The organism is Pseudescherichia sp. (assembly GCF_031979925.1).
Lineage (GTDB): Bacteria > Pseudomonadota > Gammaproteobacteria > Enterobacterales > Enterobacteriaceae > Pseudescherichia.
The window spans coordinates 174,841-229,186 of record NZ_DALZFB010000007.1 but is presented as its reverse complement, the minus strand read 5'-3'; the positions used below and the strand labels follow the sequence as shown (position 1 = coordinate 229,186).

Here is a 54,346-nt window from a genome sequence, read left to right as displayed (position 1 = left end):
CACGGATGATGCCGTACAGGTCATCATCGTTCCAACGCGCCAGCATTCCCGGTTCGCGTTTGGCGAGATCGCCACGCATCGGGAACCCTGTTTCCGGCAAATTCAGGGTTGATTTAAAGTCACTCATCAGATTCTCGGTTCCGTATTTAAAAACGTGTTTAGCCATTACGCCAGGTTTGATAACCCAAATAACTCGCGGGCGGTTAACTCATCTTTGGCAATTTGCGCCTTCAGCTCATCCAGCGAGGCAAATCGCTTTTCGCTGCGGATCTTTTTTCGCAGCACTACTTCTATATGGCGGCCATAAAGGTCCATTACAACGTCCAGCAGGTGTACTTCCAGCTGCTGGCGTACGCCTTTGACCGTGGGGCGGGTACCAATATTGGCAACGCCCGGCAGTGGCTTATCGCCAAGCCCCATCACTTCTACCGCATAGACCCCTTTTACCGGGGAGACCTGACGGCGCAGCGGAACGTTTGCCGTCGGGAAGCCGATGGTGCGTCCCAGCGCGTCGCCGTGCACGACGCGGCCAGAGATAGAGAACGGATGGCCCAGCAGGCTCTCTGCCAGCGGCAGGTCATCCTCTGCCAGCGCCTGGCGCACCGCCGTGCTGCTGATGCGCATGCCGCCTTCGCAGAAGGTTTGGGTACTGGTGACGTCAAAGCCGTACTCCAGGCCAGCCTTCTGTAATAACAAGAAATCGCCCTGCCGACCAGCACCAAAGCGGAAATCGTCGCCGACGGCAAGAAAGCGCACGCCCAGGCGATCCACCAGCAGGTCGCTGACAAAGTTCTGCGCCGTCAGGGCAGCAAAGCGGCGATCGAAGCGCACGCAGAGCACGTAGTCAACGCCGCACTCGGCCAGGTAGCGCAGCTTTTCACGCAGGCGCGTCAGGCGGGCCGGGGCTTTATCACCGGCAAACAGCTCCAGCGGCTGCGGTTCAAACATCATCACTACCACCGGCAGGCCGCGCTTGCGCCCCTCTGCATTCAGGCAGCGTAGCAACGCCTGATGCCCCCGGTGCACGCCGTCAAAATTACCAATAGTCAGCACACACCCGTGTGGGGCCTGGCTGAGATTATGTGTGCCGCGTATCAGCTTCATCTCTGGCTCAAAACAGTGAAAATCGTCCGAGTATACCTTGTACAGCGTTTAAGGTTAACCGGCGATTGGCTTCGTAAAACAGAAAGCATGAGGGATTTCATCGCGCTGTCTGCCTGCGGTAAGAAAAACTCGTGCTTCATAGCGATTTTTGTCGCAGAAAGGCTGTATTCATGACCAGCAAGCTGGTAGAATCTTGCGCCATCACACGTAACGAGCGTCGCAACGTAGCGCCGCTTATTTGCACAAATCCATTGACAAAAGAAGGCTGAAAGGGCATATTCCTCGGCCTTTGAATTGTCCACATAGATCATATTTGGGAGTTGGACCTTGGCTAATATCAAATCAGCTAAGAAGCGCGCCGTTCAGTCTGAAAAGGCACGCAAGCACAACGCAAGCCGTCGCTCTATGATGCGTACTTTCATCAAGAAAGTATACGCAGCGATTGAAGCTGGCGACAAAGCAGCTGCACAGAAAGCATTTAACGAAATGCAACCGATCGTGGATCGTCAGGCCGCTAAAGGTCTGGTCCACAAAAACAAAGCAGCGCGCCATAAGGCTAACCTGACCGCGCAGATCAACAAACTGGCTTAATCGCCCGTCTGCTGAGCTTTGTTAAAAAAACCCGCCAAGGCGGGTTTTTTTACGTCTGGACTATGGACTATGCAACCGCTGGCACTTTAAAACGCGCCCGTAGCAGCATATAGCCAATCACTGCCGACAATAACGAACCGGTCAGGATACCCAGCTTCGCCCAGTCCACCAGCTCGGGATCGATACCGTCAAACGCCAGGTTAGTAATAAAGATAGACATCGTGAAGCCGATGCCGCACAGCACGCCAACGGCCATGATCTGGTTAAACTGCGCGCCATGCGGCAGCTTTGCCAGTCCCAGACGCAGCGCCAGCCAGGTAAAGAGGGTAATACCCAGCGGCTTGCCGATAAGCAGCCCGGCAATAATCCCCAGCGGCAGCATTGAGGCCAGCCCGCTCAGCGTTACGCCCTGCAGCGGGACTCCTGCATTAGCAAAGGCGAACAGCGGCAGGATCAGCCAGCCCACCCACGGATGAAGCACATGCTCCAGCTGACGGGAAGGTGATACGCCCTCTTCTTTCGTCAGTGGGATAAAGAACCCAAGGATCACCCCGGCGATGGTGGCATGCACGCCCGACTTCAGTACCGCGGTCCAGAGCACCAGGCCAACCAGAATATAGAGGCCAGTGCGCCGTACGTTAAGAGCATTCATTATCGCCAGCACTACAACCGCCAGCGCGGCGACGCCCAGCGACACCATTGACAGCTCGCTGGTGTAGAACAGCGCGATAATAATGATGGCACCCAGGTCATCGATAATCGCCAGCGCCATCAGGAAGATCTTCAGGGCTGGCGGAATGCGACTACCCAGCAACGCCAGCACGCCCAGCGCAAAGGCGATATCGGTCGCGGTAGGGATCGCCCAGCCATGGCTGACCACCGGATCGTGAGCGTTAAACAGCAGGAAAATTAGCGCCGGAACAACCATGCCGCCCAGGGCAGCAATGACCGGGAACATCGCCTGGTGGCGGCTAGCCAGCGCGCCCTGTACCAGTTCGCGCTTCACCTCAAGGCCGACCAGCAGGAAGAAGACGGCCATCAGCGCATCGTTAATAAACAGCAGCATGTTTTTATTGATGTCGAGCGGCCCGGCCCTGAACTGCACGGGCAGCTCGAGGAAAGTATTATAAATCTCTTTAGTGGCACCAAGATTGGCGCAAAGCATCGCCAGCAGAGCGGCAACGATGAGCGTCACACCCCCGGACGCATCGCTGTTGATAAAGCGGCGCAAATGTTTCACAACGGCTCCTTCTGTATAATTTACTAATCGTCTGAAACAGTTTAACCGTCTGGATCGCCAGGGGACAGAAATAATGAAAAAGCCCGAACTGATATCGGGCTTGTGGGAGGATAAGAATGTGCTTAGCGTGGCGCTTCAGGCATAGAGCGCCATTTTGTAGACGCGGAAGCTGGTAATATCGTAGCGATAACCCTCCCCACCGGTAGCTTCATTTTTGTAATAGCCCGACGTCATTGTCGCTTCGAAAAGCACCGATTTGGTAGAGGGGTCTATCTCCTGTAACAGCAGGTTCCCCATTACCTCACTACCTTCCTGCGGATCGACAAGATCGCTATCCCCCGGCTGACACGAAACCGCCCGACCATTTTCATCAAAGGTACAGTCTCCAAAGTGCACCACGATATTACCGTTTGAGAGGATCTCCTTGGCACTGACGCAGCTGCTGTAGCCTCGTGAGCCAAGCTCCTTACCGTACGCAAAAGGACGTGTAATAGTCATGGTTTTCAGGTCGATGATGAAATGGACAATTTGGCTGTAGTTGTCCGGTGGCAGCAGACTTTTACTGTCGTCACGTGAGCGAAAATTACCGTTATCAAAGACCATAAACTCGACGATATCCGGTTTTTCATTTGGAATTTCAATAACGTTATGCTGGCCCCACGTCCAGAAATCACGGTTCGCGGCATCCACATCTTCGGGATTATTGAAGTCATAAAGCGGTACTCCATCATTATCAACCGGCGTCAGTAGATAAGGCTGTAATGCCTCATTCCACTCTTCGTGGGTGGACATAATGAATCGTAGCGCCTCAGTTTCCAGATCGATGCCAAAGACTGCGCTCTGATGCCGACCAGAAGCGATGAGGAGATTATTGGTCTCATTAACGTAGCTTTGGTTAATATGCAACCAGTCTTTTACCGTCGGATCTTCGCCTGGAGCTGTACCTGACGGTCGTGACTCGCGCTGCGGATCGAGAATTTTCGCCAGGTCGTAATAGGCAATCTCCAGCCCCGTTGTCAGATCGATAACGGAAACGCCATCCTCATTAGTGTGTAATGCATCCGGACGACCCGCGGTATATTCCGATGGAGCCACAATCGTACTGCTGTCCCACTGCCAGATGGAGTGATGAAACTGATTGTCCAGTACATAGAAGGCATACAGACGCCCCATCATGTCAAACTCATACATGCTCAGATAGGTGTTATTTGCTTCCGAAGTCGCAAGAAAGTGGCCGTTATCAATACGCACCAGGTTGTAAGAGGGAAAATCCTTCGTCACATACCAGCGTACAATCCCGTTTTGGTCCAGCGCATAGTTATAACGATCGAAATGGGTAATGAAGTAGTAACCGGGAGCCATTTTTGTTGCATCCGTTACCGGCTGAGTCACGCTGATAATAGGGAACCCCAATGTGACATCAGCAGAGTCTGTAGCTGGCAACGGCTGAGTTGTAATGGCATAAGAGGCAATTTCCACACCGTCAGAAAGAAAGACGATCTGGTTTTCGCTGTCAGCCACAAGGCCGAGAACCGGCACCAGATTTGCGCCCGCGCTAAGCGTTAAAACCTGTTTGGTCAGTACGGCAGTTTTAGCTACATCCTGAATATACAAAGTGATTTCACGGTTTTCACTGCTCCATATTCCGGCATAGGCACTTAAAGGGGCAGTGCCGTAAGGATTAAGGGTGATACGCGCCTTTTCCAGCGTATTGTCTTCGGTAATCTGGGTAAGGCTATCCTGATAAATGGCCGTGTGGCTAAGAACCATTGCATTATTAACATCTACCCCCTGATTAATAGCGGAACGCGGAGCAGGAAGGGTATGCCCATGAATAACACTATTTTTCATAACGAATCTCCAGTATATCTATCTCGTCAGCTCACAGTAGAACCAGAAAAATATACCGTTGACTCTCCCTCTCCTTAGCAAAAAGGAATCAACCCGTATCAATAATTGATTGCACTACATTACTTCCTACGTGTTTGATTGTATTCATATTTCAGATATTCAAGAACTGCAGTGACGTTGGCAGGTGACAATCGATTAAGCTGCGGTAGAAAAGGATGCGCATGCAGGTATTGTATAAACCGTATAGCACCTTTGAGAGTTGCATAACGCTGCGCGCCTGTTTTTTTATTCTCCGTAAGATTGCACACCGCCATCGCGTAGTCACGCGTTGAGAACGTTCGCCAGACATTATTGCGAATACCCCCACTCATAAACAGGCGCGGCGGCATGGCATGCTGTAGAGGTGGTGTTCCACGCTCCCGCACAAAAGAGATATGGCTTCGCCCTTGTTGCACATAAGCCAGGTTTGCCATCATACATCCGCCTAAGATAAAACACTCGTGATCGATATAGTGCTGAACATTCAGGGAGCGCTCGTCCGTCAGCGTCTGGACTAATTCAAAATGTCGGTAAGCGGGTAAGACTGGTTTTACCAGCATACCGGGATCGTTTTTATTCAGTGTCGCAGGGCCATAATCCACATCAAAAAGATTTTGGCGACGCATGGTAATCGACTCTTTACGCTGAACCAGATGCATTAGCGTTCCGGGGGGCAGACGTTCCTCATAACGAGATATATACTCATACGCCTTCTCTACTGGTTGCGCGGAATAATTTGTCGAAATAGCCACCACGTTACCGCTCTGCTCCTCTGCGGTGACTAATACATATAGTCGGCTATTACCGCCGTTAAAATTGACGTAAAACGCTCGTGTGCTGAGCATAATATCAAAAGCAGTAAATGCCCCTTGCCGCTCATGTTGGTTAGCATTTCGGGATAATTTGCTTAACTCTCGGCAGAGGCCTGTACTGTCCAGATCAAGTTGTTTGCGAATATCGGTCAGAGAAGCTCCCTCCTGTATCAGGCCAGGAAGCGCCATCTGCCGATGATCCCTCTTTTGTTCCTCCGGCGCGATGAATGTTCGATGACATTGGCAGCAGTAGATTCGGCGGTTACCAAGTGAAGAGAAGCCATATTTTCTTAACGAGTGCCCACCACAGCGCGGACACTGCTTTACCAATCCCCGCCATGGCCGATTAGCGCTCTGGCGAAAGAGATTTAACGATGTGGCTGAGATAACAGGAAATAAAAAACCACACTCCCGACAGAGCACATCCTTATTCTGTATAATATAGTCCGGGCTATTGAGGATGCCGAAATTTTTACAACCCAATGTCTTACAGCAATCCACATTGATATTTGCGAACATGTATTCCTCAGTGAACAGCGTTTAAACCAATACCGTCCGAATCTCCGCTGGGGGAATATTATTTTCATAAAGCGTTTTCATTACGCCCATAAGCGGAGCCGTATGCGAGAAAAAAGCTTTATAGCTTGCGCAGAGATAGTTTTTATTTAACTGGCCTGATGCTGATGGCAAAAAACGATGTTTAGGGCAGCCTCCGTAACAGGCAAATTTCCACTGACAGGCATGGCACTCCTGCGCCATCGATCGCATTTTATCTTTGCCAAAGCAGTGATTTTGTTCACTTGAATTCATCTCACGCAATGTCCTGTCATAAATATTCCCCAGCTTATACTCCGGGTAGACAAAGTGATCGCAGTTATAGATGTCTCCGTTCATTTCCATCGCAAAGGCACTTCCGCACTGGGGCGCAAAAATACAGACCTGGGGTGGAAGACCACACCAGGCTGCCAGCGTCTGTTCGAAAAGCTGGATGCCAATTTCACCGATATCCTCTCGGATCCAGATATCAAAGATAGCATTAAGGAAATGGCCAAACTGCGAGGTGTTAACTGACCAGGGCATCATATTGGCCTTATCCTCTTGCGGGTGCGCCAGGGTGGAGATGCCATGATTACTTTGCCTTTCTACTAGCGGTATAAACTGCATGTAACGGCTACCCAGCGATTTAAGATAGGCATAAACCCGTTGCGGATGATGCATATTGCTGTGATTAACGACGGTAAGCGTATTGAATTCGACCTCATGCTCGACCAGGCAGCGGATTGCCCGCTCAACCTTCGCATGTGTGGGGCCGCCAGATCGTGTCAGACGCCACTCATCGTGCAGTGCTGCATCGCCATCAATGGATATGCCTACCAGAAATTGCCGTTGGTTAAAAAAGTGTGCCCACTCACTATTAACAAGGATGCCATTAGTCTGGAATGTATTGACGATAGTCTTTCCATTGGCGTAGCGCTGCTGCAACGCCACTGCTTTTTGATAAAACGGTATTCCCATCAGCGTAGGCTCTCCGCCCTGCCATGCAAAAATCACTTCATCAACATCCTGAGCGGCAATATGCTGCTGAACAAACAGTTCAAGCGTATTCTCAGACATCCGATAATGATTTTTCCGTTCAGGATAGAGCTTCTCTTTTTCAAGATAAAAACAGTATCGGCAATCAAGATTGCACACCGACCCTGTCGGCTTCACCATAACCTGACAACTTTTTTGCTCATTATGTATGACCTCTAAAGTAAAAGAACCTGGTTCAGCACAACCGTACCGAACCAGGCGGGCATAGCCCTAAGTGGCATACTCTTTGTTTCTTATTGTTATTCTGTTAGCCCCAGGTCACAGGCGTTGGCTTATCCCCCCGGGCTTTCATCAGGGAGTCATGGTCAATATCGGTTTTGTACTTCAGGAACTTGCTATACAACTGCTTCTCAATATCAGGCTGTTTGCCAATCTGATTAAGCGTTTCATAGCGGTCATTTTTCAGGTTATAGAGATATTTGGGTTTATTTTCCCGATCTATAATCATCTTCCAGTCGCCATCCCGAATTGCCCACTCATCCGTCGGATCGTCCTGGAAAGGCATATCGATACCGAAAATAAGCGGTTTTTGCCGGGTCAGGGATTTTTTCTCCAGGAGCGGCACCAGCGACTGGCCGTCATAGGTACGATCGGAAGGTAGCGTAAAGTCCATCAACTGCGCCAGCGTTGGCAACCAGTCGAGACCGTAGGCAGGCGTATCGGTGACTGTTCCCTGCGGTATATGTTTACCATATTTAATAATGGCCGGGACGCGGATCCCGCCTTCCCATAAGTTATCTTTGCGTCCGCGTAAACCATCTGTCTCGCCAGCAAGATTCAGCTCATAGACCTTGCGCGCTTCACGCGTAACTGGACCATTGTCGCTGATAAAGATAACGATCGTATTATCTTCTTCCCCCATCGCCTTGATTTTGGCGAGTACTTTACCAACCTGCGCATCCATATAGCTGATGTTGGCGTAATATTCCCCGGTACCGCGCCACGGTTTATCTGCCCAGTCCCCGTAGTACAGATCCGGATGCTGCTTCTCATATTCACTCATATAGGATGAGTACATATCGAGATACTTTTTCGGCGCCGCCAGCGGGCTGTGCACTTCGGTAAAGGCGACATATAAGAAGAAGGGGTTATCGTCTTTTTTGTTATCGAGCCAATTTACCACCTCAGAGCTAACAAACTCGCCGCTCATTTTATCTGCACGCCCGATATGTTTACCGTTACGCAACCAGCCCGTTGGATGCACAACGCCATAGCGCGGACGCTCTTTCGCATTATCCAGCGTTGAATCCGATACAAACCCCGCAGGATTGACGAGGCTATAATCGAACCCCATGTCTTTCGCCTGCGGCTGGTCGGTACGATCGCCGCCCGCATTCAAATGCAGTTTACCCATCATCGCTGTGTCATACCCCTGCTGTTTCAGCAGGTTGGCGATGGTGAGCTCATTGCGCCCTAGTGACACATTTTTGTTCTCCGGTATCCATGAACGGACGCCCGTACGGAAAGGCATTCGTCCCGTCAACAGACCCGCGCGTGAAGGAGAACATAGCGGTGCTGGTGCGTAGTAGTCAGTGAATTTCACCCCCTCCTGCGCAAGTTTATCGATATTCGGCGTCTTCACAATTTGATGACCATAGGTAGCAAGGTCACCATAACCTAAATCATCTGCCAGAATAATAACCAGATTAGGGCGTTTATCTGTTGTGGCATGTGCGGACGATAATACACTTCCCGCGCATAATGCTAATCCAACCATACTGGCAACAATCGTTCTTTTCATCTCAACTCCTTTGCCTAAAATTAGAACTCATACCCAACCATATAAATCATTTGATCCCCGAATCCGTCGTAACCTAATTTGTTTTTGAAATAGCGCCAGGTTACAGCCGCCTTCCAGCGAGGATAAAACTTCCAGGCCAGCGTTAAACCGCCGTTAATACCGTAATCACCGTACTGCTGCTCGGCATAAGCATCATTCCGATCAAGTTCAACTTCATTCCAGTCAGATAAGACAAGCTTCTCATCAAATAATGAGAAATTATATGCCGTGGTCCAGCCTACAACGTAACCGTTCCAGCCGCTGGTTTGTCCATATTTCTGCGAGACGTAATCGCCAGATTGATTATGTAATCCAATATAGGGTTTAAAAAACCCCCAATCACCACTCCAGCCGAGATAGCCCAGACCATAAAACATATCCAGATCGTCTCCCCAGGTGTTCTCCCACTGACCATATATTTTGCCAAAGAAAGTGTAGTCAGAGTCAAAAAGACGAACATGCGTCATGGCAGAAACAGTATGGTTTCGTCCAGCGACGGAATGGTTTAAAACATTACTTTCAATGAAGGAGTAAAATTCCGCCTCGCGAAAATTAACGCCGAAATCGGCAGTGGCTTTCCAGACTTCGCCTCGATGTACATTGACAAAGCCGCTGTTCCAGTCAGCATATCCGGCATTAATTGAGCCGAAGGAATTTATATACTCCAGAGCGTAAGCCGATTGACTAAATAGCGCGGGCGTTGCAAATACTATACAAGCCCAAAATGTGTTCCGCGTTAAAGACATTGAATGCATTCCCCACAGTTATAATATATCCTTTATGGACACCGATTTGCTGCGGTAACGTATATTAGCGAAACGGCGGTGCGGAATAGTGATATAAATCCCACATAATAAAAATGCGTAACTACTAAATGCCAGGTGTCGAAAAATGTTGTTTTACAGAGGATAACGACTTATTTATTAATACAGCGAAGAGTATTTTTATATAAAATAAATCCGATACTTATTTTACACGTTAGGGTAATCACAACTATTTTCCATACCGAAAATAACATCGCTATCTCCAGTTAAAAACGGCAAAAAAAAAGCCTGAGATTATCCCAGGCTTTAATGAAGATAGATGCCAGCGTTTAGCGCGTCAGGTCGTCAAAGAACTTCTTTACGCCGTCGAAGAAGCTTTTGGAGCGCGGGCTGTTATGTTCGCCCGTTGGACCACCGAAGCTCTCCTGAAGATCCTTCAGCAGCTGCTTCTGCTTCTCGTTGAGGCCAACCGGCGTCTCAACCACCACGCGGCACAGCAGGTCGCCCTGCGCGCCACCACGTACCGACTTCACGCCTTTACCGCGCATGCGGAACAGCTTGCCGGTCTGGGTTTCGCTCGGGACCTTCAGGTTAACGCGGCCGTCCAGCGTCGGGACCTCAATCTCACCGCCCAGCGCCGCCATGGCAAAGTTGATCGGCACTTCACAGTAGAGGTTGTTGCCTTCGCGCTCGAAAATCGGGTGCTGCTTCACCTGTACCTGAACGTACAGATCGCCTGCCGGTGCACCGTGCTCCCCTGCTTCGCCCTCGCCGGTGAGACGAATACGGTCGCCGGTATCGACGCCTGCCGGGATCTTCACGGACAAGGTTTTGCTCTTCTCAACGCGGCCGTGACCGTGGCACTTGTTGCACGGATCTTTGATCAGCGTACCGCGTCCCTGACAGTGCGGACAGGTCTGCTGTACCGCAAAGAAGCCCTGGCGCATCTGCACCTGGCCGGATCCATGACAGGTCGGACAGGTCTGAGGCTGGGTACCGGCTTTTGCGCCGCTGCCGTGGCAGATGTCGCACTCTTCCAGCGTCGGAATACGGATCTCTTTGGTGACGCCGCGTACGGCCTCTTCCAGCGTCAGCTCCATGTTGTAGCGCAGGTCAGCCCCACGCGCTGCGCGCTGACGACCGCGACCGCCGCCAAAGATATCGCCAAATACATCGCCAAAGATATCGCTAAAGTCAGCGCCGCCGCCGCCAAAACCGCCGCCGCCGCCCATGCCGCCCTGCTCAAACGCCGCGTGACCATACTGATCGTAGGCCGCACGTTTTTGCGCATCGGTCAGGACTTCGTACGCTTCTTTAATCTCTTTAAATTTGGCTTCGGCCTCTTTATCGCCCTGGTTGCGGTCCGGGTGGAACTTCATCGCCAGACGCTTATAGGCCTTTTTGATTTCACGCTCTTCCGCACTTTTCGGAACGCCTAAAATCTCGTAATAGTCTTGCTTTGCCATTTGTTTATCTGCCCCTAACATGCGAGCACGGGCGGAGAGGAAACCTCTACGCCCGTGCTGGTTTTCTACCCTACATCAGGGCGATTATTTTTTATCTTTAACTTCTTCGAACTCAGCGTCGACCACGTCGTCGTCTTTCGCATTGTTCGCAGAAGCGTCAGCGCCGCCTGCCTGCTGCTGGGCGTGCTGCTGCTGCGCGATCTCCATCAGCTTCTGGGAAACCTGCGCCAGTGCCTGCATTTTCGCTTCGATATCGGCTTTATCTTCGCCTTTCAGCGAAGTTTCCAGCGCGCTCAGCGCAGACTCGATAGCGGTTTTGTCGTCAGCCGGCAGCTGATCGCCTGCTTCGGTAACCTGCTTACGGGTGCTGTGCAGCAGGTGGTCACCCTGGTTGCGGGTCTGGACCAGCTCTTCAAACTTACGGTCAGACTCGGCGTTGGCTTCCGCATCCTGAACCATTTTCTGGATCTCATCTTCGTTGAGGCCAGAAGAGGCTTTAATGGTGATCTTCTGCTCTTTACCGCTGTTTTTGTCTTTCGCGGAGACGTGCAGAATACCGTCGGCGTCGATGTCAAAGGTAACTTCGATCTGCGGCATGCCACGCGGCGCCGGGTTAATACCGTCGAGGTTGAACTGACCCAGTGATTTGTTATCAGATGCACGTTTACGCTCACCCTGAATCACATGGATAGTTACCGCAGACTGGTTGTCTTCCGCAGTGGAGAACACCTGGCTGTGCTTGGTCGGGATGGTGGTGTTCTTGTTGATCAGCGCGGTCATCACGCCGCCCATGGTTTCGATACCCAGGGAGAGCGGAGTCACGTCAAGCAGCAGAACGTCTTTCACATCACCGGTCAGCACGCCGCCCTGAACCGCAGCACCGATTGCCACTGCTTCGTCCGGGTTAACGTCTTTACGCGGCTCTTTACCAAAGAACTCAGCAACTTTCTTCTGTACCATCGGCATACGGGTCTGGCCACCGACCAGGATCACGTCCTGAATGTCAGAGACAGAGAGGCCCGCATCCTGCAGTGCAACCTTCAGCGGCTCGATAGAGCGGTTTACCAGGTCTTCTACCAGGCTTTCCAGCTTCGCACGGGTCACTTTAATGTTCATGTGTTTCGGACCGGTCGCGTCTGCGGTGATATACGGCAGGTTCACGTCGGTCTGCTGAGCAGAAGAGAGCTCGATCTTCGCTTTCTCTGCGGCTTCTTTCAGGCGCTGCATCGCCAGCGGGTCGTTACGCAGGTCGATACCCTGATCTTTCTTAAACTCTTCAACGAGATAGTTGATCATACGGCTGTCGAAGTCTTCACCACCCAGGTGGGTATCACCATTGGTTGCCAGCACTTCGAAGGTTTTCTCACCGTCAACTTCGTCGATTTCGATAATGGAGATATCGAAGGTACCGCCGCCAAGGTCGTATACGGCGATAGTGCGGTTACCCACTTCTTTATCCAAACCGTAGGCCAGCGCAGCAGCGGTCGGTTCGTTGATGATACGTTTGACTTCCAGACCCGCGATACGACCGGCATCTTTCGTTGCCTGACGCTGAGCATCGTTGAAGTATGCAGGTACGGTGATAACCGCTTCAGTTACTGGTTCGCCCAGATAGTCTTCAGCCGTTTTCTTCATTTTCTTCAGCACTTCAGCAGAGATCTGCGGCGGTGCCATTTTTTGGCCCTTCACGTCGATCCATGCGTCGCCGTTGTCAGCGCCGATAATTTTGTACGGCATGATGGCTTCATCACGCTGCACTTCTTCGTCCTGGAAGCGGCGACCAATCAGGCGTTTAATCGCAAACAGGGTGTTTTGCGGGTTTGTCACTGCCTGACGTTTAGCCGGTTGACCCACCAGAGTTTCACCGTCCTGGGTATAAGCAATGATTGACGGCGTGGTGCGATCGCCTTCGGCGTTCTCCAGCACACGTGCAGTGGTGCCATCCATAATCGCTACACAAGAGTTGGTAGTACCCAGGTCGATACCAATAATTTTACCCATCTAAACGTCTCCACTAAAAATTTGTTCATCATGTGGTTGTGAATCTGTAATAAGGGCGAAACGTGCGGTTTCAACTGTCCCAAACTGTTTTTTTTCAGACTCACCACTTCGGTTGACTACAAGATGGGGACGTAACGCAACGCATCAAGGGGAGAGACAGAAAATTTTTTTGCCGCCCTCTCTTTTTCACCGCAATACATTCACATCGACAATTAAATCAAGCAAACCATTTCCGTAAATAATGTAATAAAAATAAAAGATTAGCCGAATGATATTTGGTTTTGTAGGGGTATTATAGGGACTGACGTAGGACGATTTAATCCAGTAAAGAGAAGGCAATGGATATTAGCTATCTAAACGACGAGGATCTGGACTTTCTTCAGCATTGCAGCGAGGAGCAGTTGGCCGATCTGACCCGCCTGCTTACCCATAACGAAAAAGGCAAGGCCCGCCTGTCGAGTACCCTGCGGCATAACGAGCTGTTCAGGGCAATGGAAGGCCATCCGGAGCAGCACCGCTGCAACTGGCAGCTCATCGCCGGGGAGTTACAGCATTACGGCGGCGACAGCATCGCTAACAGGCTACGCGGCCACGGAAAACTGTACCGCGCCATTCTGCTGGACGTGGCGAAACGGCTTAAGCTCAAGGCGCATAAAGAGAACACGACCGTTGAAATTGAACAGGCCCTGCTGGCGCATTTTCTGCGTAACGCCTGGCAGAAAATGGATGCCGAACAGAAGCAGGCGTTTCTGCAGGATGTTGAGGCGAAAGTCTCTGAGCTTGAGGAGCTGCTGCCGCTGCTGCTTGAGGATCCGGCGTTGGCAAAGGGGGTTTCCCACCTGCTCTCCAGCCAGCTGACCCGCATTCTACGTACTCATGCCGCTATCAGCGTTATCGGTCACGGGCTGGTGCGTGGAGCCGGTCTTGGCGGCCCGCTAGGGGCGGCGTTTAACAGTGTTAAGGCCATGAGCGGCAGCGCCTATCGGGTCACTATTCCCGCCGTCCTGCAGATTGCCTGCCTGCGACGGATATTCGCCACAACCGAAGCTTAATTTCCGGATTGCAAGGTATTTTTTTCAATTATCTAGCATAGATCAAAGACAGAGTTGATGCCGCTCATTATCATGCCGCGCCCCGCTTCCACTATCTGGATGCGGGGCTTTTACTTTCACCATTTTTATGATGATTTTTTGGGGATTTATGGGCGACACTAAGTTGGCTAATCCGGCTCCGCTGGGCTTAATGGGCTTCGGCATGACCACTATTTTGCTTAACCTGCACAATATTGGCATGTTCCCGCTGGATGGCGTTATCCTGGCGATGGGCATCTTCTACGGCGGCATCGCTCAGATTTTTGCCGGGCTGCTGGAATATAAAAAAGGCAATACCTTTGGCTTAACCGCCTTTACCTCCTACGGCTCCTTCTGGCTGACACTAGTGGCGATCCTCATTATGCCGAAAATGGGCCTGGCGGATGCGGCCAACGGCCACTTCCTTGGTGTTTACCTGGGGATCTGGGGCGTGTTCACCCTGTTTATGTTCTTCGGCACGCTGAAAGGTGCGCGTATGCTGCAGTTCGTATTCCTGAGCCTGACGGTGCTGTTTGCGCTGCTCTGCGTGGGACACCTGGCGGATAACGAAGGCATCGTTCACGTGGCAGGCTGGATCGGTCTGGTATGCGGCGCAAGCGCCATCTACCTGGCAATGGGTGAAGTGCTCAACGAGCAGTATGGCCGCACCGTGCTGCCGATTGGCGAGAGGCTCTAATATAGGTGATGCTCCGGCGGCTAAGGCTGGGGCATTATTTATTTATTCTGGAGCATGCCAGCGCGTCAAGCGCCTCCTCAGCCAGGCCGGTCAGCTGGATAATCTGCGCACGCTCCATTCCCTGGTTCAACATAGCTTGCGCAATGCGAATCGTAGCTTCAAGACGGCCTTCGCTACGACCTTCGCTGCGGCCTTGTTGCAGCCCTTCCCCATGACCTTCCTGCCTAAGCTGTTCTGCAATAGTCATTAGAATATCCTTATGTTGCGGAGCTTTCTTCGCCAGTACACGAATCAGCGCACCATGATCGACACTATTTCCAGCCTGCACAAGATAGTTAATGACTGTCCTGAGCTGCTGTCCGGTAGTGTAGCCCTGTAAAAGTAGGGAAGCCAAATGCTCATGAAATGCCATGAGATCCCGCGCACGAATATGCTTCTGCAAAAACTCAAGAAGCGCCACTCTGCGATGAGTCATGATGTCAGCATCAGGAATGACAGTAACGTCAACCAAGAGAAACTCCTGTGTGTAAAGCTGCTGCGCCAGGGCTGGGTATTCAAATGCATCCAGCCAGCACATCGGAAAAGGATACGGACTTACGCTGCCATGGTAGAAAAGTATCGGGATCACCAGCGGTAATTTCTCGTTCCCGGCATCCAGATGACGCTGCATCGCTGCCAGCGCGTAGCGCATAAGACGGAATGTCATCTGCTTGTCGGGCGTACTCTGATGCTCAAGCAAAGCGTAGATATAGCCCACGCCATAACGGGTTTGCAGTGACCAGAGTACATCGGAATGACGTGCCTGCAAGTTTTCCTCAATAAAGCTGCCCGATTCAAGGCGTAACGTTTTGAGATCGCATAATTTTAAGAGATGCGAAGGAAGATGGATATTAAGAAAGTCGCGCGCTGTCTCAGGGTGCGTCATAAATTGTTTGAACACCGCGTCGTGCGGTGTAGACGGCGAGATCCTTGCCATGTTTTTTCCTTGTAAGTCCAACCTGCTTTTAGTATCCGCCTCATTCTGTTCATTGTCAGAATGAGGTGGATACCCTGCGAGGATGCTCGGAAAAAGGTAGCTGGTAGAAGACTATAAAGATGTTTGATTCAATTCAGCGCGAGGCGTAACGTCTTGCGGGTTCAGATCCTGCCGCAGCCAGATCCCTAATCCTAAGCCGACCAGCGCCAGCGCCAGCACGTACCAGGCCGGGGCCAGCGGCGAGATGCCCATCAGCAGGGTGACCGCAATCGGCGTCAGCCCGCCAAAGATGGCGTAAGAGACGTTGTAGGAGAAGGAGATGCCGGTGAAGCGTACCTCAGCCGGGAACGCCCGCACCATGACGTAGGGCACCGCGCCGACGACCCCAACGCCCAGCCCTGCCAGACCATAGAGCAGAGAGAGATGCTCCGGGTGCGTACCAGCGAAGTGATAGAAGATGCCGCTGGTGCAGGCCAGCAGAATGCTGCCGACGATAAAGGTTCTGCTCGCCCCGAAGCGATCCGCCGCCAGCCCGGCCAGCAGACAGCCAATGCAGAGCATAATGGTGGCCACGCTGTTGGCCTGCAGAGTCAGCGCCGGGGCGAGGCCATACTGCTTCTGCAGCCAGACCGGCGACATCAGGATCACCACCACGATGCAGGCGGAGAGCAGCCAGGTGAGCAGCATGGAGATCGCCACCGCCCTCTTATGCTTAACCACTACCGCCTTCACCGGCAGCTCCTTGGCCAGCGCTTTATGCTGCTGCATCTCAAGAAAGATCGGTGTCTCCTGCAACCAGCGGCGCAGGTACATCGCTACCAGGCCAAACGCGCCGCCGAGCAGGAATGGAATACGCCAGCCATATTCATGCAGCGTCTCCGGCGTCATGGCGCGGTTGACTATCGTCGCCACCACCGAACCCAGCAGGATACCCACGGTGAGGCCCGCCGTCAGGGTGCCGCAGGCGATGCCGATCCGCCGGGCAGGCACGTGTTCAGCGACAAAAACCCATGCCCCCGGCACCTCGCCGCCGATCGCCGCACCCTGTAAAAGACGCATCAGCAGTAAAAGCAGCGGTGCGGCAATACCGATAGAGGCGTAGGTAGGCAGCAGGCCAATTGCCAGAGTCGGCACCGCCATCAGCAGAATGCTCAGGGTAAACATCTTCTTCCGGCCGACGAGATCGCCAAAGTGCGCCATGATAATGCCGCCCAGTGGCCGAGCCAGATAGCCTGCGGCAAAAATGCCGAAGGTCTGGACCTGGCGCAGCCACTCGGGAATATCCGCCGGGAAGAAGAGCGCACCAACGACGGCGGCAAAAAAGACGAAGATGATGAAATCGTAAAACTCCAGCGCGCCGCCAAGGGCAGCGAGCGAGAGCGTTTTATAATCCTGGCGATTCAGCGGGCGTGCGTTTTCAGACATAACGAACCATGTGCGAAGAGAGGTGGATGAATTTATTTTTACGTCTTATGTAAAGTTAAAATTACTATATCGTAAAAATATCACTACGCCACTCTCTGGCTACCCTATTGCATGGCTTATGCCAGAAAAGCTCCTTATTCAGGAGATTGTTTCACGCCTCGCGCTTTTGGGCCGAAAAGCTGCTACCACGTCCTGATGAGTTTCCACATAAGGCCCTTCGAGTAACTGTAAACAATAAGGTACACTGGCAAAAATACCCGGTACAACTACCTTGCCATCACTCTCTTTGACCCCTTCCAGCGTCTCCTGAATCGACTTCGGCTGGCCGGGAAGGTTGAGGATCAGCGCCTGCTTACGGATCACCCCTACCTGGCGCGACAGGATTGCAGTGGGTACAAAGTGCAGGCTGATCTGTCGCATCTGCTCGCCAAAGCCCGGCATCTCGCGATCGGCTACCGCCAGCGTCGCGTCTGGCGTGACGTCCCGGCGCGCTGGCCCCGTGCCACCGGTGGTTAAAACCAGGTGGCAGCTCATCTCATCCACCAGCTCGCACAGCGTCTGCTCAATGATCGCCTGCTCGTCCGGAATAAGACGGGTTTCGATGATAAAGGGGGTCGCGAGGGCGGAGGCCAACCAGGCTTCAAGAGCAGGAATACCCTTGTCCTGATAGACGCCGCTGGAGGCGCGGTCGGAGACAGAGACTAAGCCGATGCGTAATGTATTCATAGCATTTCCGTTCAAACAATATCGATACGGGAATGATACACGCAGAGGGGAATAACAGACAGGATCGAAAAACAGGAGCGTGACCGGAGGCCCGGTCACGCAGAGGAGTTACAGCAGATCGCCGATCATTGTTTCCAGTTTACCCTGGTCAACGGCAAACTTGCGGATACCGTCCGCCAGCTTGTCTACTGCCATCGGATCCTGGTTGTGCTCCCACAGGAATTCGGCTTCGGTGATGCGCTCCGGACGCGCTTTCACTTCACCGCTGAAGGAGAGCTTACGCTCTACGGTACCTTCGCTCTCCGCCAGCTCTTTCAGCAGCGCAGGAGCGATGGTCAGACGGTCGCAGCCTGCCAGCTCAATGATCTCACCGACATTACGGAAGCTTGCGCCCATCACGACGGTCTCATAGCCGTGCTGCTTGTAGTATTCGTAGATTTCGGTAACGGAGACCACACCCGGATCTTCAGAGGCCGCGTACTCTTTCTTGTCGGTGTTGGACTTGTACCAGTCAAGGATACGGCCCACGAACGGCGAAATCAGGAACACGCCCGCTTCAGCACAGGCGCGCGCCTGGGCGAAGGAGAACAGCAGAGTCAGGTTACAGTTGATGCCCTCTTTCTCCAGCTGCTCAGCGGCACGAATGCCCTGCCAGGTAGAGGCCAGCTTGATCAGGATGCGATCGTTGCTGATGCCCGCGTCGTTGTAGAGCTTGATCAGACGCTTGGCTTTGGCAATGGAGCCTTCGGTGTCATAGGAGAGACGCGCATCTACTTCAGTAGAGATACGGCCCGGCACCAGCTTCAGGATCTCCAGACCGATGTTCACCGCCAGCTTGTCGGAGGCGTCAACGATCTGCTGCGCGCGATCGCTGCTCTGGCTTTTTGCCCAGGTCACGGCGTCGTCAATCAGCTTGCGGTATTCAGGGATCTGGGCTGCGTTAAGGATCAGAGAAGGGTTGGTTGTAGCATCCTGCGGCTGATACAGCTTCATTGCCGCGATGTCTCCGGTGTCGGCCACCACGGTGGTGAACTGACGCAGGGAGGTCAATTTATCCGTCATAATCGTGTTTCTCTTTAAACAGCTTGTTAGGGGGATGTAACCGGTCTTCCCTGATGATATCACGACGCACTGTCAGCGCAACCGCAGACAGTGCCCAAACCTGGAGTATGGTAGACTCGGTCAACGACGCGTTACGCCGCCACAAAATGGCAGCGTTTACACTGGCTTAGCGGCATGAACAAGAGGAATGTGAATGCCAGATTTTTTCCTGTTTATCAACGAAATACTGTGGGGTTCGGTGATGATCTACCTGCTTATGGGAGCAGGGATCTGGTTTACCGTACGCAGTGGATTCATTCAGTTCCGCTATCTGCGCCACGTCGGCAAGAGTCTGAAAAACAGCGTGACGCCCCAGCCTGGCGGGCTAACCTCTTTCCAGGCGCTCTGCACCAGCCTCGCTGCGCGCGTCGGCAGCGGCAACCTGGTGGGCGTGGCACTGGCGATCTCCGCCGGGGGGCCGGGCGCGGTCTTCTGGATGTGGATCTCCGCGCTGATCGGCATGGCCACCGCCTTTGCCGAGTGCGCGCTGGCGCAGCTCTATAAAGAGCGCGATGAAAATAACCAGTTTCGCGGCGGCCCCGCCTGGTACATTACCCGCGGCCTGGGCATGCGCTGGATGGGCATCGTGTTTGCCCTCTTCCTGCTGCTGGTCTACGGTCTCATTTTCAACACCGTCCAGTCCAACTCTGTAGCCCACGCCCTGCGCTACGCCTGGGGAATACCAGAGTTGCTCAGCGGCATACTTTTAGCTGTCACCACCCTACTGGCGATTATGCGCGGCATTCGCGGCGTTGCCCGCATGATGCAGTGGCTGGTTCCGGCTATGACGCTGGTATGGGTGCTCGCCAGCCTGCTGATCAGCGCCTGGCACGTTGAGCAGCTCCCCGGCATCGTCAACGCCATCTTCCGCTGTGCCTTCGGCTGGCACGAGGCGGCGGCAGGCGCGCTCGGCTACACCGTCAGCCAGGCGCTGACCAGCGGCTTTCAGCGCGGCATCCTGTCGAACGAGGCGGGCATGGGCACGACGCCTAATGCGGCGGCAGCAGCGGCCTCCTGGCCTCCGCATCCGGCTGCCCAGGGGATCGTCCAGATGATTGGCGTCTTTACCGATACTATTATCGTCTGTACCGCCAGCGCGCTTATCGTCCTGCTGGCCGACGAGGCGGCGGCGCACACTCCCCTCAACGGCATTGAGCTGGTGCAGCAGGCGATGGTCTCCCTGACTGGCAGCTGGGCCGCCGGGTTCGTTGCGGTGATTACCGCGCTGTTTGCCTTTACCACCATCGTGGTGAACTACATCTATGCCGAAAATAACCTGATTTTTCTGCGCCTGCACAGCAAACGCAACCTCTGGCTGCTGCGCGCCGGTACGCTGCTGATGGTGATGACCGGATCGCTGTTAAGCCTGCCGATGGTCTGGCAGCTGGCAGACGTGGTGATGGCGCTAATAGCGATTGTAAACCTCAGCGCCATTCTGCTGCTGTCCCCCGTGGTGCGGATTATCGCTAATGACTATCTGCGTCAGCGCAGGCTGGGGGTGCGGCCAGTGTTTAATCCCCAACGCTATCCGGAGATTCAACGCCAGCTGGCTCCAGGTGCGTGGGATAACCTGCCGGATCGTTAAGATGGCAATCACAACTATCGATCAACGCAGGCGCTTTTTTTGTTAAAGTCCGTTTTTTGCTAACGTCTGCGCACATTTTCCCTAAGGAGTGGACATGCTGATCCTAATCTCGCCGGCCAAGACGCTGGATTACCAAAGCCCGCTGGCCACTCAGCGCCATACGCAGCCGGTGCTGCTGGATCACGCCCAGCAGCTGATTGACGTTGCCCGTCAGCTCTCCGCGCCGCAAATCAAAACCCTGATGGGCATCAGCGATAAGCTGGCCGATCTTAACGCCACCCGTTTTCACGACTGGCAGCCAGACTTCACTCCCGACAATGCCCGTCAGGCTATCCTGGCTTTTAAGGGCGATGTCTATGCCGGTATGCAGGCCGAGACCTTCAGCGACGACGATTTTACCTTCGCGCAGCAGCACTTGCGGATGCTCTCAGGCCTCTACGGCGTGCTGCGCCCGCTCGATCTGATGCAGCCCTACCGTCTGGAGATGGGTATTCGCCTGCAAAACCCGAAAGGTAGCGATCTGTATCAGTTCTGGGGCGAGACCATTACCCAAACGCTCAACGAAGCGCTGGCGGCGCAGGGGGATAACATTATCGTTAACCTGGCGTCGGATGAGTACTTCCGGGCGGTGAAGCCGAAGCAGCTTGCTGGCGAGATCGTGAAACCGGTCTTCCTTGATGAGAAAAACGGTACCTTTAAGGTGATCAGTTTCTATGCCAAGAAAGCGCGTGGGCTGATGAGCCGCTACATTATTGAAAACCGCCTGACGACGCCGGAGCAGCTCAAGGCGTTTGATGTGGATGGCTACGTCTTTGATGAAGAAACGTCGAAAAAGAACGAGCTGGTCTTTAAGCGTAGCGAACGTTAAAAGCAGCGTCGCGAGCGCTAAGCGGCCTGCGACGCCGTCGTAATTAGTGGTGGTGACGGTCCGGACCATGGCCCAGATGGCGGCCATTATCGTGATGATTAAAGTCACGACGGTCCGGGCGGTGCGGCTGCCAGCGGTTTTCCCGCCACTCGTAGTGTTTTTTCCAGTAGCTGTGGTCACGCCAGTGGCCGCCGTCCCAGTAGTTGCCGCCTTTGTCGCGATCGCCAATCTGCAGTTTCACTGACGGTAGCAGGGTTAGCTCTGCCGCCTGGGCCGCCATTGGCGCTACGGCCAGCATAGAGAGAGCGAGGATCAGAGGTTTTAAAATGGGCTTCAACATGGGTAACTCCTTACTTCTTTTGTGGCCCGTTACGGGCTGATGTAAAGAGATTACGTAATCCGTTACCGAGTTGTTATTCTCTGCAATCCTAATCTGTAAGTTACCGCATTTATTGGGAATTCCTGCTTTTTCTCTGCAAGATTCCTGCACATTTTCTTCATATTTGGGCATAAAAAAAGCCGGGTGGCGCTCCGCTTACCCGGCCTACAAATTAGCGACTGCTATTACGCTTTTTGCATCATCAGCTCGCGCAGGGCAGCAAAATCAGCCGGCAGGCTGTGGGAGAGCAGCGGCAGATCCGCACGCTCCGCCAGCGCGGCGGGCAGATCCAGCGTATCGCCAAGGATTGCTTCGACGCTCTCTTTAAACTTCGCCGGATGTGCAGTACCGAGGAACAGGCCGTACTCGCCCGGATTCAGCTGGTCGCGCAGCGCACGGTAGGCCACTGCCGCGTGCGGCTCGGAGAGGTACCCCTTCTCTTTCAGCTCCAGCATGGTGGCTTTGGTCACCTCATCATCGATGGCGGCATAGCCCAGCTCGTTCAGACGCCAGATCTTGCGGCGGAACAGCTCCTCCACGCGTGGCCAGTTGTTCGGCTGGCTGACGTCCATGGCGTTGGAGAGGGTCGCCAGGGTCGCGTTCGGGCTCCACTCCCCCGCTTGCAGGAAGCGCGGCACGGTGTCGTTGGCGTTAGTAGCAGCAATAAAGCGCTTCACCGGCAGGCCCAGCGATTTTGCCAGCAGGCCAGCGGTGAGATCGCCAAAGTTACCGCTCGGTACGGAGATCACCAGCTGGTTACGTGCTTCCTGCGGCAGCTGCGCCACCGCCTCGAAGTAGTAGCAGATCTGCGCCAGCAGGCGGCTAATGTTGATCGAGTTTGCCGAGTTCAGCCCCAGCTTCTGCTTCAGCTCTTCATCATCAAAGGCTTTCTTGACCAGCGCCTGGCAGGCGTCAAAGTCACCGTCGATAGCGACCGTCTCGATATTGCCTCCCAGCGTGCAGAAGAGCTTCTCCTGCAGCGGGCTGATTTTGCCCTGCGGATAGAGGATCACTACGCGCACGTTTTTCAGGCCGTAGAAGGCATGAGCCACGGCCGCGCCGGTATCCCCGGAGGTGGCGGTGAGAATGGTTACTGGCTTATCGCCGCTGATGTGGGTCAGCATCTGCGCCATAAAGCGGCCGCCGAAGTCTTTAAACGCCAGCGTTGGGCCGTGGAACAGCTCCAGACAGCCGATATCATCTTCGACCTTGCTCACCGGCGCAGGGAAGGTAAAGGCCGTGCGCACGCGCTCTTCCAGCAGCTCCTGCGGGATCTCATCGCCAATGAAGGCCGCGAGGATCTTTGCGCTACGGCTGACGAAATCCTGCTCCAGCATCGCGTCGATTTCAGTCAGGTTGAACTCGGGCAGATCGTGAGGGAAGAAAAGCCCCTGCTGCTTACCCAGCCCCTGCGTAACCGCCTGGGCAAAGGAGACCTGCTCGTTGTGATCTTTAAGGTTGTAGAGTTTCATTAATTATCCCAGTACGCGTGCGCCCGCTGTATCCAGCCGGCAAATATGAACGAAGCCTTCCTGATTCTGCAGATAGTGTTTACCCAGCCAGTCTGCTACGCGCTGCGCGGTGTCCGGCTTATCACAGAGCGCGAACAGCGTCGGCCCCGATCCGGAGATACCGCTCGCCAGCGCGCCAATCTCTGCCACCGCCTGACGCGCCTCTTTAAAGCCCGGCAGCAGGCGGGCACGGTACGGCTCGGCAATCACGTCTTTCATCAGCTTCGCAGCCAGCTGCGGCTGACGAGAGTAGCAGGCGTGAATAAACCCGGCCAGGTGCCGGCCATGGGCGATGCAGTCCTGGCGGCGATACTGCGCGGGTAGAATCGCCCGCGCCTCGGCCGTGGAGACCTTGATCCCCGGATAGGCCAGCACCCACAGCCACTCATCAAAGCCTGGCACCTGCTGGCTGATAATGCCGTTCTCTTCGATCATCAGCTGCATGCCGCCGAGGAAACAGGGAGCCACGTTATCGTAATGAATGCTGCCGGAGATGCGTCCCTCCAGCTCGCCCATCAGCGCCAGCAGGCGCGTATCGTTGAGCGGCTTGCCGCAGTGCTCGTTCATCGCCACCAGCGCGGCGACCACAGAGCAGGCGCTGGAGCCTAACCCCGAGCCAATCGGCATATTTTTTTCCAGCGTCATGGCCACCGGAATGGTTTTATTCAGCTCCTGGCAGAAACGCTCCCAGCACTGGTAGACAATATTTTCCCGCGGCTCCGGGGGCAGCTTATCCGCAAAGCGCCCCACGTTATGCAGGCTAAAACGGTCGGCCGCCTCCACCGTGACGACGTCGCCCAGCAGGGAGCCATCCACCGGCGTTACCGCCGCCCCGAGCACGTCGAAGCCAACGCTCATATTGGCGCTGGAGGCCGGGGCATACACTTTCACCATGTTAAACTCCTAACTTCCATGAGAGGGTGCGCAGCAGATCGGCAAAAACGCCCGCCGCCGTCACATCGTTGCCCGCACCGTAACCGCGCAGCACCAGCGGCAGCGGTTGATAGTAGTGGCTGTAGAACGCCAGCGCGTTCTCACCGTTTTTCACTTTATAGAGCGGATCGTTGCCGTCTACCTCGGCAATTTTCACCCGGCAGACGCCATCCTCTTCGATATTGCCAACGTAGCGCAACACTTTACCCTCATCGCGCGCTTTCGCCACACGTGCGGCAAAGGCGTCGTCGAGCTGCGGCAGGCGGGCCATAAAGCTGCTTACGTCGCCGCTGTCGTCAAAGCTTGCTGGCAGCACCGGCTCGATAACGATATCGGTCAGCTCCAGCTCGCGGCCCGTCTCACGGGCAAGGATCAGCAGCTTGCGCGCCACGTCCATGCCGGAGAGATCGTCTCGTGGATCCGGCTCGGTATAGCCCAGATCCCGTGCAATGCCGGTCGCCTCCGAGAGGCTCATCCCTTCGTCCAGCTTACCGAAAATAAAGGAGAGTGACCCGGACAGGATCCCGGAGAATCGCTGTAATTCATCCCCGGCGTTAAGCAGGTTTTGCAGGTTTTCAATGACCGGCAGCCCTGCTCCAACGTTAGTGTCGTAGAGGAATTTGCGACGCGACCCGGCGGCGGCGTGACGCAGCTGGTGGTAGTAATCCATCGATGAGGTGTTGGCTTTCTTGTTCGGCGTGACTACATGGAAGCCTTCACGCAGGAAGTCGGCATACTGATCGGCCACCGCCTGGTTGGAGGTACAGTCAACGATCACCGGGTTGAGCAGATGATACTCTTTTACCAGGCGGATCAGACGTCCCAGGTTGAACGGCTCTTTCGCTTCTGCCAGCTCCGCCTGCCAGTTCTCAAGGTTCAGGCCATGCACGTTGGTCAGCAGCGCCTTTGAGTTTGCCACGCCGCAGACCCGCAGATCGATATGCTTGCCCTTCAGCCAGCTCTGCTGACGCTTGAGCTGATCCAGCAGCGCGCCGCCGACGCCGCCGACGCCAATCACGAATACCTCAATCACCTGGTCGGTATTAAACAGCATCTGATGGGTAACACGCACGCCGGTGGTGGCGTCATCGTTGCTGACCACCACCGAGATTGAGCGCTCGGAGGAGCCCTGGGCAATCGCCACGATGTTGATATTGGCGCGGGCCAGCGCGGCAAAGAATTTCGCCGAAATACCACGCAGGGTGCGCATACCGTCGCCGACGACGGAGATAATTGCCAGCCGCTCCATCACCGCCAGCGGCTCCAGCAGTCCCTCTTTCAGCTCGAGATAGAACTCATCTCCCAGCGCCCGGCGCGCACGGGCGCAGTCGGCCTGCGGGACGCAGAAGCTGATGCTGTATTCAGATGAGGATTGGGTAATCAACACCACCGAGATCCCGGCGCGCGACATGGCGGCAAACACCCGCGCCGCCATTCCGACCATCCCTTTCATGCCGGGGCCGGAGACGCTAAACATCGCCATGTTATTGAGGTTAGAGATGCCCTTAACCGGCAAACCGTCATCGTCAGAGGTGGCACCAATCAGCGTACCGGGTGCCTGCGGGTTACCGGTATTTTTAATCAAACAGGGGATCTGGAACTGAGCGATAGGGGTAATGGTGCGTGGATGCAGCACCTTCGCGCCGAAGTAGGAGAGCTCCATCGCCTCCTGGTAGGACATCGACTTCAGCAGCCGGGCATCGGGTACCTGGCGCGGATCGCAGGTGTAGACGCCGTCAACGTCGGTCCAGATCTCACAGCAGTCGGCGCGCAGGCAGGCGGCGAGCACGGCGGCAGAGTAGTCAGAGCCGTTACGCCCCAGCACTACCAGCTCACCCTTCTCATTACCGGCGGTGAAGCCCGCCATCAGGATCATATGGTCTGCGGGGATCTGGCTGGCGGCGATGCGGCGGATAGACTCAGCGATATCAACGGTGGATTCAAGGTAATGGCCCACGGCGAGCAGTTTTTCCACCGGGTCGATAACCGAGACCTTGTGCCCTCGGGCCTCCAGCAGCCCGGCCATAATGGCGATGGAGAGTTTTTCTCCCCGGCAGATGATGGCGGCGTTGATGCTGTCCGGACACTGGCCCAGCAGGCTGATGCCGTGCAGAACGTGTTTGATCTGCGCGAACTCCTGCTCAACCAACTGCTTCAGCCGGACAAGGGGGAAACCGGGCTGGGCGTCGGCCAGGCCTGCAAGCAGGTCGGCAAAAATGTGCTCCGCGTCGCTGATGTTGGGTACGGCATCCTGGCCACCGATGGTCTTCTCAATCATCGCCACCAGATGGTTGGTAATTTTGGCCGGGGCAGACAGCACGGTCGCAACCTGCCCCTGCCTGGCATTGCTCTCCAGAATTTCGGCAACACGCAGAAAACGTTCTGCATTTGCCACTGACGTACCGCCGAACTTCAACACTCGCATGGTATTACCCCTTGATTTTTGGTCGAAAAAAAAGCCCGCACTGTTCAGGTGCGGGCTTTTTTCTGTGTTTCCTGTACGCGTCAGCCCGCACCGTTACCTGTGGTAATGGTGGTGGTGGTAATAATTGTCAGCGTGCTGATGCGATTCATGGATGTTGTGTGCTCTGTAATTTTTATCTGTCTGTCTTGTATAGCTATACGGTTAAAGTATATCCCTGCCTGAGTCAATGAATTTTTGCTTTTTGCCCTTTTCATCACCCGCGCAGGTCGCGCTACGTTGGCCGTACTTTCCTCCGCACTCTTGCCAGCAGAAAAAGCGATATCAGCCTCTTCCGCCATAACAATAAGCTATGGCAGCGTTTTATTCTGTGAGTTTTTTTCGATATCGTGTAGCAAACGGTGCAGCATTGCCGTATCTCGCTGCTCAAACAGACCCAGCCGCTGATCCAGCCAGTCAGCAAGTTTGACGTCATCCGCTACCTCCAGCTTGTCCAGCAGCGACCGCGCCCGCAGACGCAGCGCCTTAAGCTGCGCTTCGCCATGGGCTACTGCCGGCTCGTGGCGCTGTTGCATTAACGACGCTAACTGATAGCAGTAAACCATCACCGCCTGGCCGAGATTCAGCGACGGATAGTCGGCCACCATAGGCACACCGGTAAGGATATCGGCGAGGGCCAGCTCATCGTTAGTTAAGCCTGAATCTTCCCGACCAAACACCAGCGCAGCATGGCTCATCCACTGGCTCTTCTCTTCAAGCAGCGGCACCAGTTCGGCTGGCGTGGCGTAGTAGTGAAATTTTGCCCGGCTGCGGGCGGTGGTGGCAATCGTAAAATCGACGTCGGCCAGGGCAGCGGCAAGAGTAGGATAAACCGCTGCGTTATCAATTATATCGCCAGAGCCGTGAGCAACCCAGCGCGCGCTCTCTTGCCGGTGCGCCTCGCTGTCCACAATGCGTAGATCGCTAAACCCCATGGTCTTCATGGCCCGGGCCGCCGCGCCGACGTTCTCAGGCCTGGCGGGTGAAACTAGTACTATTGATACACGCATGGGTTACTCTCTGGTGTGCCCCGTGACGGGGTAAAAAGACAATCGACATCAAGTTATTACGCATCACAAATTTACAAAAACGTAACAGAAATCACTGAATTTGTGTCAGGTAAAGCTTAAAAATTACTACACTGTTTACTGGGTTAATTAGCTGACAGTATGTTAACAGAACAGGATTATCCCTATGTTTAATCATGATAATCTGCATGAAGAGGGCGATCCGGTGGTGGATTCAGCAAATTTATTAATTAGCATCTGTAACTACCTGTTTATTGAAAAGTTGTTATAAAAGCTAGTAATAAGATGCGATGATTTCATCAAACTGTTAACGTGCTACAATTGAACTTGATATATGTCAACGAACCGTAGTTTTATTGGGTGTCCGGAGCGTCTTAACCTGTTATGTTGCTGTTAAAATGGGTAGGATGACAACCGTTTTTGACACTGTCGGGTCCAGAGGGAGTATGTACCCACGACCAAGCTAATGATGTTGTTGACGTTGATGGAAAGTGCATCAAGAACGCCATTACGTACTTTAGTCATGTTACGCCGTTCATGTTAATTTGCGACATGCATCAGGCAGGTCAGGGACTTTTGTACTTCCTGTTTCGATTTAGTTGGCAATTTAGGTAGCAAACATGCAGACCCCGCACATTCTTATTGTTGAAGACGAGTTAGTTACTCGCAACACGCTGAAGAGCATTTTCGAAGCAGAAGGATACGATGTCTTTGAAGCGACTGATGGCGCTGAAATGCATCAGATTCTTTCTGATAACGATATCAACCTGGTGATCATGGATATCAACCTGCCGGGCAAAAATGGCCTGCTGCTGGCGCGTGAACTGCGCGAACAGGCAGACGTCGCCCTGATGTTCCTGACAGGCCGTGATAACGAAGTCGATAAGATCCTCGGCCTCGAGATTGGCGCGGACGATTACATCACCAAACCGTTTAACCCACGCGAGCTGACCATCCGCGCACGCAACCTGCTCTCCCGCACCATGAATCTGGGCACGGTGAGTGAAGAGCGCCGCAGCGTCGACAGCTACAAATTTAACGGCTGGGAGCTGGATATCAACAGCCGCTCGCTGGTCAGCCCGAATGGTGAACAGTACAAACTGCCGCGCAGCGAGTTTCGCGCCATGCTGCACTTCTGCGAAAATCCGGGCAAGATCCAGACCCGTGCCGATCTGCTGAAGAAGATGACCGGCCGCGAGCTGAAGCCGCATGACCGTACCGTTGACGTGACCATCCGTCGTATTCGTAAGCACTTCGAATCCACGCCGGATACGCCAGAGATCATCGCCACCATTCACGGCGAAGGCTACCGCTTCTGCGGCGATCTGCAGGAGTAAGGCTTAGTCACTGTAATGCCGGGCGGCACTGCGTTTGCCCGGCCTACGGTCACACATTAATGCCACGGCATAATCGGCACGGCGCTTAATGCGTTTTTCGGCGAACCTTCGACTACCTTATCGGAGTACGCAAGGTAGGCCAGCGTGTTGCGTTTTGCGTCGTAGAAGCGCACTACCTGTAGCTTCTTAAAGACCAGCGAGGTGCGTTTCTGGAACACCACGTCTCCCTGGGCCTTCCCGCTTTTCACCTTCTCACTCAGCTCAATCGGCCCTACCTGCTGACAGGAGATAGCTGCATCAGAGGTATCCTCGGCCAGCCCTAACCCGCCCTTAATACCGCCCGTTTTTGCCCGGCTGATATAGCATGTCACATTTTTCACATCGGGATCGTCAAAGGCTTCAACCACGATTTTGTGATCCGGTCCGAAGACTTTAAAGACGGTATCAACCGACCCAATCTCTTCAGCCTGTGCGGCCTGGCCAGCGAGGCCCAGCGCGAAGATTACTGCTAAGCACTTGTATTTCATATTGTTACCATCTTTGAATATTACGTTGTGTTACTATTTTGCCTGCCAAAATAAACGGTTAGGATTCAGGCAATTAAAATTTTTTGCGTGTTAATGGCCTAAAGCGCACGCTTACTCAAAAAAAACACTGAATGCTAAAATAGCAGGGAATGATATTATTCGCACAGCCCTGCTACCGGGTACGACTGTTTTAAGGATGAGGACACTGTATGGATCAGGCTGGGATTATTCGCGATCTACTCAACTGGCTGGAGGATCATCTTGATCAACCGCTGGCTCTGAATAATGTGGCGATCAAAGCAGGTTATTCCAAGTGGCATCTGCAAAGAATGTTTAAGGACGTCACTGGCCTGGCCATTGGGGCCTATATCCGCGCGCGGCGACTCTCGAAATCCGCCGTAGCGCTGCGCCTGACCGCCCGCCCGATCCTCGATATTGCGCTCCAGTATCGTTTCGATTCACAGCAAACCTTTACCCGTGCGTTTAAGAAACAGTTTGGCCTGACGCCCGCGCTCTATCGCCGCTCCCCTGACTGGAGCGCGACGGGCATCCGTCCCCCGCTGCGTCTGGGCGAGTTCGCTCTGCCAAAACATGAGTTTATTACCCTGCCTGAAACGCCACTGATGGGGATCACCCAGAGCTACAGCTGCTCGCTGGAAGAGATTTCCGCCTTCCGGCATGAGATGCGGATCCAGTTCTGGCGTGAGTTTTTAGGCAACTCGCCTACCCTGCCCGCTGAGCTGTACGGCCTGCACGAGCCGCGCCCCAGCCTGGAGAAGGATGATGAGCAGGAGGTGTTCTACACCACCGCCGTTACGCCGGATATGGCTAACGGCCACCTACAGGGTGCCTTTCCGCTGGTATTGCAGAGCGGAGAGTACGTCATGTTTACCTACGAGGGTCCGGGCACCGAGCTGCAGCAGTTTATCTTAACCATTTACGGCACCTGTATGCCGATGCTCAACCTGACCCGGCGCAAGGGGCTGGATATCGAGCGTTTCTTCCCGCGTGACGAAGCCAGGAACCAGACGCCGCCGATGTATATCCGCTGCGAATATCTGGTCCCTGTGCGTCGTTAACGCTGCAGTTCGTCCAGCGCGGGGGCATCAAGATGCGATACGTCCCCCGCCGTCTCTACCACCCAGCCTGAGGCCAGCCACGGGCTTTGCTGATAGTCGATACGCGAGATAGAGCAGTTGCGCAGGCGTAGACGACGCTCCGCCCAGGCCGGCAGGCCGAGGATGGTGCTCACCAGACAGCCCAGCGCCATACCGTGGCTGACCAGCAGCGGACGGCTACCCTCCGGCAGTTCGAGGCAGGTGGCCAGCGCATTGTGCATACGCTCGCTCAGCTCCTGCATCGACTCTCCATCGGGGATCCGGCCATCAGAGGTGCCATTGACCAGCTGGCGACGCCACTGCTCCTCCTCCTCGGTCAGCGACTCAATGGGGCGCTGCTCCAGTACGCCCATATCCAGCTCGCGCAGGCGGGCATCCAGCGTAATCTCACACCCGCAGTAGTCGGCAATAATCTCCGCCGTGCGCTGCGTGCGGCCCAGATCGCTGGCGATAACGTGGGTGATCCCCAGCGCTTTCGCGCGTTCGGCCACCTGTCGCGCCTGCTGCTCCCCTTTGGCCGTCAACGGACTGTCTGACTGCCCCTGAATACGACGCTCGGCGTTCCACTGCGTTTCACCGTGGCGAACAAGGTATACCTGTAACATGCTTTTTATCCGTTATACTGCGATGACAATTTTTTTATCTGAGTTGTTTAGATTATGCACCATGTTGTCTCAGCTACCACTAATCCCGCCAAAATTAAGGCGATTCTGCACGCGTTTAGCGAGATTTTCGGCGAAGGATCCTGCCATATCGAGTCCGTGGCCGTCGAGAGCGGCGTGCCAGAACAGCCGCTTGGCAGTGCAGAAACGCGGGCTGGCGCACGTAATCGCGCGATCAACGCTCGTCAGGCGCGTCCCGATGCCGACTTCTGGGTGGCCATCGAGGCGGGGATAGATGAGGACAGCACCTTTAGCTGGGTGGTGATTGAGAGCCGGGAGCAGCGCGGCGAAGCGCGTTCCGCCACCCTGCCGCTGCCGGCGGCGATACTTAGCCGGGTACGCGCCGGGGAGGCGCTCGGGCCGGTGATGTCAGAGGTGACCGGCATCAATGAGATCGGACGTAAAGAGGGGGCTATCGGCATCTTCACCCATGGCGTGCTGACGCGAAGCAGCGTCTACCATCAGGCAGTGATCCTGGCCCTCAGCCCGTTTCACCACCCGGCCTACCGCTAGCCCTTCAGCAGCACCTTCTCCAGCCACAGGCGCAGCTCCGGCGGGGCGGCCTTCAGGCTGTTAGAGCCGCGGGTAATGGTAGCGATGCCGGTGCCCAGCTCGTTTTTAAGCTCCCGCTGGCTCATTTCACCGCGTAGAAGCTCTTCAATAATGCGTACCCGCGTGCCCAGCGCTTCGCGCTCGTCGGGGGTGAGCATCAGGTTAAGCAGCGGCAGGTGCAGATCCTGATCGTAGGCGTGCTGAAGCAGGTCGACGAAGCGCAACCACTCCTGATGACGCTGTTCGGCTACTTCTGCTGAATAAGGTGATTGCTGGGTCATGTTAGGCTGCCATACTCGTTGACGAGTACAACAGCATAACACAAACCGCCGGATCAGTAACGACGGCCCCACTCCGTGGCGGTCAGCAGCGTCGGTTTCCCGCCGAGGAAGTAACGGTAGTAGGCATCATAGGCTAGCACGTTCTTCACGTAGCCCCGCGTCTCCGAGAAGGGAATACTCTCGACAAAGGCGACCGCGTCGATGCGTCCGGCGCTGTTACCCAGCCACGTCCGTACCCGTCCCGGCCCGGCGTTATAGGCCGCTGACGCAAAGATGCGGTTGTTACCAAACTGGTTAAAGACGTACTGCAGATAGCTGGTACCAATATCAATATTGGTTTGCGGATCCAGCAGCTGGGAAGGATCGCTGTAGCCCGGAATATTGAACATCTGCACCGTATGCGTTGCCGTGCCCGGCATCACCTGCATCAGGCCGCTCGCCCCTACCGGTGAGCGCACCTTCGGGTTCCAGGCGCTCTCCTGGCGGGCAATCGCCATCGCGTAGCTCTGGGGAATATCTTTGCCGCTGGTGTAGCGTTCAAAGAGATCGTGCCAGGCCAGCGGGAAGCGCTCCTGGAGCTGATCCCACAGCTTGCCGGCGATAGTCGCCTGCACGCTCAGATCCCACCACTGGCGATCGAAGGCGTAGCGCGCCAGCTGCCCTTGCTCCTGCGGCGTGCGGCTGGACACCAGATTGGCCCACTCGCTGCGCGCGGTATTGTCGAGGCCCCAGTACATCAGCTCGCGTACCCGCGCCATCTCTGCACCCTGCACCAGCTGGGGATCCGGCTCGCCCGACACTTTGTCGATCTTGAGCTGGTACTCCTCGCCGAGGCGCTGCGCCGCCACCATCGGATAGAATCCGCGCTGCTTCATGAGATTGCGCAGAATAGTATTGGCCTCTTCCTCGCGCCCGCGCTCCAGCAGCAGATCCGCCTGCCAGTAGCGCCACTCGTCTTTCTCTTTAGCGTCCATCGGCAGGCGGGCCAGCCAGGTATTGAGGCCCTGGCGATCGCCTGCGCCCAAGGCGAGCCGCACCCGGCGCTCCACCAGCGTCGTTGACTGAGAGCGCATGATAGCGTCGTCACGCCAGCGCGCCTGCTCCTCGGTAATGTCGTTGCCCATCAGCCGCCAGGCGACAATATCCCGCAGCGCCTGAGTCTGATCCTCATTGAGCTGTTGCGCCGAGGCCAGCGATGGGATCATCAGACGGGCGTTCTCCACGTCCTGGCGGGCAACGCTCTCAAACGCCTCCTGGGCCATCTGCCGGGTAAAGTCGGTCGCGCCAGTGGTGCGGGCAAAGGTCAGAACGCTGTTGGGATCGTTTGCCAGGGCGATGACGGCGCTGGAGATGGTCTGGTACTCGCTGGGCATCTGGTTCGCCAGCACGGTAACAAGGCGGGTATTGCCCGCCTTCATCGCCAGCCGGATGCGTTCAAGGAAGGCCAGCGGATCCTGTGTGCCGGAGGCGCGCCAGGCGCCAAACAGCCGGTCACAGGCGTTGGGCTGGCTCTTGCCGGTCAGCCAGAGCGTCTTTGCGCCTTCCCACGCCGCATCGGGCTGGGCGGTGTTCCATTTGGCATAGTAGTAGTTGCACTGCGCTTCCGTCGTTCCCGGTTTATCCGGGCTGAAGGCCAGCAGACCGCGCCAGTCTTCCCGGCGTGCCAGCTCGTTAACAAAGCGCGACTTCAGATTGCGGGCGGGCGGCAGCGTCGGGTTGGCCTGTATAAAGTTGGTCACCGCAACCGCCGGCTGGTTCATCAGGTCGTCGTTGATCTGGCGGTACTCCAGATAGGGGTAGAGAGGATAGTCCTTCAGCCCCGGCATCAGCTGCGCCACAACGTCCATCTGCTTGTTATCCCACGCCTGCTTGATTTGTGCATAGCGGTTTCGCTGCTCATCGAGCGAGTCAGCGCGTGCCAGGCCGCTCACCGTCAGCATGCAGCAGCCGACGGCCAGCAGTCGCCAGGCGACAGGTTTTGCATTCACAGGCACTTTCTCCATATAAATAAGTTTGTTGGCGCATAACCCATTCATGCTAACCAGGCATTTCGCAATCCGCCACGCGCTGGACACTTTTTTACTTTTGAGTCTGATTTAACACTCGTGACGCAGCTGGCTGGGATTGCACCCCAAAAACGGCTACACTCGGCAGCTGAGTACCATTCACATTACGATAAAAGAGGCGAAGTCCAACGTGGCTCAATTCGTTTATACCATGCATCGTGTCGGCAAAGTGGTTCCGCCGAAACGTCATATTCTGAAAAATATCTCGCTGAGCTTCTTCCCGGGCGCAAAAATTGGCGTCCTCGGTCTCAACGGTGCGGGTAAGTCCACCCTGCTGCGCATTATGGCCGGCATCGATACCGACATCGAAGGTGAAGCCCGCCCACAGCCAGGCCTGAAAATCGGCTACCTGCCGCAGGAGCCGAAGCTGAACCCAGAGCACACCGTGCGCGAATCCATTGAAGAAGCCGTGGCCGAGGTGGTGAACGCCCTGAAAGGCCTCGACGAGGTATACGCCAAGTACGCTGAGCCGGACGCTGACTTTGATAAGCTCGCGGCCCAGCAGGGCAAGTTTGAAGAGATCATCCAGGCCCACGACGGCCACAATCTGAACGTGCAGCTGGAGCGCGCCGCTGACGCCCTGCGCCTGCCGGACTGGGATGCCAAAGTGGATAAGCTCTCCGGGGGTGAACGCCGCCGCGTGGCGCTGTGCCGCCTGCTGCTGGAAAAACCAGACATGCTGCTGCTCGACGAACCTACCAACCACCTGGACGCCGAGTCCGTGGCCTGGCTGGAGCGCTTCCTGCACGACTTCGAAGGGACCGTGGTGGCGATCACCCACGACCGTTACTTCCTCGATAACGTTGCCGGCTGGATCCTTGAGCTTGACCGTGGCGAAGGCATTCCGTGGGAGGGTAACTACTCCTCCTGGCTGGAGCAGAAAGATCAGCGCCTGGCCCAGGAAGCCTCTCAGGAAGCGGCGCGCCGTAAATCCATTGAGAAAGAGCTGGAGTGGGTGCGTCAGGGTGCCAAAGGCCGTCAGTCTAAAGGCAAAGCCCGTCTGGCCCGCTTTGAAGAGCTGAACAACACCGAATACCAGAAGCGTAACGAAACCAACGAACTGTTTATTCCGCCTGGCGCACGTCTGGGGGATAAAGTCGTTGAGGTGAGCAACCTGCGTAAATCCTACGGCGACCGTGTGCTGATCGACGATCTGAGCTTCTCGGTACCGAAAGGGGCGATTGTTGGCATCATCGGTCCGAACGGCGCGGGTAAATCCACCCTGTTCCGCATGATGTCCGGTCAGGAACAGCCTGACAGCGGCACCATCACCCTGGGTGAAACCGTGAAGCTGGCCTCCGTGGATCAGTTCCGTGACGCGATGGACAACAGCAAAACCGTGTGGGAAGAGGTTTCCGGCGGGCTGGATATCATGAAGATCGGCAACACCGAGATGCCAAGCCGCGCCTACGTGGGCCGCTTTAACTTTAAAGGCGTCGATCAGGGCAAACGCGTAGGCGAGCTGTCCGGTGGTGAACGTGGCCGTCTGCACCTGGCGAAGCTGCTGCAGGTTGGCGGTAACGTGCTGCTGCTCGATGAACCGACCAACGACCTGGATATCGAAACCCTGCGGGCGCTGGAAAACGCCATGCTGGAGTTCCCGGGCTGTGCGATGGTCATCTCGCACGACCGTTGGTTCCTCGACCGTATCGCGACCCACATTCTGGACTACCAGGACGAGGGTAAAGTCGAGTTCTTTGAAGGTAACTTCACCGAGTACGAAGAGTATAAGAAACGCACCCTCGGCGCAGACGCGCTGGAGCCGAAGCGTATCAAGTACAAACGTATCTCTAAGTAAGCACCTTGATGCCGGGTGGCGCTTGCGCTTACCCGGCCTACGGTTTTGCACGGTTTGTAGGCCGGGTAAGGCGAAGCCGCCACCCGGCAATGCGAGCGTCAACTGCGAGCAGCTTTACCCCTGCTCGCCCATCATCTCTTTCACCAGCTCCACGCAGCGCAGGAAGCGCCCGTCATAGTCTGACTCTTCGACGTGGATAAAGTCGATCCCGTTGTCATTAAGCATAGAGACCAGCATGGTCTGGAAGGTTTTGCGATCCACCGAGCTACCAAGGCTGCGCAGGCCGTCAGCAACCCACGGGGTGTTATTCTCCAGCAGGATCACCAGGTCGAAGCGGTATTCGTCAATCATCGCCTGTACAAACGGGTGCTCGCGTCCCTCATACTTTTTGCAGAAGGCCTGAGTGGTGACGAAATCGGTATCGATAAAGGCCACCTTGTTGGCGTACTTCACCGCAAAGTCGATGTACTGCGCCTGGCCGAGGGCGATTTTGTCGTAGTCGGAGTACTGAAGCGCCATCTCATCGCCGCCAAGATGGGAGAAGACATAGTCACGCCCGTACTCCCAGGCGCTGGTGGTATTGAAGATATTGGCGAGCTTATTCACTAGCGTCGACTTGCCGCTCGACTCGCCGCCGAGGATCGCTACCGTTCGCACGAAGAAGGGCTTCACCTCGGTGGGGATATACTCCCAGTAGCGGAACGGGTTGGCGCGGATCTGCCCGCCGCTGATGTTCATAAAGGTACGTTTCGGATCGATCAGCACCGTCTCGATGTCGAGATGCTTCTCATACTGCTTGGCATCGGCCTCTTCGGAGGTGTAGATCCAGTTGGGCTGGATCCCCTTCTCATCCATAAAGGCTTTGATGCCTTTGCTCCAGACGTCCCAGCCGTGCGGATACGGCTCCATCCCCTCCTCGTTGAAGGCGTGGATGCGGATATTCTTCTGGTACTTAAAGGTCTGTAACAGCCAACGCAGGCGATCGGGCACCGTGGGCTGCTGGGACATGGCGCTCTCTTCAAACAGGGCGCGATCGCGCGTCTCGTCGTAGCCCATAATCACATGCAGCTCGTCCACCTGGCTGCAGGCGCGCTGCAGCAGGTAGATGTGGCCGGTGTGCAGCGGGTAAAATTTGCCAAACACTACGCCGATGTTTTTTTGCAGCCGGGGAAACTCCAGTCCGAGGAAGCGGTGCAGCGCTTCGAGCTTCTGCGCGCTGGGGCTTTTGATCTTGGCGTTAAGCAGCTGGCTCAGGTAGCCCTTGGTCATACCGCTCGCCTCCGCCACCTGCTGTAGCGTACAGCCCTTCTGGCGGATGGCGGTTTTCAGATAGTCAAATGACGACATAAATTACGGTGCCTCCTGCAAAATCGTAGTGGTAATTATAAGTCGTCAAACACGCTTAGCGCATCGGCAAGTTTTTTCACGCCAAACACCTGCATCCCGGCCGGTGGTTTTTTCGGTACGTTGGCGGCAGGGACGATAGCCCGGCGGAAGCCGTGCTTCGCCGCCTCGGAGATACGCTCCTGACCGCTGGGCACCGGGCGGATCTCACCGGCCAGCCCGACTTCGCCAAACACGACCAGATCGTCCGGCAGCGGGCGGTCGCGCAGGCTGGAGACCATCGCCAGCAGCAGCGCCAGGTCGGCGCTGGTCTCGGTGACCTTCACCCCACCGACGACGTTCACAAAGACATCCTGATCCGCCATCTGCAATCCGCCGTGGCGGTGCAGCACTGCCAACAGGATCGCCAGCCGGTTCTGCTCCAGCCCCACCGCCACGCGGCGCGGGTTAGACATCATCGACTGATCCACCAGGGCCTGGATCTCGACCAGCAGCGGACGGGTGCCCTCCCAGACCACCATCACCGAGCTGCCGGAGGTGACCTCGTCGCCCCGGCTGAGGAAGATGGCTGACGGGTTGCTGACCTCACGCAGGCCCTGCTCGGTCATCGCAAAGACGCCTAGCTCGTTTACCGCACCGAAGCGGTTCTTATGGCTGCGCAGGGTACGGAAGCGCGAATCAGCGTCGCCGTCCAGCAGTACCGAACAGTCGATGCAGTGCTCCAGCACCTTCGGCCCGGCCAGCGAGCCGTCTTTGGTGACGTGGCCGACCATGACGATTGCGACGCCGCGCGTTTTGGCGAAGCGCGTCAGGTAGGCTGCCGTCTCACGTACCTGGGCCACGCTGCCCGGCGACGACTGGATATCCGCCATGTGCATCACCTGGATCGAGTCGATCACCATCAGCTTCGGCAGCTCTTCGTCAGCAATCATGCAGATCTGCTCGATGCTGGTCTCGGAGAGCATGTTCAGGTTGTTGGTCGGCAGCCCCAGACGGTGCGCACGCATGGCGACCTGCTGGAGCGACTCCTCGCCGGTGACGTACAGCGTCTTCATGTTTTCGGAGAGCTTGCACAGGGTTTGCAGCAGCAGCGTGGACTTGCCTGCCCCTGGGTTACCGCCGATCAGGATCGCGCTGCCCGGTACGACACCGCCGCCCAGCACGCGGTCAAACTCTTTAAAGCCGGTGGAGAAGCGCGGCAGCGCCTCCAGGCTTATCTCTGACAGCTTCTGCACCTTCGAGACGCCTGCGTTGCCGGCATAGCCGCTCAGCCGCTCGTTGCGCGCAACCGTCGGGGACGCCGCAACGCGCACCTCGGTGATGGTGTTCCAGGCATGACAGGCGCTGCACTGCCCCTGCCAGCGCGGATAATCCGCACCGCATTCATTACAGACAAATGCGCGTTTTGGAGCTTTCGCCACGTTTACCTCGTTAGTTCTGGTTCAGGCTGCCCGACAGGATACAGAAAACGCCCATCAGATCAGCGTGACGGATAGTCACTTCCGTCTTCTCATTCACTTTGGGTTTCGCGTGATAGGCGATCCCCAGCCCCGCCGATTTGATCATCGGCAGATCGTTGGCACCGTCGCCGATCGCCACGGTCTGTGCCAGCGGAATATCATACTCTTGCGCCAGGCGCAGCAGCGTGGCCGCCTTGTACTGGGCATCCACAATGTCGCCCACTACGTGGCCGGTCAGCTTGCCATCAACAATCTCCAGCTCGTTCGCTACGGCGGCGGTCAGGCGCAGCCTGTCGCGCAGGTAGTCGGCAAAGAAGGTGAAGCCGCCGGAGGCGATAGCCACCTTCCAGCCCAGCGTTTCCAGCTTCAGAACCAGCTGGGTCAGGCCCGGCATCAGCGGCAGGCCGTCGCGCACCTGGTGCAGAATGCTGGCGTCTGCCCCCTTGAGGGTGCCAACGCGGCTGCGCAGGCTGGCAGTAAAGTCCAGCTCGCCGCGCATCGCCCGCTCGGTCACCTCGGCGACCATCTCCCCGGTGCCCGCCAGCGTGGCGATCTCATCGATGCACTCGATCTGGATCGCGGTGGAGTCCATGTCCATCACCAGCAGGCCCGGCGTGCGCAGGTGCGGGATCTTACCCAACGGCGCAACGTCCAGACCGGCGTCGTGCGCCAGACGCGTCGCCCGCGGTGTCAGCGAGCCAGCCAGGCGGATCACCTGATAATCCTCGACGCACCAGGCCGCGACGATCACCATCGCCGCGCCGAGCGAGCGCTGATACGCCGTCAGGCGCTGTTTATCCAGGCTGCGGCCATAGAGCAGCCAGCCGCTGCGACCCGCGTGATAATCGAGCGGCATCACCTCGTCGCCGCTTAAAGAGAGCGGCAGCCCAGGCCACTGAGAGACGGCTTCGGGCAGGTCGCGCCAGGTTAAACTGTTAGACATTAAAGCTCCTGTAAAAACACGTGCGGCCAAACGCATCCGGGTAAAAATAACGCATGAGGCTACCCTGTAATCATCGCTTCTGGCAACATGCTAACCTCAAATTTTCATCAGGTAAGAATATGGCCCGCGCAAAACTGAGATTCCGGCTGCATCGCGCTGTGATTGTGCTCATCTGTCTCGCCCTGCTGGTAGCGCTGATGCAGGGGGCGTCATGGTTTAGCCAGAGCCACCAGCGGGCGCGTAACCCCCAGTTTGAAGAGCTGGCCCGTACCCTGGCGCACCAGGTGACCCTGAACCTGACGCCGCTGATGCGCAGCGAAACGCCGGACGAGAAGCCGATTAGCGCGCTCCTGCGCCAGCTTACCGAAGGGAGTCGCATTCTTGATGCAGGCGTCTACGATGAGCAGGGCGATCTGATTGCGCGTTCGGGAGAGAGCGTTGACGTCCGTGACCGTCTGGCGCTGGACGGGAAAAAGGCCGGCGGTTACTTCAACCAGCAGATTGTTGAACCTATACAGGGAAAAAATGGCCCGCTCGGCTACCTGCGTCTGACCCTCGACACCCATACCCTGCCGACCGAAGCGAAACAGGTCGATAATACCACAAATATCCTCCGCCTGATGCTGCTCCTGTCGTTAGCCATCGGCGTGGTGCTGACCCGCACGCTGCTGCAGGGTAAGCGTACCCGCTGGCAGCAGTCACCCTTCCTGCTCACCGCCAGTCGGTCAGTACCGGAGGAGGAGGAGAGCGAGAAACGTGAGCCGTAGGCCAGGTATGCATACGCGCCGCTTTGTCGTTAAGATGGGGACAAATAAAGAAAAGGAAAGCTGCCATGTCCACATTACGTCTGCTTATTTCTGATTCGTACGATCCCTGGTTTAACCTGGCGGTAGAGGAGTCGATTTTCCGCCAGATGCCCGCTACCCAGCGCGTGCTTTTCTTATGGCGCAACGCCGATACGGTGGTCATTGGCCGGGCGCAAAACCCGTGGAAAGAGTGCAATACCCGACGCATGGAGGAGGATAACGTCCGCCTGGCCCGACGCAGCAGCGGCGGCGGCGCGGTGTTTCACGATCTCGGCAATACCTGCTTTACCTTTATGGCGGGCAAGCCGGAGTATGACAAGACCATCTCCACCCGCATTGTGCTTAACGCCCTCAACGCGCTGGGCGTAGCAGCAGAAGCCTCGGGACGTAACGATCTGGTAGTCAAAACCGCGGAGGGCGATCGCAAAGTCTCCGGTTCGGCCTATCGCGAGACCCCGGATCGTGGCTTCCACCACGGGACGCTGCTGCTCAATGCCGATCTGAGCCGGCTGGCGAACTACCTTAATCCCGATAAGAAGAAGCTCCAGGCCAAGGGCATTACCTCGGTGCGGGGCCGGGTGGCGAACCTGGTCGATCTGCTGCCGGGTATCACCCATGAGGCGATCTGCGCTGCCGTCACCGAGGCCTTTTTTGCCCACTACGGCGAGCGCGTCGCGGCGGAGATCATCTCTCCGGACAGGACGCCGGATCTACCGAACTTTGCCGAGACGTTTGCCCGCCAGAGCAGCTGGGAGTGGAACTTTGGTCAGGCTCCATCATTCAGCCATCTGCTGGATGAGCGCTTTACCTGGGGCGGCGTCGAGCTGCATTTTGACGTCGAGCGAGGACACATCACGCGCACGCAGATCTTTACCGACAGCCTGAATCCGGCCCCGCTGGAGGCGCTGGCGGCGCGTCTGCAGGGCTGCCTCTATCGTGCGGATATGCTGCAGCAGGCGTGCGATGCGTTGTTAGGCGATTTTCCAGAGCAGGAGAGGGAGTTACGGGAGTTATCAGAATGGATTGGTAACGCAGTGCGGTAGGCCGGGTAAGGCGAAGCCGCCACCCGGCACAGCACAAACTTACTCTTTGTCGCCCAGCAGTACGGACTCCAGCGCGATCTTAATCATATCGTTGAAGGTCGTCTGACGCTCGGCGGCGGTGGTCTGCTCGTGGGTACGGATATGGTCAGAAACGGTGCAGATAGTCAGCGCTTTTGCACCGAACTCTGCCGCTACGCCGTAGATCCCTGCCGCTTCCATCTCTACGCCGAGAATGCCGTATTTTTCCATTACGTCGAACATGGTCGGATCCGGGGTGTAGAAGAGATCGGCAGAGAAGATGTTGCCGACGCGCGCGTCAACGCCCAGCGCTTTGGCCGCGTCTACCGCGTTGCGCACCATGTCAAAGTCAGCAATCGCCGCAAAGTCATGATCCTTAAAGCGCAGACGGTTCACCTTGGAGTCGGTGCAGGCACCCATACCAATGACCACGTCGCGCAGCTTCACGTCAGCGCGAACCGCGCCGCAGGAGCCTACGCGGATAATCTTCTTCACGCCAAAATCGGTGATCAGCTCTTTGGTGTAGATCGAGCAGGACGGAATACCCATGCCGTGGCCCATCACGGAGATTTTACGGCCTTTGTAAGTACCGGTGTAGCCCAGCATACCGCGCACGTTGTTCACTTCACGCACGTCTTCAAAGAAGGTTTCCGCGATATGTTTAGCACGCAGCGGATCGCCCGGCATCAGCACAACGTCAGCGAAATCGCCCATTTCGGCATTAATGTGGGGAGTTGCCATTTTCATTCCTTTTTATACATTTTTGCGCCGGATGGCGGCTACGCCTTATCCGGCCTACAGGATCCGTAGGCCCGGCAAGCGCAGCGCCGCCGGGCAGAAGCATTACAGCATATTTTTGCCATATTCCATTGGCGACGTACCGAAGTAGGTCGCCAGCGTCTGGCCGATGTCCGCGAAGGTGTCACGGTGGCCCAGCGAGCCAGGCTTGACGTTCGGGCCGTAGATCAGCACCGGAATGTGCTCGCGGGTATGATCGGTACCGGTCCAGGTCGGATCGCAGCCGTGGTCGGCGGTGAAGATGATGATGTCACCCTCTTCCACCAACGCTAACAGCTCCGGCAGACGGCGGTCGAACAGCTCAAGGCCGCCCGCGTAGCCTGACACATCACGGCGATGTCCCCAGGAGGAGTCGAAGTCAACGAAGTTAGTAAACACGATAGTGTTATCACCCGCTTCCTTCATCTCTTTAACGGTAGCGTCAAACAGCGCGTCCAGGCCGGTGGCTTTTACTTTTTTAGTAATGCCAACGTGGGCATAGATATCGGCAATTTTCCCTACCGATACTACATGACCATCCTTCTCTTCCACCAGCTTCTGCAGGATGGTCGGAGCCGGCGGCTCTACGGCCAGATCGTGACGGTTACCGGTGCGCTGGAAGTTACCCGCCTTGTCGCCAACAAACGGACGCGCAATCACGCGGCCAATGTTGTAGCCGCCTTCGGTCAGCTCTTCACGGGCGATTTCGCACAGCTCGTAGAGCTTATCCAGACCATAGGTCTCTTCATGGCAGGCGATCTGGAACACCGAGTCCGCAGAGGTATAGAAAATCGGCTTGCCGGTTTTCATATGCTCTTCGCCAAGCTGATCCAGGATCACCGTCCCGGAGGAGTGGCAGTTACCCAGATAGCCCGGTAACCCGGCACGCTCTACCAGTTTGTCGAGCAGTGCCTGCGGGAAGCTGTTCTCGGTGTCGGAAAAGTAGCCCCAGTCAAAGAGTACCGGCACGCCGGCAATTTCCCAGTGGCCCGATGGCGTATCTTTACCAGAGGAGAGCTCGTGCGCCCATGCGTACGCGCCAACGACCTCTGCATTACCGTCCATCCCCGCAGGAATAGTACCGGTAGAGCCTTCATGCGCTTTCGCCAGGCCCAGACGGGTTAAGTTAGGGAGGTTCAGCGGACCCTGGCGGCCCGTATTGGCTTCACCTTTGGCGCAGGCTTCGGCAATATGGCCGAGAGTGTCAGAACCTGCGTCGCCGAAGCGCTCCGCATCTTCGGTAGCGCCGATGCCGAAAGAGTCCAGCACCATAATAAATGCACGTTTCATATTTTCTCCGTACCTAGTACTTCATAGAAATTTGTACTTCATAGAAATGAGTGCTTCATAAAAAACCGATCAGATCAGTATACAGCTATTCAGTTATACGACGATAGACGGTTGGCGTGGTTTCGGGAGCTTGATCGTCTAACGTCACGGCAGCCTTAACCGCTTTCGCCGCTTCCTGCCAGCTGGCTTCGTCTTTAGCATGGATCACCGCCAGCGGCCGCTGGCCGTCAATGCTGTCCCCCAGACGCGCCATATCGGTAAAGCCGACGCTGTAGTCGATGCTGTCAGAGGCCTGACGACGACCGCCGCCCATGGATACCACCGCCATACCCAGCGCACGGGTATCCATCGCCGAGACAAAGCCTTCGGTATCGGCGTAGACCGCCTTGCTGAGGGTCGCCGTCGGCAGGTACTTCGCGTAGTTCTCGACGAAGTCAGCCGGGCCTTTTTGCGCGGCAACCATCCGGCCAAAGACCTCTGCCGCTTTGCCGTTATCCAGCACTACCTGCAGCTGCTGGCGAGCATCGGCATCGTCGCGGGCAAGCTTGCCGGAGATCAGCATCTCCACGCACAGCGCCATGGTGACGTCGAGCAGGCGCGGGTTGCGATACTCGCCGGTCAGGAACTGCACCGCCTCGCGCACCTCCACCGCGTTACCGGCGCTGGAGGCCAGAACCTGGTTCATATCGGTCAGCAGCGCCGTGGTGCGCACGCCTGCGCCGTTGGCGACGCCAACGATGGCTTCGGCCAGCGCTTCAGACAGTTCATAAGTAGGCATAAACGCCCCGCTGCCCACTTTCACATCCATCACCAGCGCATCCAGCCCTTCCGCCAGCTTTTTCGCCAGAATAGAGGCGGTGATCAGCGGAATTGAGTCAACCGTGGCGGTAATGTCGCGGGTGGCGTAAAAGCGCTTGTCCGCCGGGGCGAGGGAGCTGGTCTGGCCGATGATCGCGACGCCAACGTCCTTAATAATGTCCCGGAAGCGGCTATCGCTCGGGAAGATGTCAAAGCCGGGGATGGCTTCCAGTTTGTCGAGGGTGCCGCCGGTGTGGCCCAGACCGCGTCCGGAGATCATCGGCACATAGCCGCCGCAGGCTGCAACCATCGGGCCGAGCATCAGCGAGGTGACGTCACCCACGCCGCCGGTAGAGTGTTTATCGACGATCGGGCCGTTCAGGCTGAGGCTTTTCCAGTCCAGCACCGTACCCGAGTCGCGCATTGCCATGGTCAGGGAGACGCGCTCCGGCATGGCCATGTCGTGGAAAAAGATGGTCATCGCCAGCGCGGCGATCTGACCTTCTGAAATGGTGTTATCACGAATGCCGTTGATAAAAAAGCGAATCTCTTCGTCGCTGAGGGCATGGCCATCGCGTTTTTTTCGTATAATTTCTTGAGCGAGAAACAAGGTAACCCCCTTGATGAGCTGGCGCGAAGGCCATCGGCATACGCCCGATGGCGCTCCGCTTATCGGGCCTACGAGGAGGCCCAACGGTGTTGATTAATAGCTGCTTGCGCTTTTACCGTCGCCGTGGCCGAGAGCCTTCAGCAGGCTCGCCAGCAGGCTGGACGCGCCAAAGCGGTAGTGACGTGAGTCAGCCCACTCTGCGCCGAACAGCTGGTCGGCAATGGCGAGGAACTGCGCGGCATCTTCCGCCGTGCGTACGCCGCCTGCCGGTTTGAAGCCCACGGTTTTCTCGACGCCCAGATCGCGGATGGTTTCCAGCATAATGCGTGCGCTCTCCGGAGTGGCGTTTACCGGCACCTTGCCGGTGGAGGTTTTAATAAAGTCCGCGCCCGCTTTGATAGCGATCTCAGAGGCTTTACGGATCAGCGCCTCCTCTTTTAGCTCACCGGTTTCGATGATCACCTTCAGCAGCACGTTGGCTTCGGCACAGGCGGCTTTACAGGCCTGAACCAGATCGAAACCGATCTGCTCATTGCCAGCGATCAGTGCCCGGTACGGGAACACCACGTCCACCTCGTCCGCGCCATAGGCGATAGCCGCACGCGTTTCCGCCAGCGCGATCTCGATATCGTCGTTGCCGTGCGGGAAGTTAGTGACCGTCGCGATGCGGATCTCCGGCGTACCCTGCTCTTTCAGGGTTTTACGCGCAATTGGAATAAAGCGTGGGTAGATGCAGATAGCGGCGGTGTTGCCCACCGGCGTTTTCGCCTGATGGCACAGGGCGATCACTTTCGCATCGGTGTCATCATCGTTCAGGGTGGTCAAATCCATCAGTTGCAATGCGCGCAGGCTGCTTGCAGTTAAATCAGTCATAACACTCTCCAGAAGCTGAAGACGGCGTTTGCCGGTTCATTGTTTAACCGGGCGGGTCTGTTACTATTCTAACATCCTTCCGCCACGACACTTCGATGTACATCACAGTTAATGAAAACGTCATGCAAAGTTGCATAATATCAATGTGAGATACGTCACTATTTGCGCCGTTCATGGCGGCGCTGCCCGGAACGGCTGGCATGTTAGAATTCTAACATAACAGCCTGGTTAAACGCGACAGGTCGCCGGAACATTGCGCCCGGACGGGAGAGAAATGGTAAAATTTTCACATAAACGTTTGATGCGTGTTAGCCAGAAGCGTAGCAGCAATCTCGTCAGGGGATTCCGGGCGTAGCTCACAAAGTGTGCTAAAGACGCGGGCGGCCTGCTCAGGACGGTTAGGCTCGCCCTGGAAACCGTTGAGCGGCATATCCGGCGCGTCCGTTTCGAGCAGCAAGGCGGTGAGCGGCAGGCGGGCGATAACGTCGCGGGTTTTACTCGCCCGCGGATAGGTGATGGTGCCCCCAACGCCAATCCGGTAGCCCATCTCAACAAAGCGCTGGGCCTGTTGCAGGCTGCCCGCAAAACCGTGTACCACGCCGGTGCGCGGCAGACTATGACGCTTGAGATGCATCGCCAGCTTGTCATGGGTGCGCCGGGAGTGGAGGATCACCGGCAGATCGTAGCGCTTTGCCAGCTTAAGCTGTTCATCAAGCAGCTGCTCCTGCTTATCAAACTGCGGATCCTCCCGATAGAGATCCAGCCCTATTTCTCCCACCGCCACCAGCCTGGTGGGTCGTGCGGCCAGCTGGTCAGCCAGCCTGTCAATGCACTCCGGAGTATGGTTCTCAATCACGATAGGATGCAGCCCCAGCGCGGCATAGACGGCGTCAAACCGCTCCGCCAGCGCCAGCACGCGGGAAAAATAGGCCGCTTCGACGGCAGGCACGATCACCGCCTCGACGCCCGCTGCGCTGGCCCTGGCAAGGCTCTGTTCCTCATCGCCGGTGAAGGGCGGGAAATCAAAATGGCAGTGGGTATCGATAAAGCGTTGCATCATGCCGAACTCTCTTTATTGAAGGACGTATCATTGGCCTGCGGGGCATCAATCAGGGTGGTTGCCAGCGCGTCATTGGCTACCGCCGCAGGCGGTACCACCACCGTCGCCGGAGTGACGATACGCGGCGCGTGACGCAGCAGCGGCGGCTCGTCCACCAGCAGCTTACCGACGGTAGCGAGGAAGTAGCGACCACACAGCCGCCCCAGCTTATAGTCATCACGCAGCGCTGGCAGGCGGCTGCCGAGAGCCATGCTTTTTAGCAGGCGCGGCGGGTAGATCTCAAAGATCCGCAGCTTGCCGGGGGGCTTCTCAATAAATTGCTGGATTGCATGGTAGCTACTCTCATGGTGATGGACCAGATTAACAAAAGATTGCAGGCTGCTGTCACCCAGCCAGCGCTCCATGCGCTTGAACCATTGCGGGGTGTAGTACATCTGCGACGGCACGGTGCGGATCACCACGATGGTTTTCGCCCCCCGTTTTGCCGCCTCCTGCACCGGGATGGCGTCGCTGATGCCGCCGTCGAGATAGTTAATGCCGTCCAGCATCACGCCGCTGCGGTAAAAGCCGGGGATAGCGCTGGTAGCGCGGATCAGATCCAGCCAGGTTTGGCTAGTCGGAGAGAAGTAGCCCGGCGTATAGTCATCTCCCCGACAGGCGCACATATAGAACAGCTTGCCAACGTCAAACAGGCGGGCAGCGGTATCCATCGCCAGCGGCATCTCTCTGGCCGTGGACTCCACCAACCAGTCGAGGTCGATCAGGTTGCCGCCACGCACGAAGCGCACAGGGTTAAAAAATTCACGGGAGGTGGTATAGCGCATAATGACCTTGCGCGCATAGCCGGGCTGGTTACAGAGGTAGGCCGAGATGTTCTGCGCCCCGGCAGAGGTACCGAAGAAGAGTTCGAAAGGGTTAAATTGCGCGCGCATAAATTCGTCCAGCACGCCGGCAGTAAAGATGCCTCGTTGGCCGCCGCCTTCACAAACTAAAGCGAGCCGCCCCGGGCGAAAGGAACTCAACGCTAGCGGCGCTATATTGCCGAGCGTAACGGGAATTCGCTGCCCCACCCTGCTTTCCTGTCATTATTTTATTTATTAAGAGCTTATCTGATTTTTTTGCTTTCTGAAACCGTGAAAGCCAGTCACAAGGACTGGCTTTACGATTAGCGGGAGTTTACGGCTCGCTATGGACGCCGACGTCCCATGAACAGGCTGACCAGGAACAGAATGATCCCGACGACAAAGACGATTTTTGCCGCACCTGCTGCCGTACCGGCCAGGCCACCAAAGCCCAGAGCAGCGGCAATTAACGCGATAACCAGAAATATAATGCCCCAACGAAACATAAGATTCTCCTTTCCTTTACCATAGTTAACGTTACCGCTGTTAGTGAGCGCTCAGGCTACTCACCGGCGATACTTACTCGGTGTGATGCTCACGTCCCCCGTTACAAGACGGGGGATCGCATTCTGAGATTACTTGTTAACTTTAAGATCGTTTTTTACACTTTTCACACCATCGACCGCTTTGGAGATGCTCTCCGCACGTTCGATTTGTGCCTGGGAGTCAACCGTACCGGTCAGCTGAACCACACCATCGGTAGTTTCAACTTTCACTTTACGTGCCGGAACGATGTCATCAGCTAACAGCTTAGCTTTAATCTCGCTGGTGGTGGCGGTATCACCCGCGTAGCCCTTCACAGAGGAAGTTTTGCCGTCGCGTACGTGCAGCTTGTCGCTAACGGACTTAACGCCTTCGATCTGTTTAGCGACTTTCACCGCCTCTTCAGCCTGCGCCTGGCTCTCAACGAAGCCGCTCAGCGTGACTACCGCTTTATCGGTCTTAACGGAGATGTCGGTGCTCTTGATACTTTCGTGATCGACCAGTGCTGCTTTAACTTTGGCGGTGATCGCGCTGTCATCCATGAAGTTACCGACTTTATTCATAGAGCTATCGATTTTTTCCCCAGCGCTGTGAGCCGTAGATTGCGCTTTGTCAGTTGCGCTGGTCTCTGCCAGAGCAGAACCGCTTGCAACAACAGAACCTAATACAACAGCCAGCAGGGTTTTAGAAATCTTCAGTCTTGTCATAGTCATCGATCTATTCCTTTCAGTTTGCCCACGTTTTGGGCTTTGAGCAGCCATCAAGGCTGCTTTGCTGCTCCGGTGCATAGCACCCTCTTTTACAGCCATTAATCATGTGACTAAAAGAGATGGTGGGATGAAACGCTTTTATTCACGCATTGAACAGTGCTTTCATCCACACGTCTGGTAATCACTTTGTTAAATATAGCCAACAATTTAAAAAGCGCTTGTGGGAAAAGATAAAAAAACGGGTGATAAAAGCAAAAAGCGGGCTATTTAAGAACATTCCGCAAGGGACTAATAAGACAGGGAAAGTGACAGAGCACGGCGGCTGCCGTGCTCTGGGGAGGGGAAGAGATTAGTGTTCGCGCGTTTTACGGAACTGCACGTCCGGGTAACGCTCCTGGGTGAGGTTGAGGTTGACCATGGTCGGCGCGATGTAGGTCAGGTTATCGCCGCCGTCCAGCGCCAGCTGGATCTCGTTTTTACGCTTGAACTCTTCGAATTTCTTCACGTCGCTGCACTCTACCCAGCGGGCGGTGGCCACGTTAACCGATTCGTAGATCGCTTCAACGTTGTATTCGCTCTTCAGGCGCGCAACCACCACGTCAAACTGTAGCACCCCGACCGCACCAACGATCAGATCGTTGTTGGCAATCGGACGGAACACCTGCACCGCGCCCTCTTCCGAGAGCTGGACCAGCCCTTTGAGCAGCTGCTTCTGCTTCAGCGGATCGCGCAGGCGAATACGACGGAACAGCTCAGGGGCAAAGTTCGGAATACCGGTGAACTTCATCATCTCGCCCTGGGTGAAGGTATCGCCGATCTGGATCGTACCGTGGTTGTGCAGGCCGATGATGTCCCCCGGATAGGCCTCTTCAACGTGGGAACGGTCACCTGCCATAAAGGTCAGCGCGTCAGAGATAACCACATCCTTGCCGAGACGCACCTGGCGAAGCTTCATGCCTTTTTCATACTTACCGGAGACCACGCGCAGGAACGCCACGCGGTCGCGGTGTTTCGGATCCATGTTGGCCTGGATCTTAAACACGAAACCGGAGAATTTCTCCTCCTGGGCTTCTACTTCGCGGGTATCGGTTTTGCGCGGCATGGGGCGCGGTGCCCACTCAACAAGACCATCCAGCATATGGTCAACGCCGAAGTTACCCAGCGCAGTACCGAAGAACACCGGGGTGATCTCGCCGGCCAGGAACAGCTCTTTATCGAACTCGTGCGAGGCACCCTTCACCAGCTCCAGCTCGTCACGCAGCTGCGCCGCCAGCTCTTCGCCTACGGCAACGTCCAGGTCCGGGTTATCCAGGCCCTTAACGATACGCACGTCCTGAATGGTATGCCCTTTACCGGTCTGGTAGAGGTAGGTTTCGTCTTTATAGAGGTGGTACACGCCTTTGAACAGCTTACCGCAGCCGATCGGCCAGGTAATGGGCGCGCAGGCGATCTTCAGCTCGCTCTCCACCTCGTCCATCACTTCCATGGGGTCACGGATGTCACGGTCAAGCTTGTTCATAAAGGTCAGGATCGGCGTATCACGCAGGCGGGTAACTTCCATCAGCTTGCGGGTACGATCCTCTACCCCTTTCGCGGCGTCGATCACCATCAGGCAGCAGTCCACCGCCGTCAGGGTACGGTAGGTATCCTCGGAGAAGTCTTCGTGCCCCGGGGTGTCCAGCAGGTTCACCAGGCAGTCGTGATACGGGAACTGCATCACGGAGGTGGTGATTGAGATCCCACGCTGCTTTTCCATCTCCATCCAGTCGGATTTAGCGTGCTGGCTCGAGCCACGCCCTTTTACCGTACCGGCGGTCTGGATCGCCTGTCCGAACAGCAGCACCTTTTCAGTAATGGTGGTCTTACCGGCGTCCGGGTGAGAAATAATGGCAAAAGTACGGCGCTTGGCCACCTCTTGCAGATAAGGAGACAACGTCATAATCAAATCTTCTTATATAAGCGCGGCACATCGCCACGCATGTTGAATACGAAAAATTGCGGCTATTTTACCCAGCAATGGCAGGCAGACAATCAATGTTTACACAGGCGTTGCTCCAGTTCGCTCAACGAGGTCACGGTCCAGGTGGGGTTGATCCCCTCCGGCAGCGCGCGGTTGTGTGCATTGAGCCAGCAGGTTGCTAATCCGGCATTCATGCCACCCAGAATATCGGACTCGGCGGTATCGCCCACCATCAGCACGCGAGAGCGATCCGGGCTGCCCGCCTGCTCCAGCGCATAGTCAAAGATGCGCGGGTGCGGCTTCGCCACCCCAACCTGCTCGGAGATGACGATCAGGTCAAAATGGTCGCGCAGGCCAGTACGCTCCAGGCGAATTTGCTGTAACGCGGTAAAACCGTTGGTAATAATGCCCATCTTGCACTTGCCCTGCAGGGCGTTCAGCAGCGAGACCGCCCCTGGCAGCGGGGCGCAAATTTCGGCCATAGCGGTGATAAAAGCGCTGTTAAGATCGCCCGGCTGCACGCTGAGGCGGTCGGCCCAGCTCTGGAAGCGCTGATGCTGCAGCTGTAAAGAGGTGATGGTTCCGTTCTGGTAATCCACCCACAGCGGCTTATTGACCGCCTGGTAGTCCTGAAAATCTTCGGCGGTAAAGGTCACGCTGTAGTCGAGAAACATCCGCTGTAGTCCGCTGAATGAGTCGAAGGTAAACAGCGTTTCGTCGGCATCAAAGAAGATCCAGTCCCAGTTCATTACATCACCTTTTTTGTTAAAGCGGCAAAGCCATAATCACGGCGTCTTCGCGGCCGTCAGCGGTTGGATAGTAGTTGCGGCGTATCGTCGCCTCGTTAAAACCCAGGCTCTCGTAGAGGGCGATTGCCGCCGCGTTTGAGGCCCGCACCTCCAGCCACAGCGTCAGCACGTCACGCTTTTCCAGCTCGCTAATGAGATATTCGAGCAGCGCGCGTCCCAGACCCCGGCGTTGAAAAGCGGGATCGACCGCGATATTAAACAGCGTGGCCTCGTCAAGCACGACCTGGGTAATGGCAAACGCCGCCAGCGTCTCGTCAACCGTCAGGCCCAGGTTCAGGTAGCGCTCTCCCTGATTACTGGCGAAGGTCTTTTCGCTCCACGGAAAAGCGTGGGCGCGTTGCTCAATGGCATAGGCGTGCGTTAAGTCAGCCGTGCTGAGGGAAGAAATCGTGTTCATACTCGCAGATTTGTCGCCATAGGTCGGCTCGTGCCGCCGGGTTTGCCCGCAGTTCATCGAGCGCAGGAGAGTGAACGCGTGCGCCTTCCAGCGTCAGCGCCTCGTGATTGCCCAGCAGCCAGCTGTTACAGCGGCTCTCCGGGGGCAGCATCGCCACACGGTCGGGAGTCAGCTGCAGCACCTGATCCGGGGTTATCGTCAGCGCCCGCAGGATATCGCCCACCAGCGGCTCGCTGAGCGGCGGGAGCGCGCTTGACACCATCACCAGACGGATATGCGCGGGCAGTGACACAGCGACCTCGCCCTGCAACGCCGCAGGCAGGCGCAAAGACCACTGGGTAATGCCCAGCTGCTGTAGCTGCCAGTCGCGTCGGGAAATCATAGCGGGTCACTCCTGTATGTCAGGCGCGCAAATATAGCAAATTCGTCGTATCTGCGCCAACAAACAACTATAATCCAGCGCTGAGTTTATTAAGGAGCTGTTTCATGTCTGCTTTAACCCCGGCAAGTGAAGTCTTGCTGCGTCACAGTGATGATTTCGAAGAGAGCCGCGTTCTGTTTGCCGGAGATATGCAGGACGACCTGCCCGCGCGTCTGGATACCGCTGAGAGCCGCGCCCATACCCAGCAGTTTCACCACTGGCAGGTGCTGAGCCGCCAGCTGGGCGAAAATGCACGCTTTAGCCTTGTAGCCGAGCAGGCCGACGTGGGCGACAGCGATACGCTGATCTACTACTGGCCGAAGAACAAGCCGGAAGCCCTGTTCCAGCTGATGAACATCCTCTCCCTGCTGCCGCTGGGCACCGATATTTTTGTGGTGGGTGAGAACCGCAGCGGCGTGCGCAGCGCCGAGCAGATGCTGGCAGATTACTGCCCGCTGAATAAGGTCGATAGCGCACGCCGCTGCGGCCTCTACCATGGCCGTCTTGAGAAGCAGCCTGCATTTGATGCCGCCGCGTTCAACGACAGCTATACGCTGGACGGCCTGACCATCCACACCCTGCCGGGCGTTTTCAGCCGTGATGGTCTGGACAGCGGTAGCCAGCTGCTGCTCTCTACCCTGACGCCGCATACCAAAGGCAAAGTGCTGGATATCGGCTGCGGCGCGGGCGTGCTCTCCGCGGTGCTGGCCAGCCACTCGCCGAAGGTTCGCCTGACGCTCTGTGACGTTAGCGCCCCGGCGGTAGAAGCCAGTCGTGCTACCCTGGCTGCCAACGGTTTTGAGGGTGAAGTCTTTGCCAGCAACGTCTTCTCTGAGGTGACCGGCCGTTACGACATGATCATCTCCAACCCGCCGTTCCACGATGGTTTGCAGACCAGCCTGGAGGCAGCGCAGACGCTGATCCGCGGCGCGGTACGTCATCTGAACAGCGGCGGAGAGCTGCGTATTGTGGCCAACGCCTTCCTGCCCTACCCGCAGGTGCTGGATGAAACCTTTGGTTTCCATGAGGTGCTGGCCCAGACCGGACGCTTCAAGGTTTACCGTACGGTGATGACCCGTCAGGCGAAGCGCTAAACAGGTTCGGCCAACCCGTAGGCCCGGTAAGCGCAGCGCCACCGGGCATTACTGGCCGTTCACGATGAATTTTGCAGCAGTTATTCTATCCCGCACAATTAACTGTTGACGAACGATATAAAACATCTAGAATGCGCCTCCGTGGTTACGATACTTTAACTGTATCGATGGTCTGCGAAGGTGGCGGAATTGGTAGACGCGCTAGC

The 54,346-nt window shown here is 56.1% G+C and carries 51 protein-coding genes, 2 pseudogenes and 1 other annotated feature; of the genes and pseudogenes, 12 read left to right on the top strand and 41 right to left on the bottom strand.

Going from position 1 to position 54,346, the window contains the following annotated elements:
* The 3 genes and pseudogenes from RTM13_RS20230 to RTM13_RS14175 form a co-directional block, all read right to left on the bottom strand.
* On the bottom strand, positions 1–127 hold a 127-nt coding region (locus tag RTM13_RS20230; RefSeq protein ID WP_409456048.1), incomplete at its 3' end, for a hypothetical protein.
* Positions 128–165: 38 nt separating this feature from the next.
* Positions 166–1,104 carry a bifunctional riboflavin kinase/FAD synthetase gene (gene ribF, locus RTM13_RS14180; RefSeq protein ID WP_312212621.1) on the bottom strand — a complete coding sequence of 313 codons (939 nt, stop codon included), beginning with the start codon at positions 1,102–1,104 and terminating at the stop codon, positions 166–168.
* A 7-nt stretch (positions 1,105–1,111) separates the two neighbouring features.
* A pseudogene (locus RTM13_RS14175) lies at positions 1,112–1,352 on the bottom strand (DUF2575 domain-containing protein).
* A 79-nt stretch (positions 1,353–1,431) separates the two neighbouring features.
* Between RTM13_RS14175 and rpsT the strand changes: the two are divergent.
* Entirely contained in the window at positions 1,432–1,695 is a 264-nt protein-coding gene (rpsT, locus tag RTM13_RS14170; protein ID WP_042388178.1) for a 30S ribosomal protein S20, read from the top strand.
* Between the two features lie 67 nt (positions 1,696–1,762).
* Here rpsT and nhaA read toward each other — a convergent pair whose 3' ends face one another.
* From nhaA to dnaK, 8 genes are all read right to left on the bottom strand, one after another.
* Positions 1,763–2,935, bottom strand: a complete 1,173-nt coding sequence (nhaA, locus tag RTM13_RS14165; protein WP_312212620.1) for a Na+/H+ antiporter NhaA — start codon at positions 2,933–2,935, stop codon at positions 1,763–1,765.
* 135 nt (positions 2,936–3,070) lie between these two features.
* Complete coding sequence (locus RTM13_RS14160; RefSeq protein WP_312212619.1) at positions 3,071–4,786, bottom strand: aryl-sulfate sulfotransferase; 1,716 nt, start codon at positions 4,784–4,786, stop codon at positions 3,071–3,073.
* Between the two features lie 119 nt (positions 4,787–4,905).
* Positions 4,906–6,156, bottom strand: coding sequence for a cytoplasmic protein (locus tag RTM13_RS14155; RefSeq protein WP_312212618.1), 1,251 nt, complete (start codon positions 6,154–6,156; stop codon positions 4,906–4,908).
* A gap of 21 nt (positions 6,157–6,177) precedes the next feature.
* Positions 6,178–7,350: an anaerobic sulfatase maturase gene (locus RTM13_RS14150; RefSeq protein ID WP_312212617.1), complete on the bottom strand. Its 1,173-nt coding sequence runs from the start codon at positions 7,348–7,350 to the stop codon at positions 6,178–6,180.
* A 127-nt stretch (positions 7,351–7,477) separates the two neighbouring features.
* Positions 7,478–8,971, bottom strand: coding sequence for a sulfatase-like hydrolase/transferase (locus RTM13_RS14145; RefSeq protein ID WP_312212616.1), 1,494 nt, complete (start codon positions 8,969–8,971; stop codon positions 7,478–7,480).
* A gap of 20 nt (positions 8,972–8,991) precedes the next feature.
* Positions 8,992–9,756, bottom strand: coding sequence for an outer membrane protein OmpK (locus RTM13_RS14140; protein WP_312212615.1), 765 nt, complete (start codon positions 9,754–9,756; stop codon positions 8,992–8,994).
* Between the two features lie 347 nt (positions 9,757–10,103).
* Positions 10,104–11,240 carry a molecular chaperone DnaJ gene (dnaJ, locus tag RTM13_RS14135; protein ID WP_312212614.1) on the bottom strand — a complete coding sequence of 379 codons (1,137 nt, stop codon included), beginning with the start codon at positions 11,238–11,240 and terminating at the stop codon, positions 10,104–10,106.
* Between the two features lie 84 nt (positions 11,241–11,324).
* The gene (gene dnaK / locus RTM13_RS14130) at positions 11,325–13,241 is read right to left on the bottom strand and encodes a molecular chaperone DnaK (protein WP_312212613.1); all 1,917 of its coding nucleotides are present in this window, start codon (positions 13,239–13,241) and stop codon (positions 11,325–11,327) included.
* Positions 13,242–13,579: 338 nt separating this feature from the next.
* Here dnaK and msyB point away from each other — a divergent pair, with 338 nt between their 5' ends.
* A complete protein-coding gene (gene msyB, locus RTM13_RS14125) occupies positions 13,580–14,293 on the top strand; it encodes an acidic protein MsyB (protein WP_312212612.1) in 714 nt (237 codons plus the stop codon).
* 148 nt (positions 14,294–14,441) lie between these two features.
* The gene (satP, locus tag RTM13_RS14120; protein WP_312212611.1) at positions 14,442–15,008 is read left to right on the top strand and encodes an acetate uptake transporter; all 567 of its coding nucleotides are present in this window, start codon (positions 14,442–14,444) and stop codon (positions 15,006–15,008) included.
* A gap of 34 nt (positions 15,009–15,042) precedes the next feature.
* Here the strand turns inward: satP and RTM13_RS14115 are convergent, their stop codons facing one another.
* The 4 genes from RTM13_RS14115 to tal form a co-directional block, all read right to left on the bottom strand.
* A complete protein-coding gene (locus RTM13_RS14115; RefSeq protein WP_312212610.1) occupies positions 15,043–15,984 on the bottom strand; it encodes an Rpn family recombination-promoting nuclease/putative transposase in 942 nt (313 codons plus the stop codon).
* Between the two features lie 111 nt (positions 15,985–16,095).
* Positions 16,096–17,409, bottom strand: coding sequence for an MFS transporter (locus RTM13_RS14110; RefSeq protein ID WP_312212609.1), 1,314 nt, complete (start codon positions 17,407–17,409; stop codon positions 16,096–16,098).
* 138 nt (positions 17,410–17,547) lie between these two features.
* Positions 17,548–18,135, bottom strand: a complete 588-nt coding sequence (gene mog, locus RTM13_RS14105) for a molybdopterin adenylyltransferase (protein ID WP_312212608.1) — start codon at positions 18,133–18,135, stop codon at positions 17,548–17,550.
* 108 nt (positions 18,136–18,243) lie between these two features.
* Positions 18,244–19,197, bottom strand: a complete 954-nt coding sequence (tal, locus tag RTM13_RS14100) for a transaldolase (RefSeq protein ID WP_103818494.1) — start codon at positions 19,195–19,197, stop codon at positions 18,244–18,246.
* Between the two features lie 193 nt (positions 19,198–19,390).
* Here tal and RTM13_RS14095 point away from each other — a divergent pair, with 193 nt between their 5' ends.
* A complete protein-coding gene (locus RTM13_RS14095) occupies positions 19,391–20,821 on the top strand; it encodes a sodium:alanine symporter family protein (RefSeq protein WP_312212607.1) in 1,431 nt (476 codons plus the stop codon).
* 94 nt (positions 20,822–20,915) lie between these two features.
* On the top strand, positions 20,916–21,689 hold the full coding sequence (yaaA, locus tag RTM13_RS14090) for a peroxide stress protein YaaA (protein WP_312212606.1): 774 nt from the start codon (positions 20,916–20,918) through the stop codon (positions 21,687–21,689).
* A gap of 43 nt (positions 21,690–21,732) precedes the next feature.
* Here yaaA and RTM13_RS14085 read toward each other — a convergent pair whose 3' ends face one another.
* The 7 genes and pseudogenes from RTM13_RS14085 to yjjY form a co-directional block, all read right to left on the bottom strand.
* Positions 21,733–22,029, bottom strand: a complete 297-nt coding sequence (locus RTM13_RS14085; RefSeq protein WP_312212605.1) for a DUF2502 domain-containing protein — start codon at positions 22,027–22,029, stop codon at positions 21,733–21,735.
* Positions 22,030–22,253: 224 nt separating this feature from the next.
* Positions 22,254–23,540, bottom strand: a complete 1,287-nt coding sequence (gene thrC / locus RTM13_RS14080) for a threonine synthase (protein WP_312212604.1) — start codon at positions 23,538–23,540, stop codon at positions 22,254–22,256.
* 3 nt (positions 23,541–23,543) lie between these two features.
* On the bottom strand, positions 23,544–24,473 hold the full coding sequence (gene thrB, locus RTM13_RS14075) for a homoserine kinase (protein ID WP_312212603.1): 930 nt from the start codon (positions 24,471–24,473) through the stop codon (positions 23,544–23,546).
* Between the two features lies 1 nt (position 24,474).
* On the bottom strand, positions 24,475–26,937 hold the full coding sequence (gene thrA / locus RTM13_RS14070; RefSeq protein WP_312212602.1) for a bifunctional aspartate kinase/homoserine dehydrogenase I: 2,463 nt from the start codon (positions 26,935–26,937) through the stop codon (positions 24,475–24,477).
* Between the two features lie 24 nt (positions 26,938–26,961).
* Positions 26,962–27,079: a sequence feature (Thr leader region), on the bottom strand.
* Entirely contained in the window at positions 27,018–27,086 is a 69-nt protein-coding gene (gene thrL, locus RTM13_RS14065) for a thr operon leader peptide (RefSeq protein ID WP_103818806.1), read from the bottom strand. (Overlaps the previous feature by 62 nt.)
* Before the next feature lie 198 nt (positions 27,087–27,284).
* On the bottom strand, positions 27,285–27,983 hold the full coding sequence (locus RTM13_RS14060; protein WP_312212601.1) for a tRNA/rRNA methyltransferase: 699 nt from the start codon (positions 27,981–27,983) through the stop codon (positions 27,285–27,287).
* Between the two features lie 400 nt (positions 27,984–28,383).
* Positions 28,384–28,526 (bottom strand): annotated as a pseudogene (gene yjjY, locus RTM13_RS14055) (protein YjjY).
* 95 nt (positions 28,527–28,621) lie between these two features.
* On the opposite strand from yjjY, the gene arcA reads away from it, so the two are divergent.
* Positions 28,622–29,338 (top strand): two-component system response regulator ArcA, encoded by a 717-nt coding sequence (arcA, locus tag RTM13_RS14050; protein WP_312212600.1) that lies wholly within the window; start codon positions 28,622–28,624, stop codon positions 29,336–29,338.
* A 56-nt stretch (positions 29,339–29,394) separates the two neighbouring features.
* On the opposite strand, the gene creA is transcribed toward arcA, so the two are convergent.
* Positions 29,395–29,865, bottom strand: a complete 471-nt coding sequence (gene creA, locus RTM13_RS14045) for a protein CreA (protein ID WP_312212599.1) — start codon at positions 29,863–29,865, stop codon at positions 29,395–29,397.
* 209 nt (positions 29,866–30,074) lie between these two features.
* Between creA and robA the strand changes: the two genes are divergently transcribed.
* Positions 30,075–30,944 (top strand): MDR efflux pump AcrAB transcriptional activator RobA, encoded by an 870-nt coding sequence (gene robA / locus RTM13_RS14040; RefSeq protein ID WP_312212598.1) that lies wholly within the window; start codon positions 30,075–30,077, stop codon positions 30,942–30,944.
* Here the strand turns inward: robA and gpmB are convergent.
* Entirely contained in the window at positions 30,941–31,588 is a 648-nt protein-coding gene (gene gpmB / locus RTM13_RS14035) for a 2,3-diphosphoglycerate-dependent phosphoglycerate mutase GpmB (RefSeq protein ID WP_312212597.1), read from the bottom strand. The two genes, robA and gpmB, sit on opposite strands and share 4 nt — an antisense overlap.
* A gap of 54 nt (positions 31,589–31,642) precedes the next feature.
* On the opposite strand from gpmB, the gene yjjX reads away from it, so the two are divergent.
* The gene (gene yjjX, locus RTM13_RS14030) at positions 31,643–32,158 is read left to right on the top strand and encodes an inosine/xanthosine triphosphatase (protein WP_312212596.1); all 516 of its coding nucleotides are present in this window, start codon (positions 31,643–31,645) and stop codon (positions 32,156–32,158) included.
* Here the strand turns inward: yjjX and trpR are convergent.
* The gene (gene trpR, locus RTM13_RS14025; protein ID WP_312212595.1) at positions 32,155–32,478 is read right to left on the bottom strand and encodes a trp operon repressor; all 324 of its coding nucleotides are present in this window, start codon (positions 32,476–32,478) and stop codon (positions 32,155–32,157) included. The two genes, yjjX and trpR, sit on opposite strands and share 4 nt — an antisense overlap.
* Before the next feature lie 53 nt (positions 32,479–32,531).
* Positions 32,532–34,466 carry a murein transglycosylase gene (gene sltY / locus RTM13_RS14020; protein ID WP_409456046.1) on the bottom strand — a complete coding sequence of 645 codons (1,935 nt, stop codon included), beginning with the start codon at positions 34,464–34,466 and terminating at the stop codon, positions 32,532–32,534.
* 208 nt (positions 34,467–34,674) lie between these two features.
* Here sltY and ettA point away from each other — a divergent pair, with 208 nt between their 5' ends.
* Entirely contained in the window at positions 34,675–36,342 is a 1,668-nt protein-coding gene (gene ettA, locus RTM13_RS14015; RefSeq protein ID WP_154058586.1) for an energy-dependent translational throttle protein EttA, read from the top strand.
* Positions 36,343–36,456: 114 nt separating this feature from the next.
* Here ettA and nadR read toward each other — a convergent pair whose 3' ends face one another.
* The 3 genes from nadR to serB are packed head-to-tail and all read right to left on the bottom strand — an operon-like array spanning position 36,457 to position 40,089.
* Positions 36,457–37,689: a multifunctional transcriptional regulator/nicotinamide-nucleotide adenylyltransferase/ribosylnicotinamide kinase NadR gene (gene nadR / locus RTM13_RS14010; RefSeq protein ID WP_312212593.1), complete on the bottom strand. Its 1,233-nt coding sequence runs from the start codon at positions 37,687–37,689 to the stop codon at positions 36,457–36,459.
* A gap of 35 nt (positions 37,690–37,724) precedes the next feature.
* Positions 37,725–39,107, bottom strand: coding sequence for a DNA repair protein RadA (radA, locus tag RTM13_RS14005; protein WP_312212592.1), 1,383 nt, complete (start codon positions 39,105–39,107; stop codon positions 37,725–37,727).
* A gap of 10 nt (positions 39,108–39,117) precedes the next feature.
* Positions 39,118–40,089, bottom strand: a complete 972-nt coding sequence (gene serB, locus RTM13_RS14000) for a phosphoserine phosphatase (protein WP_312212591.1) — start codon at positions 40,087–40,089, stop codon at positions 39,118–39,120.
* A gap of 119 nt (positions 40,090–40,208) precedes the next feature.
* On the opposite strand from serB, the gene RTM13_RS13995 reads away from it, so the two are divergent.
* A complete protein-coding gene (locus RTM13_RS13995; RefSeq protein WP_144816291.1) occupies positions 40,209–40,856 on the top strand; it encodes a YtjB family periplasmic protein in 648 nt (215 codons plus the stop codon).
* A 65-nt stretch (positions 40,857–40,921) separates the two neighbouring features.
* Positions 40,922–41,938: a lipoate--protein ligase LplA gene (lplA, locus tag RTM13_RS13990; protein ID WP_312212590.1), complete on the top strand. Its 1,017-nt coding sequence runs from the start codon at positions 40,922–40,924 to the stop codon at positions 41,936–41,938.
* A gap of 39 nt (positions 41,939–41,977) precedes the next feature.
* Here lplA and deoD read toward each other — a convergent pair whose 3' ends face one another.
* The 12 genes from deoD to RTM13_RS13930 all read right to left on the bottom strand — a co-directional run bounded on the left by deoD (position 41,978) and on the right by RTM13_RS13930 (position 53,007).
* Positions 41,978–42,697: a purine-nucleoside phosphorylase gene (gene deoD / locus RTM13_RS13985; RefSeq protein WP_144816295.1), complete on the bottom strand. Its 720-nt coding sequence runs from the start codon at positions 42,695–42,697 to the stop codon at positions 41,978–41,980.
* A gap of 102 nt (positions 42,698–42,799) precedes the next feature.
* A complete protein-coding gene (gene deoB / locus RTM13_RS13980) occupies positions 42,800–44,023 on the bottom strand; it encodes a phosphopentomutase (RefSeq protein WP_312212589.1) in 1,224 nt (407 codons plus the stop codon).
* 85 nt (positions 44,024–44,108) lie between these two features.
* Positions 44,109–45,431, bottom strand: a complete 1,323-nt coding sequence (deoA, locus tag RTM13_RS13975) for a thymidine phosphorylase (RefSeq protein ID WP_312212588.1) — start codon at positions 45,429–45,431, stop codon at positions 44,109–44,111.
* A gap of 93 nt (positions 45,432–45,524) precedes the next feature.
* A complete protein-coding gene (gene deoC / locus RTM13_RS13970; protein ID WP_312212587.1) occupies positions 45,525–46,304 on the bottom strand; it encodes a deoxyribose-phosphate aldolase in 780 nt (259 codons plus the stop codon).
* Between the two features lie 286 nt (positions 46,305–46,590).
* Positions 46,591–47,364 (bottom strand): TatD family hydrolase, encoded by a 774-nt coding sequence (locus RTM13_RS13965; RefSeq protein WP_312212586.1) that lies wholly within the window; start codon positions 47,362–47,364, stop codon positions 46,591–46,593.
* Positions 47,361–48,434, bottom strand: coding sequence for a patatin family protein (locus RTM13_RS13960; protein WP_312212585.1), 1,074 nt, complete (start codon positions 48,432–48,434; stop codon positions 47,361–47,363). The genes RTM13_RS13965 and RTM13_RS13960 overlap by 4 nt, the downstream gene beginning before the upstream one ends.
* A gap of 116 nt (positions 48,435–48,550) precedes the next feature.
* Positions 48,551–48,712 carry a DUF1328 domain-containing protein gene (locus RTM13_RS13955; RefSeq protein ID WP_002437547.1) on the bottom strand — a complete coding sequence of 54 codons (162 nt, stop codon included), beginning with the start codon at positions 48,710–48,712 and terminating at the stop codon, positions 48,551–48,553.
* A 129-nt stretch (positions 48,713–48,841) separates the two neighbouring features.
* On the bottom strand, positions 48,842–49,462 hold the full coding sequence (gene osmY / locus RTM13_RS13950) for a molecular chaperone OsmY (protein ID WP_312212584.1): 621 nt from the start codon (positions 49,460–49,462) through the stop codon (positions 48,842–48,844).
* Positions 49,463–49,808: 346 nt separating this feature from the next.
* Positions 49,809–51,398, bottom strand: coding sequence for a peptide chain release factor 3 (prfC, locus tag RTM13_RS13945; protein WP_312212583.1), 1,590 nt, complete (start codon positions 51,396–51,398; stop codon positions 49,809–49,811).
* A 92-nt stretch (positions 51,399–51,490) separates the two neighbouring features.
* The gene (gene yjjG / locus RTM13_RS13940) at positions 51,491–52,168 is read right to left on the bottom strand and encodes a pyrimidine 5'-nucleotidase (RefSeq protein WP_312212582.1); all 678 of its coding nucleotides are present in this window, start codon (positions 52,166–52,168) and stop codon (positions 51,491–51,493) included.
* A gap of 16 nt (positions 52,169–52,184) precedes the next feature.
* The gene (gene rimI, locus RTM13_RS13935) at positions 52,185–52,625 is read right to left on the bottom strand and encodes a ribosomal protein S18-alanine N-acetyltransferase (RefSeq protein WP_312212581.1); all 441 of its coding nucleotides are present in this window, start codon (positions 52,623–52,625) and stop codon (positions 52,185–52,187) included.
* Positions 52,594–53,007, bottom strand: coding sequence for a DNA polymerase III subunit psi (locus tag RTM13_RS13930; protein ID WP_312212580.1), 414 nt, complete (start codon positions 53,005–53,007; stop codon positions 52,594–52,596). Before RTM13_RS13930 ends, rimI begins: the two co-directional genes overlap by 32 nt.
* Before the next feature lie 104 nt (positions 53,008–53,111).
* Here RTM13_RS13930 and rsmC point away from each other — a divergent pair, with 104 nt between their 5' ends.
* Positions 53,112–54,140: a 16S rRNA (guanine(1207)-N(2))-methyltransferase RsmC gene (gene rsmC / locus RTM13_RS13925; RefSeq protein ID WP_312212579.1), complete on the top strand. Its 1,029-nt coding sequence runs from the start codon at positions 53,112–53,114 to the stop codon at positions 54,138–54,140.
* Positions 54,141–54,346: the final 206 nt, after the last annotated feature.

Bases quoted from the DNA above. Each gene is read 5' to 3' on its own strand.
- ribF (WP_312212621.1), bottom strand. From the start codon at position 1,104: ATGAAGCTGATACGCGGCACACATAATCTCAGCCAGGCCCCACACGGG.
- RTM13_RS14160 (WP_312212619.1), bottom strand. From the start codon at position 4,786: ATGAAAAATAGTGTTATTCATGGGCATACCCTTCCTGCTCCGCGTTCC.
- RTM13_RS14155 (WP_312212618.1), bottom strand. From the start codon at position 6,156: ATGTTCGCAAATATCAATGTGGATTGCTGTAAGACATTGGGTTGTAAA.
- RTM13_RS14150 (WP_312212617.1), bottom strand. From the start codon at position 7,350: ATGGTGAAGCCGACAGGGTCGGTGTGCAATCTTGATTGCCGATACTGT.
- RTM13_RS14145 (WP_312212616.1), bottom strand. From the start codon at position 8,971: ATGAAAAGAACGATTGTTGCCAGTATGGTTGGATTAGCATTATGCGCG.
- RTM13_RS14140 (WP_312212615.1), bottom strand. From the start codon at position 9,756: ATGTCTTTAACGCGGAACACATTTTGGGCTTGTATAGTATTTGCAACG.
- dnaJ (WP_312212614.1), bottom strand. From the start codon at position 11,240: ATGGCAAAGCAAGACTATTACGAGATTTTAGGCGTTCCGAAAAGTGCG.
- dnaK (WP_312212613.1), bottom strand. From the start codon at position 13,241: ATGGGTAAAATTATTGGTATCGACCTGGGTACTACCAACTCTTGTGTA.
- msyB (WP_312212612.1), top strand. From the start codon at position 13,580: ATGGATATTAGCTATCTAAACGACGAGGATCTGGACTTTCTTCAGCAT.
- satP (WP_312212611.1), top strand. From the start codon at position 14,442: ATGGGCGACACTAAGTTGGCTAATCCGGCTCCGCTGGGCTTAATGGGC.
- RTM13_RS14115 (WP_312212610.1), bottom strand. From the start codon at position 15,984: ATGGCAAGGATCTCGCCGTCTACACCGCACGACGCGGTGTTCAAACAA.
- RTM13_RS14110 (WP_312212609.1), bottom strand. From the start codon at position 17,409: ATGTCTGAAAACGCACGCCCGCTGAATCGCCAGGATTATAAAACGCTC.
- mog (WP_312212608.1), bottom strand. From the start codon at position 18,135: ATGAATACATTACGCATCGGCTTAGTCTCTGTCTCCGACCGCGCCTCC.
- tal (WP_103818494.1), bottom strand. From the start codon at position 19,197: ATGACGGATAAATTGACCTCCCTGCGTCAGTTCACCACCGTGGTGGCC.
- RTM13_RS14095 (WP_312212607.1), top strand. From the start codon at position 19,391: ATGCCAGATTTTTTCCTGTTTATCAACGAAATACTGTGGGGTTCGGTG.
- yaaA (WP_312212606.1), top strand. From the start codon at position 20,916: ATGCTGATCCTAATCTCGCCGGCCAAGACGCTGGATTACCAAAGCCCG.
- RTM13_RS14085 (WP_312212605.1), bottom strand. From the start codon at position 22,029: ATGTTGAAGCCCATTTTAAAACCTCTGATCCTCGCTCTCTCTATGCTG.
- thrC (WP_312212604.1), bottom strand. From the start codon at position 23,540: ATGAAACTCTACAACCTTAAAGATCACAACGAGCAGGTCTCCTTTGCC.
- thrB (WP_312212603.1), bottom strand. From the start codon at position 24,473: ATGGTGAAAGTGTATGCCCCGGCCTCCAGCGCCAATATGAGCGTTGGC.
- thrA (WP_312212602.1), bottom strand. From the start codon at position 26,937: ATGCGAGTGTTGAAGTTCGGCGGTACGTCAGTGGCAAATGCAGAACGT.
- RTM13_RS14060 (WP_312212601.1), bottom strand. From the start codon at position 27,983: ATGCGTGTATCAATAGTACTAGTTTCACCCGCCAGGCCTGAGAACGTC.
- arcA (WP_312212600.1), top strand. From the start codon at position 28,622: ATGCAGACCCCGCACATTCTTATTGTTGAAGACGAGTTAGTTACTCGC.
- creA (WP_312212599.1), bottom strand. From the start codon at position 29,865: ATGAAATACAAGTGCTTAGCAGTAATCTTCGCGCTGGGCCTCGCTGGC.
- robA (WP_312212598.1), top strand. From the start codon at position 30,075: ATGGATCAGGCTGGGATTATTCGCGATCTACTCAACTGGCTGGAGGAT.
- gpmB (WP_312212597.1), bottom strand. From the start codon at position 31,588: ATGTTACAGGTATACCTTGTTCGCCACGGTGAAACGCAGTGGAACGCC.
- yjjX (WP_312212596.1), top strand. From the start codon at position 31,643: ATGCACCATGTTGTCTCAGCTACCACTAATCCCGCCAAAATTAAGGCG.
- trpR (WP_312212595.1), bottom strand. From the start codon at position 32,478: ATGACCCAGCAATCACCTTATTCAGCAGAAGTAGCCGAACAGCGTCAT.
- nadR (WP_312212593.1), bottom strand. From the start codon at position 37,689: ATGTCGTCATTTGACTATCTGAAAACCGCCATCCGCCAGAAGGGCTGT.
- serB (WP_312212591.1), bottom strand. From the start codon at position 40,089: ATGTCTAACAGTTTAACCTGGCGCGACCTGCCCGAAGCCGTCTCTCAG.
- RTM13_RS13995 (WP_144816291.1), top strand. From the start codon at position 40,209: ATGGCCCGCGCAAAACTGAGATTCCGGCTGCATCGCGCTGTGATTGTG.
- lplA (WP_312212590.1), top strand. From the start codon at position 40,922: ATGTCCACATTACGTCTGCTTATTTCTGATTCGTACGATCCCTGGTTT.
- deoD (WP_144816295.1), bottom strand. From the start codon at position 42,697: ATGGCAACTCCCCACATTAATGCCGAAATGGGCGATTTCGCTGACGTT.
- deoB (WP_312212589.1), bottom strand. From the start codon at position 44,023: ATGAAACGTGCATTTATTATGGTGCTGGACTCTTTCGGCATCGGCGCT.
- deoC (WP_312212587.1), bottom strand. From the start codon at position 46,304: ATGACTGATTTAACTGCAAGCAGCCTGCGCGCATTGCAACTGATGGAT.
- RTM13_RS13965 (WP_312212586.1), bottom strand. From the start codon at position 47,364: ATGATGCAACGCTTTATCGATACCCACTGCCATTTTGATTTCCCGCCC.
- RTM13_RS13955 (WP_002437547.1), bottom strand. From the start codon at position 48,712: ATGTTTCGTTGGGGCATTATATTTCTGGTTATCGCGTTAATTGCCGCT.
- osmY (WP_312212584.1), bottom strand. From the start codon at position 49,462: ATGACTATGACAAGACTGAAGATTTCTAAAACCCTGCTGGCTGTTGTA.
- prfC (WP_312212583.1), bottom strand. From the start codon at position 51,398: ATGACGTTGTCTCCTTATCTGCAAGAGGTGGCCAAGCGCCGTACTTTT.
- yjjG (WP_312212582.1), bottom strand. From the start codon at position 52,168: ATGAACTGGGACTGGATCTTCTTTGATGCCGACGAAACGCTGTTTACC.
- rimI (WP_312212581.1), bottom strand. From the start codon at position 52,625: ATGAACACGATTTCTTCCCTCAGCACGGCTGACTTAACGCACGCCTAT.
- RTM13_RS13930 (WP_312212580.1), bottom strand. From the start codon at position 53,007: ATGATTTCCCGACGCGACTGGCAGCTACAGCAGCTGGGCATTACCCAG.
- rsmC (WP_312212579.1), top strand. From the start codon at position 53,112: ATGTCTGCTTTAACCCCGGCAAGTGAAGTCTTGCTGCGTCACAGTGAT.